Source organism: Halomonas sp. FeN2, from assembly GCF_020595105.1.
GTDB lineage: Bacteria > Pseudomonadota > Gammaproteobacteria > Pseudomonadales > Halomonadaceae > Vreelandella > Vreelandella neptunia.
This window is the reverse complement of record NZ_CP074200.1, coordinates 1,960,834-2,018,504: the sequence shown is the minus strand read 5'-3', so window position 1 is coordinate 2,018,504 and position 57,671 is coordinate 1,960,834. Positions and strand designations below refer to the sequence as shown.

44 protein-coding genes (2 of these 44 only partly in view) are annotated in these 57,671 nt (G+C 55.4%); 29 read left to right on the top strand and 15 right to left on the bottom strand.

The window, feature by feature from the left end; genetic code table 11:
* Positions 1 to 1,122, bottom strand: partial view of a GntR family transcriptional regulator MpaR gene (gene mapR, locus KF947_RS09210; RefSeq protein ID WP_133731981.1) — the 5' portion only. Its footprint begins 288 nt before the window's first position; 1,122 of the gene's 1,410 nt are visible here — the first part of the coding sequence; the start codon lies at positions 1,120 to 1,122; its stop codon lies beyond the left edge, outside the window.
* Positions 1,123 to 1,341: 219 nt separating this feature from the next.
* On the opposite strand from mapR, the gene ccoG reads away from it, so the two are divergent.
* Positions 1,342 to 2,790, top strand: coding sequence for a cytochrome c oxidase accessory protein CcoG (gene ccoG / locus KF947_RS09205; RefSeq protein WP_133731982.1), 1,449 nt, complete (start codon positions 1,342 to 1,344; stop codon positions 2,788 to 2,790).
* A gap of 275 nt (positions 2,791 to 3,065) precedes the next feature.
* A complete protein-coding gene (locus KF947_RS22175) occupies positions 3,066 to 4,025 on the top strand; it encodes a methyl-accepting chemotaxis protein (RefSeq protein WP_287018376.1) in 960 nt (319 codons plus the stop codon).
* An 89-nt stretch (positions 4,026 to 4,114) separates the two neighbouring features.
* Here the strand turns inward: KF947_RS22175 and hpaR are convergent, their stop codons facing one another.
* From hpaR to hpaD (KF947_RS09180), 4 genes are all read right to left on the bottom strand, one after another.
* The gene (gene hpaR, locus KF947_RS09195; protein ID WP_223289001.1) at positions 4,115 to 4,570 is read right to left on the bottom strand and encodes a homoprotocatechuate degradation operon regulator HpaR; all 456 of its coding nucleotides are present in this window, start codon (positions 4,568 to 4,570) and stop codon (positions 4,115 to 4,117) included.
* 55 nt (positions 4,571 to 4,625) lie between these two features.
* On the bottom strand, positions 4,626 to 6,077 hold the full coding sequence (gene gabD / locus KF947_RS09190) for an NADP-dependent succinate-semialdehyde dehydrogenase (RefSeq protein ID WP_227406040.1): 1,452 nt from the start codon (positions 6,075 to 6,077) through the stop codon (positions 4,626 to 4,628).
* A gap of 55 nt (positions 6,078 to 6,132) precedes the next feature.
* Positions 6,133 to 6,945 (bottom strand): 4-hydroxy-2-oxoheptanedioate aldolase, encoded by an 813-nt coding sequence (gene hpaI, locus KF947_RS09185; RefSeq protein WP_227406039.1) that lies wholly within the window; start codon positions 6,943 to 6,945, stop codon positions 6,133 to 6,135.
* Between the two features lie 82 nt (positions 6,946 to 7,027).
* A complete protein-coding gene (gene hpaD / locus KF947_RS09180) occupies positions 7,028 to 7,882 on the bottom strand; it encodes a 3,4-dihydroxyphenylacetate 2,3-dioxygenase (RefSeq protein WP_227406038.1) in 855 nt (284 codons plus the stop codon).
* A 145-nt stretch (positions 7,883 to 8,027) separates the two neighbouring features.
* Between hpaD (KF947_RS09180) and hpaA the strand changes: the two genes are divergently transcribed.
* The gene (gene hpaA / locus KF947_RS09175; RefSeq protein WP_223289004.1) at positions 8,028 to 8,927 is read left to right on the top strand and encodes a 4-hydroxyphenylacetate catabolism regulatory protein HpaA; all 900 of its coding nucleotides are present in this window, start codon (positions 8,028 to 8,030) and stop codon (positions 8,925 to 8,927) included.
* A gap of 22 nt (positions 8,928 to 8,949) precedes the next feature.
* Here the strand turns inward: hpaA and KF947_RS09170 are convergent, their stop codons facing one another.
* The 5 genes from KF947_RS09170 to KF947_RS09150 all read right to left on the bottom strand — a co-directional run bounded on the left by KF947_RS09170 (position 8,950) and on the right by KF947_RS09150 (position 13,645).
* Complete coding sequence (locus tag KF947_RS09170; RefSeq protein WP_223289005.1) at positions 8,950 to 9,747, bottom strand: 2-oxo-hepta-3-ene-1,7-dioic acid hydratase; 798 nt, start codon at positions 9,745 to 9,747, stop codon at positions 8,950 to 8,952.
* Entirely contained in the window at positions 9,734 to 10,624 is an 891-nt protein-coding gene (locus KF947_RS09165; RefSeq protein ID WP_223289006.1) for a fumarylacetoacetate hydrolase family protein, read from the bottom strand. Before KF947_RS09165 ends, KF947_RS09170 begins: the two co-directional genes overlap by 14 nt.
* A 70-nt stretch (positions 10,625 to 10,694) precedes the next feature.
* Positions 10,695 to 11,675: a 3,4-dihydroxyphenylacetate 2,3-dioxygenase gene (hpaD, locus tag KF947_RS09160; protein WP_133731991.1), complete on the bottom strand. Its 981-nt coding sequence runs from the start codon at positions 11,673 to 11,675 to the stop codon at positions 10,695 to 10,697.
* Between the two features lie 63 nt (positions 11,676 to 11,738).
* Complete coding sequence (hpaE, locus tag KF947_RS09155; protein WP_227406037.1) at positions 11,739 to 13,247, bottom strand: 5-carboxymethyl-2-hydroxymuconate semialdehyde dehydrogenase; 1,509 nt, start codon at positions 13,245 to 13,247, stop codon at positions 11,739 to 11,741.
* Positions 13,248 to 13,261: 14 nt separating this feature from the next.
* Positions 13,262 to 13,645, bottom strand: a complete 384-nt coding sequence (locus KF947_RS09150) for a 5-carboxymethyl-2-hydroxymuconate Delta-isomerase (protein ID WP_133731993.1) — start codon at positions 13,643 to 13,645, stop codon at positions 13,262 to 13,264.
* Positions 13,646 to 14,083: 438 nt separating this feature from the next.
* Here KF947_RS09150 and KF947_RS09145 point away from each other — a divergent pair, with 438 nt between their 5' ends.
* The 6 genes from KF947_RS09145 to KF947_RS09120 all read left to right on the top strand — a co-directional run bounded on the left by KF947_RS09145 (position 14,084) and on the right by KF947_RS09120 (position 22,323).
* A complete protein-coding gene (locus tag KF947_RS09145) occupies positions 14,084 to 15,970 on the top strand; it encodes an FAD-binding monooxygenase (RefSeq protein WP_223289008.1) in 1,887 nt (628 codons plus the stop codon).
* Positions 15,971 to 16,226: 256 nt separating this feature from the next.
* Positions 16,227 to 17,309: a TRAP transporter substrate-binding protein gene (locus tag KF947_RS09140; protein ID WP_227406036.1), complete on the top strand. Its 1,083-nt coding sequence runs from the start codon at positions 16,227 to 16,229 to the stop codon at positions 17,307 to 17,309.
* Positions 17,310 to 17,336: 27 nt separating this feature from the next.
* On the top strand, positions 17,337 to 17,843 hold the full coding sequence (locus KF947_RS09135) for a TRAP transporter small permease (RefSeq protein ID WP_223288574.1): 507 nt from the start codon (positions 17,337 to 17,339) through the stop codon (positions 17,841 to 17,843).
* Positions 17,840 to 19,159: a TRAP transporter large permease gene (locus KF947_RS09130; RefSeq protein ID WP_227406035.1), complete on the top strand. Its 1,320-nt coding sequence runs from the start codon at positions 17,840 to 17,842 to the stop codon at positions 19,157 to 19,159. Before KF947_RS09135 ends, KF947_RS09130 begins: the two co-directional genes overlap by 4 nt.
* A 235-nt stretch (positions 19,160 to 19,394) precedes the next feature.
* On the top strand, positions 19,395 to 20,732 hold the full coding sequence (locus KF947_RS09125) for an alginate export family protein (protein ID WP_227406034.1): 1,338 nt from the start codon (positions 19,395 to 19,397) through the stop codon (positions 20,730 to 20,732).
* Between the two features lie 100 nt (positions 20,733 to 20,832).
* A complete protein-coding gene (locus KF947_RS09120; protein ID WP_223288573.1) occupies positions 20,833 to 22,323 on the top strand; it encodes an aldehyde dehydrogenase family protein in 1,491 nt (496 codons plus the stop codon).
* 42 nt (positions 22,324 to 22,365) lie between these two features.
* On the opposite strand, the gene feaR is transcribed toward KF947_RS09120, so the two are convergent.
* Positions 22,366 to 23,313 carry a transcriptional regulator FeaR gene (gene feaR / locus KF947_RS09115; RefSeq protein ID WP_223288572.1) on the bottom strand — a complete coding sequence of 316 codons (948 nt, stop codon included), beginning with the start codon at positions 23,311 to 23,313 and terminating at the stop codon, positions 22,366 to 22,368.
* Between the two features lie 164 nt (positions 23,314 to 23,477).
* On the opposite strand from feaR, the gene KF947_RS09110 reads away from it, so the two are divergent.
* Both KF947_RS09110 and KF947_RS09105 read left to right on the top strand, forming a co-directional pair.
* Positions 23,478 to 24,389 carry a helix-turn-helix domain-containing protein gene (locus KF947_RS09110; RefSeq protein WP_223288571.1) on the top strand — a complete coding sequence of 304 codons (912 nt, stop codon included), beginning with the start codon at positions 23,478 to 23,480 and terminating at the stop codon, positions 24,387 to 24,389.
* A 189-nt stretch (positions 24,390 to 24,578) separates the two neighbouring features.
* Positions 24,579 to 26,201: a GMC family oxidoreductase gene (locus KF947_RS09105; protein ID WP_227406033.1), complete on the top strand. Its 1,623-nt coding sequence runs from the start codon at positions 24,579 to 24,581 to the stop codon at positions 26,199 to 26,201.
* A 226-nt stretch (positions 26,202 to 26,427) separates the two neighbouring features.
* Here the strand turns inward: KF947_RS09105 and KF947_RS09100 are convergent, their stop codons facing one another.
* Both KF947_RS09100 and KF947_RS09095 read right to left on the bottom strand, forming a co-directional pair.
* Positions 26,428 to 27,771 carry an NRAMP family divalent metal transporter gene (locus KF947_RS09100; RefSeq protein ID WP_227406032.1) on the bottom strand — a complete coding sequence of 448 codons (1,344 nt, stop codon included), beginning with the start codon at positions 27,769 to 27,771 and terminating at the stop codon, positions 26,428 to 26,430.
* Positions 27,772 to 27,809: 38 nt separating this feature from the next.
* Positions 27,810 to 29,420: a gamma-glutamyltransferase family protein gene (locus KF947_RS09095; protein ID WP_227406031.1), complete on the bottom strand. Its 1,611-nt coding sequence runs from the start codon at positions 29,418 to 29,420 to the stop codon at positions 27,810 to 27,812.
* 771 nt (positions 29,421 to 30,191) lie between these two features.
* Here KF947_RS09095 and KF947_RS09090 point away from each other — a divergent pair.
* The 14 genes from KF947_RS09090 to KF947_RS09025 all read left to right on the top strand — a co-directional run bounded on the left by KF947_RS09090 (position 30,192) and on the right by KF947_RS09025 (position 47,888).
* Positions 30,192 to 31,184, top strand: coding sequence for a helix-turn-helix domain-containing protein (locus KF947_RS09090; RefSeq protein WP_227406030.1), 993 nt, complete (start codon positions 30,192 to 30,194; stop codon positions 31,182 to 31,184).
* Between the two features lie 60 nt (positions 31,185 to 31,244).
* Positions 31,245 to 32,177, top strand: a complete 933-nt coding sequence (locus tag KF947_RS09085; protein ID WP_227406029.1) for a transporter — start codon at positions 31,245 to 31,247, stop codon at positions 32,175 to 32,177.
* Positions 32,178 to 32,187: 10 nt separating this feature from the next.
* Positions 32,188 to 33,405, top strand: a complete 1,218-nt coding sequence (locus KF947_RS09080) for an MFS transporter (protein ID WP_227406028.1) — start codon at positions 32,188 to 32,190, stop codon at positions 33,403 to 33,405.
* A 7-nt stretch (positions 33,406 to 33,412) separates the two neighbouring features.
* Positions 33,413 to 34,867: an amidase gene (locus KF947_RS09075; RefSeq protein WP_227406027.1), complete on the top strand. Its 1,455-nt coding sequence runs from the start codon at positions 33,413 to 33,415 to the stop codon at positions 34,865 to 34,867.
* Between the two features lie 217 nt (positions 34,868 to 35,084).
* Positions 35,085 to 36,104, top strand: a complete 1,020-nt coding sequence (locus KF947_RS09070; RefSeq protein WP_227406026.1) for a TRAP transporter substrate-binding protein — start codon at positions 35,085 to 35,087, stop codon at positions 36,102 to 36,104.
* Positions 36,104 to 36,616: a TRAP transporter small permease gene (locus tag KF947_RS09065; RefSeq protein WP_227406025.1), complete on the top strand. Its 513-nt coding sequence runs from the start codon at positions 36,104 to 36,106 to the stop codon at positions 36,614 to 36,616. Before KF947_RS09070 ends, KF947_RS09065 begins: the two co-directional genes overlap by 1 nt.
* Before the next feature lie 24 nt (positions 36,617 to 36,640).
* Complete coding sequence (locus KF947_RS09060) at positions 36,641 to 37,945, top strand: TRAP transporter large permease (protein ID WP_227406024.1); 1,305 nt, start codon at positions 36,641 to 36,643, stop codon at positions 37,943 to 37,945.
* 410 nt (positions 37,946 to 38,355) lie between these two features.
* Positions 38,356 to 39,501, top strand: coding sequence for a GlxA family transcriptional regulator (locus KF947_RS09055; RefSeq protein ID WP_133732010.1), 1,146 nt, complete (start codon positions 38,356 to 38,358; stop codon positions 39,499 to 39,501).
* A gap of 235 nt (positions 39,502 to 39,736) precedes the next feature.
* The gene (locus tag KF947_RS09050; protein WP_009286052.1) at positions 39,737 to 40,714 is read left to right on the top strand and encodes a dipeptidase; all 978 of its coding nucleotides are present in this window, start codon (positions 39,737 to 39,739) and stop codon (positions 40,712 to 40,714) included.
* A 231-nt stretch (positions 40,715 to 40,945) separates the two neighbouring features.
* Entirely contained in the window at positions 40,946 to 41,491 is a 546-nt protein-coding gene (locus KF947_RS09045) for a DUF5943 domain-containing protein (protein WP_133732011.1), read from the top strand.
* A 23-nt stretch (positions 41,492 to 41,514) separates the two neighbouring features.
* The gene (dgcA, locus tag KF947_RS09040; protein ID WP_227406023.1) at positions 41,515 to 43,587 is read left to right on the top strand and encodes a dimethylglycine demethylation protein DgcA; all 2,073 of its coding nucleotides are present in this window, start codon (positions 41,515 to 41,517) and stop codon (positions 43,585 to 43,587) included.
* A gap of 209 nt (positions 43,588 to 43,796) precedes the next feature.
* Positions 43,797 to 45,800 (top strand): (Fe-S)-binding protein, encoded by a 2,004-nt coding sequence (locus tag KF947_RS09035; protein ID WP_227406022.1) that lies wholly within the window; start codon positions 43,797 to 43,799, stop codon positions 45,798 to 45,800.
* Positions 45,797 to 47,077, top strand: coding sequence for an electron transfer flavoprotein subunit alpha/FixB family protein (locus tag KF947_RS09030; protein ID WP_227406021.1), 1,281 nt, complete (start codon positions 45,797 to 45,799; stop codon positions 47,075 to 47,077). The genes KF947_RS09035 and KF947_RS09030 overlap by 4 nt, the downstream gene beginning before the upstream one ends.
* On the top strand, positions 47,067 to 47,888 hold the full coding sequence (locus tag KF947_RS09025; protein ID WP_223288558.1) for an electron transfer flavoprotein subunit beta: 822 nt from the start codon (positions 47,067 to 47,069) through the stop codon (positions 47,886 to 47,888). The genes KF947_RS09030 and KF947_RS09025 overlap by 11 nt, the downstream gene beginning before the upstream one ends.
* Positions 47,889 to 47,949: 61 nt before the next feature.
* Here the strand turns inward: KF947_RS09025 and KF947_RS09020 are convergent, their stop codons facing one another.
* The gene (locus KF947_RS09020) at positions 47,950 to 48,837 is read right to left on the bottom strand and encodes a DMT family transporter (RefSeq protein WP_227406020.1); all 888 of its coding nucleotides are present in this window, start codon (positions 48,835 to 48,837) and stop codon (positions 47,950 to 47,952) included.
* Between the two features lie 64 nt (positions 48,838 to 48,901).
* A complete protein-coding gene (locus KF947_RS09015) occupies positions 48,902 to 50,482 on the bottom strand; it encodes a BCCT family transporter (protein WP_227406019.1) in 1,581 nt (526 codons plus the stop codon).
* 243 nt (positions 50,483 to 50,725) lie between these two features.
* Here KF947_RS09015 and fdhA point away from each other — a divergent pair, with 243 nt between their 5' ends.
* The 4 genes from fdhA to KF947_RS08995 all read left to right on the top strand — a co-directional run.
* Positions 50,726 to 51,916, top strand: a complete 1,191-nt coding sequence (gene fdhA / locus KF947_RS09010; RefSeq protein WP_133732018.1) for a formaldehyde dehydrogenase, glutathione-independent — start codon at positions 50,726 to 50,728, stop codon at positions 51,914 to 51,916.
* Positions 51,917 to 52,083: 167 nt separating this feature from the next.
* Entirely contained in the window at positions 52,084 to 53,802 is a 1,719-nt protein-coding gene (locus KF947_RS09005) for an NAD(P)H-dependent oxidoreductase subunit E (RefSeq protein WP_133732019.1), read from the top strand.
* 11 nt (positions 53,803 to 53,813) lie between these two features.
* Entirely contained in the window at positions 53,814 to 56,648 is a 2,835-nt protein-coding gene (fdhF, locus tag KF947_RS09000; RefSeq protein WP_223288555.1) for a formate dehydrogenase subunit alpha, read from the top strand.
* A gap of 288 nt (positions 56,649 to 56,936) precedes the next feature.
* Positions 56,937 to 57,671, top strand: the 5' portion of a protein-coding gene (locus KF947_RS08995) for an ABC transporter ATP-binding protein (RefSeq protein ID WP_133732021.1). The gene runs 405 nt beyond the window's last position; the window shows 735 of its 1,140 coding nt (coding positions 1-735); the start codon lies at positions 56,937 to 56,939; its stop codon lies beyond the right edge, outside the window.

The window sequence follows — 57,671 nt, the reverse complement described above, 5'->3', positions numbered from 1 at the left end:
TTCCAGGGCATGGCGGAGCTTACGCAAATGGCGGTCATAACCGCCGTGCTGCAAATAGTCTGCGATGGCTGCCTGAGCGGGCACGGAAGGTGAAATCGTGGTCATTAGTTTGAGCCGCGAGATAGCCTGGGCATAGCGACCGCCTGCCACCCAGCCCACCCGGTAGCCGGGTGCCAAGCACTTTGAGAAGGAGCTGCAGTGGATGACCAAACCCTCATCATCGAAGGCTTTTACGGGCGCAGGCGGCGTGCTGCCAAAGTACAGCTCGGCATACACATCATCCTCTAGCATGGGTATTTGGTGCTGTTTTAACAGCTGATAAAGCGCTTGCTTGCGCTCTTTACTCAGGCTGGCGCCGATTGGGTTTTGCAGGTGGCTCATAAACCAGCAGGCTTTGATCGGCAGTGTCTCTAGTCGCTCTGACAGCACCTCCAGGTCGATCCCCTCCCGTGGGTGAACCGGAATCTCCACCGCGCGCAGTTTCAACCGCTCCAACACTTGCAGGCTGGCATAAAAGGCCGGGGACTCGATCGCCACTAGGTCGCCCGGCTCGGTAACACACTGCAGGGCCAAGTTAAGCCCCTCCATTGCACCATTGGTAATCACCAGCTCTTCCATCGGCAGTTGAATGCCACCCAGCATGTAGCGCAGGGCAATTTGCCGACACAGGTCAGTATGCCCGGTGGTCATATCGGCCACCACCTGCTGGGGCGAAAGCGCCCGCAGCCCCCGGGTCATGCTGATACTCAAGCGCGAAAGCGGAAACAGCTCAGGGCTGGGAAAAGCCGAGCCAAAGGGCACCGTTTGGTCATCCTGAAGCGAGTCAAGCACCGAGAACACCAACGCGCTGACTTCTACCTCTGCCGGGGCGGTGGGCTGCAGCGTTACGCGGGGTTCGTCCAGCAGGCGCCGGGCGTGTTCACGGACAAAATAGCCCGAGCGTGCTCGTGCAGTGATAAGCCCTTGGTTTTCCAGTAAGTAGTAAGCCTGAAACACCGTAGAGGGGCTAATGCCGTGATGGCGGCTCGCCTGGCGCACCGAAGGTATACGCTCCCCTGGGCCAAGCACGCCTTGGCGAATCAACGTGGCTATCTCATCGGCAAACTGTTCGTAGCGTTTCATGGCATAAACCGTCGGTGCGTAGGGTAATAAACAGCTTCGATACTCTCAATTAAAAGCATATCAGATAGAGCCATATTCGGCGGTAGTTACCAACTGATACTGCTTTTTTCTCTAAAACTGCGTCTGTTTTAGTTGTCGGCCAGAAAGGCATAGTAGCGGCTAATTCGATGACGTCCCTCGACCGCATAGACCTCTACTCCCTCTTTTCTGGATCTCGGTATGACGCAACGCATTCCACTGCAAGACCTGGCCACGGAGGCGGCGGTTGAGTACCAATCGCCCTCCTCTAAGCCTTCCAATAATAAACCGCCTAACTCTCACTCCACTAAGCTGGGGCATATTTATGTGCGGGAAATAGGCGGTTTTTTCCAGCGTATCCGGCGTTTTTCTAACTGGCTGTTGATGGCGCTCTATTTCGGTTTGCCGTGGATCAACTGGGGTGACCGGCCGCTGGTGTGGTTTGACCTCCCTGCCCAGGAGTTCCACCTGTTTGCGGCAACGTTTTACCCCCAGGACTTTATCTTACTCACCTGGATTTTGGTGCTGTGCGCCTTTGGGTTGTTTTTGATCACGGTGGTGGCGGGGCGGGTGTGGTGTGGCTACAGCTGCCCGCAAAGCGTTTGGACGTTTCTGTTTATCTGGTTCGAGCATCGCCTGGAAGGGCCACGGCACCGTCGCATTCGGCGCGATAAATCGCCCCGAAATTTGGATACGCTATGGCGAAAAACCGCCAAGCATGCGGCTTGGCTACTGATTGCGCTGGCAACGGGAATAGCCTTCGTTGGTTACTTCACGCCGATAAGAGCGTTAGTAGTGGATATGTTTACTCTGGATATGCACCCTTTGGCGCTGTTCTGGATCGGTTTCTTTACCCTGTTTACCTACTTGAATGCCGGTTGGCTTCGCCATCAGGTTTGTCTGCATATGTGCCCCTATGCGCGCTTCCAGTCGGCGATGTTTGATGCCAATACGCTGATTGTTTCCTACGATGCCGCCCGCGGCGAGCCGCGTCGGAACTCGCCTCAAAAGGGCGTAGAGGCAACTCGAGCCGGTGACTGCATCGACTGTGAACTCTGCGTTCAGGTATGCCCCACCGGTATCGATATTCGCGATGGATTACAGTACGAGTGTATTGGCTGCGCGGCATGTATCGATGCCTGCGATAGCGTTATGGCGCGGGTCGATAAACCGCTGGGCCTGATTCGTTACACCACCGAGCGCGAGCTGGAGGGTAAAACGACCCGCTTTTGGCGACCTCAACTGCTGGCTTACTCAGCGGCGCTACTCTCTATGGTGGTGTTATTGGTCGGTTTCTTGAATTCCCGTGTGCCCATCGATGTCGATGTTGTGCGCGACCGCCAGACATTGTTTGAAAGCACGGCCGAGGGTCGCATTATCAATTACTACAACGTGACGCTGCGCAATCAAGATGGCCAGGCCCACCGCTACGCGTTATCGGTAGCGGGATTACCAGGGCTTCGTCTGCAGGGTATGGACACCATCGAGGTATTGGCAAACGAGACGCGCAGCCTACGCCTAGGGTTAACGGTAGAGGCGGGCGACCTGACTCAGCCCAGCCAGCCCATTGAGCTTCGCTTTATTGCCTTAGATGACCCTTCGATTACGAGCGTAAACAAAATACCTTTCCTGGGGCCTTATGGGGAGTAGTAATGCAGCGCTTTGACGCCGGCACACCGGCAAAACGCTAGGTGAGGAAGCTGATTGAGCGGGGCAGTACGCCTCAACGGGGGGCGTGCACATTCAGGGGGTGGATGGTTTTTGTCTCGACCTTCTGGCAGGAGGGTACAAATGATTGTCACCTATACACAAGAAACTCTCGACTTCAATGCTCACAGTAATGCTACCCACCGTGATCACTCGGTGCATGAAAACCGACGATAAGGTGCTGCTTTCGTGCGCCAAATCTGGAGAGGGTAGCGATAATGTTAAATATAAGATCTTCCAAAAGGCTAGCGGACGACATTCTGGGTTTTTTTGGTCAGTTAGAGGGTGCCCAAGGCGCCATTGATAGCTCCATTTTTAGTGAACTACGTCGCAATGCAGACCTGTTTTCAACCATACAATCATTTATTGACCGTAAATCCGAGTCAGAAAATGCGCTTGCCAACGAGTTGGCCTCAGCGTCGCAAAGCCTTACAGAAATGGAAAGGCACCATGCAGAGCTTGTCCGCCAAAAAGACGACCGTATTCGCTCGCTGGAAGCAGAGTGCCAACGCTTGACGGGGGAGCAAAGGGTATGGGAGATGATACAACTGACGCTCACCGAAGGCGTATGGGACTTTATCGTTCACCACGGTGATGTAGAAGATCCGGCAAGTGAGATGGTCATCACTGATCAGTTTAGGAGCCTCTTGGGCTATACCCGGGAGGAGCTGCCTAATGGAATGGACAGCCAGGCGAATATCACCCATCCAGATGATTTGCCCAATATTTTAGCAGCGTTTGAAAGGGAAGTTCTCTCGCCATCAGGCTCGGGCGAATATGTAGAAGAATTCCGTATGTACCATAAACGCCATGGCTATTGCTGGTTTAGGGAGCGTGGCCGCGCGATCAGGGGCGAAGATGGTCAACTGTTACGCGTCATTGGCGCGGTTCGTAACATTGAGGATGAGCGGTCGGCCAAGTCTGCCCATGAAACCATCGTGGTTAACAATCAGAAGACCTACCACCAGGTGTCAGAGGTGGTGGATGTGATCAGCCAGATTGCCGCTCAAACCAATCTACTGGCGCTCAATGCTGCGGTTGAAGCGGCACGGGCAGGCGAGGCAGGCAGGGGCTTTTCGGTCGTCGCCGATGAAGTCAAAAAACTGGCCAACCAAACGCAGGATGCCACGAAACGCATTCAAGAAGTCTTGGATTCTCAGGAGCAGCAAAACGTTTAACGATGAGCTGTTTAGACAAGGAGGCCCTTTTAAGCAGTGAGGATTGCATAAAAGGGCCCGCAGCCGTGATGATAACTTACCATTGAACGTTAAGTATCAGGGTCGGAAGGCAGTTGATCTGGATTAAGCTCTTGCACTTCTTTCAGCAGGCTCATCAGGGTACGGTACTTCTCCTCCCCCAGCGCTCGCTGAATCTTCTTGTACTGACTGATCATTTCAACTTTCATTTCCTCGAATAGCGCATTGCCTTTTCCGGTTAGCGTGACGCACAGGCGGCGCTGGTCGGTGGCAGGTTTCCAGCGTTCCACCAGGCCATTCTGTTCAAGTCTAACCAGCACGCCAGTCAAACTGGGTGGCAGTATACAGGCGAGTTTCGCCAGCCGGTGGCTTTCCAGGGTTTGATCTTCCGACTGCCACAGGATGCGAATCACTCGCCACTGCTGTTCGGTTATATTGTGGCGGTTGAGATGGGGCCTGAAGAAGTCCATCGCGGACTCACGGGCTTGCATCAACGCCAACGTTAAGGAGGGAGTAGGGCGTGCCATTCGTTGCCTTTTCTAAATAGCCACCAGGACAAGCTGCCTGGTGGCACTGGGAGTATTACTTAATGCCCATGCACATATATTTAATTTCGAGATAATCTTCAATACCGTAATGAGATCCTTCCCGGCCAACGCCAGAGGCCTTGATGCCGCCAAAAGGAACCACTTCCGTCGAGATAATACCTTCGTTAATTCCTACCATACCATACTCAAGAGCCTCCCCTACACGCCAGCAACGGCCAATGTTTTGCGTATAAACGTAGGCGGCGAGACCAAAGGGAGTGTCGTTGGCCATGGCTATCGCTTCTGCTTCTGTACCAAAGCGAAACAGCGGCGCCAGGGGGCCAAAGGTCTCTTCGTTGGCGACGTCCATGGCTGGCGTGGCATCGCCGAGCACGGTGGGTTCAAAGAAGTTACCGCCCAAAGCGTGGGATTGTCCGCCGCATAACACTTTAGCGCCCTGGCTTAGCGCATTTTCAATATGGCTTTTCACTTTATCGACCGCTTTTAGATTAATAAGCGGGCCTTGCTGGGCACCTTCTTCCTCTGCGGGTGCAACCTTCAGTTTACGAACGGCGGCGACCAATTTCTCACTGAAGGCATCATAGACAGCATCATGAACCAGAAAGCGGTTTGTGCAGACGCAGGTTTGCCCGCTGTTGCGGAATTTGGACGCCAGAGCGCCTTCAACGGCATCATCCAGGTTGGCGTCGTCAAAGACGATAAAGGGGGCATTGCCGCCCAGCTCCATACTGACTTTTTTAATCGTACCGGCGCACTCTTCCATTAGCTGACGGCCGATTTCCGTGGAGCCGGTAAACGACAGTTTCCGCACGCTTGCATGTTGAGTGAGTTCGCTGCCGATAGCACCGGCGCGGCCGGTAACCACATTAAACACTCCTGCGGGGATACCCGCTCGTTCGCCGAGTTCGGCCAAGGCCAGCGCCGAAAGTGGCGTTTCGGAGGCGGGTTTGAGCACCATGGTACAGCCGGCTGCCAGGGCTGGGCCTGCTTTGCGGGTAATCATTGCCACCGGGAAATTCCACGGTGTAATGGCGGCAACTACCCCCACCGGCTGTTTGATAACGACGAGGCGACGACCCGGTTTATCGTTAGGGATGACATCGCCATAAACGCGTTTGCCTTCTTCGGCAAACCACTCGATAAAGCTGGCGCCGTAGTCGATCTCGCCTCGGCTCTCGGCAAGCGGCTTACCCTGCTCCCAGCTCAACAGGCGGGCCAAGTCTTCTTTGTGTTCATGCATCAAGGTGAACCATTGGCGAAGAATAGCGGCGCGCTCCTTCGCCGTTTTATCGCGCCAGGCTGGCAGCGCGGCTTCAGCGGCTTCTATTGCCCGGCGTGTTTCCACGCCCCCAACCCGGGCAACGTCGGTGATCGGCGTGTTGTCCGCGGGACTGGTGACGCTGAAGGTTTCGCCGTTATCGGCGCTGACCCACTGGCCATTGATAAAAGCGTGTTGGCGCAGTAGGCGTGAGTCGTGCAGTTTCATGAATGATTCCTAACGTAAAATAGACAGTGGGTTAAAAAAGCGGTGATAGGTGACGTTAGTAAACCGACGGGGGCGTGGCCACCGCTGGTGCGGTATCACCGTCGTCTTTAAAGCTGCTGGCCAACGCTTTCAGTGAGTTCATCAAGACGCTGGTGTCGACGCCGACGGCGACAAAGGTGCAACCTAAGGTTAGATAGCGTGCTGCGAGCTGGCGGTCTGCCGATAAAATGCCGGCCGCTTTGCCTGACTGCTGAATGCGCTGGATGGCGTCTTCAATGGCGTTTTGCACCGTTTCGTGACCCGGGTTACCGCGATGCCCTAGGGATGCGCTGAGGTCGGCGGGGCCGAGGAACACCCCATCCACCCCTTCGACGGCGGCAATTTCATCAAGGTGCTTAAGGCCTTCCTGGGTTTCGATCTGGACTAACAGGCAGATTTCGTTATCCGCTTTATCCAGGTAGCCGGGGATGCTGTTCCAGCGCGAAGCGCGTGCCAGTGCACTGCCGACGCCGCGAATGCCTTCTGGCGGATAGCGAGTGGCACGTACCAACTCGCGGGCCTGTTCGGCGCTATCGACCATGGGGATCAATAGCGTTTGTACGCCGATATCCAGATACTGCTTGATCAGCGCGGTGTCGCCGACCGGCGGGCGCACGATGGGGTGAGCTTGGTAAGTCGCGACGGCCTGCAGCTGAGCCAGTATTGTGCGCAGGTCGTTGGGGGCATGCTCGCCGTCGATTAATAGCCAGTCGAAGCCCGCATTGGCAGAGAGCTCCGCACAGTATCCATTGGCTAGCCCCAGCCATAGACCAATTTGCGGCTCATTATTGGCTAACGCCTGCTTGAACGTATTGGTAGGTATCTCCATGCCATATCTCCTGCTTGTGTAATGAGTGGCTCTCGTTACCGCCCCGGGCGCCGAACCAGCCAGACGGTTACCTCGAGACTGCCTAAAGGGGAAAGATCGCGTTGATTTGGCCGGTGCCAGAACTGCCAAAAGGCTCAGTGAGTATTTCGGCAGGCGTGTCGTACTCTTCGCCTAATACGCCAAGCAGCATGGCGGTATCATGCATACCGCCTTCGCCGTAGCAGTGCTGGGCATATTCCGGCAGCATGGTGCGGAATTCTTTGAAGTGCCCCTGCCGCCACATCTCAACCACACGTATATCCATCTGGCGGTCAAATTCACGCGTCCAGCGGTGCATGTTTTCCATTGCATCGCTGTTATCACTAAAGCGGTGGGAAAGAGACCCTGAGGCCAACACCATGACGTTGTGATTGCTGGCCTTGATGGCGCGGCGTATGGCTTCGCCAAATTTGATGCTTTCATTCAGGTCGTGCCAGGCATCCCAGGCCGCAATCGACACCACTTTGAGCGCCTGCTCCTCAGGGACTCCCATGTGCATATAGCGCATAGGTACCAGGGTGCCGTACTCAAGCTTCAGGCTTTTGATATTGTGCGCCATGGTACGAATGTCTGAGCGGTTCGCTTCCATGGCGATCAGCTCGCCGAGGTCGGGGCAGCCTGCGTAGTTGTAGGCCATGTCTTGAATAAAGTGGGGCAGTTCGTTGCTGGTATAGATACCTTCAAAGTGATTGCTGCAGTTAATGTGATACCCACTGTTGACCAGCCAGTGGGTATCGAACACCAGCGCAACGTCTGCGCCTAATTCGCGGGCGCGACGGCCGATCTCCTTGTGCCCGGCAATGGCCTCAGCCCGGCAGCCGTGGTGTTGGCCAGGCTGTTCGGATAGGTACATCGAAGGGACATGGGTCACCTTGGCGGCTAAAACAATTTCGCCCATTTTATTCCTCTCAGTGCGGCGTGGCGCTTGAAATACGAGTGGCTATCTCCAGCGGGTGGCTTGTCGCCATGGAGAGTAGCCTCGTTAGTTTGTTAATATATGAACAGCGTTTAGGGTTAAGACGCGCCCACCCAGGAGCAGACACATGGCGTTGACCCCCATTCCCAATATCACGATCGGTCAGGAGTACGATCAGCGGTATGCTGACGCGGCGGTGCATTACGATGCCCTCAGGCCGATGGCTGACTTCTTCGGGCGCAACATGCCGGTTCACCACCATGACCGCTTTTTTCAGGTGCACTACATCAACAGCGGCATGGTCAGGGTTTACCTGGATAACCGGCAGTATCATCAGCAAGGGCCGATGTTCTTTTTGACGCCGCCCGGAATTCCCCATTCGTTCACCACCGAAGAGGGCAGCGATGGCCATGTGCTGACGGTGCGCCAGCAACTGGTATGGTCGCTGCTTGATGAGTGCCCTGACCTTGGCAGTATTGGGCAGATTACGCCCGTTTGCGTTGCCACCGGCCACGTCAGCTCGGAGGCCCGCCATGAGGTTGCCCGCATTGAGCGGCTTTTCGATGAGCTGGGGGCGGAGTTTGCTGCCGAGCGTAAAGGGCGTGACGTGGCGCTGACGACCCTGACGCGGTTGCTGTTTATCAGCCTGTTTCGGCTTTCGGCCAACTCCCTCAAAGCGCAGCATGCACGGCATGACGAGCTGATGCTGTTTCACCGCTTCAATCTGGAAATCGAAGCCCACTTCAAAGCGCACTGGACGCTGTCGGCGTACGCCTCGGCCCTTAACGTGACCGAGGCGCGGCTCAATAGCGTGTGCCGTCGTATCGCTGGGGTGCCCAGTAAGCGGCTGGTGCATGAGCGGCTGATGCAGGAAGCTCGCCGGATGCTGACCTTTACCGGTATGACCGTCAACGAGATTGGCTACCAGTTGGGCTTCCAGGATCCCGCCTACTTTTGTCGCTTCTTTGCTCGTCATGCCGATACCACTCCCTCAAATTACCGCCACCATCAGCTTAGCCAGTCGTGAGCAGGCGTTGACGAGGCATCCTTTAATCGAAGCGCAGCTTCACCGTTCCAAAGGGGCCAAAGTCGGCGTCAATGTCGCTGCCGGAAGGGCATTCCACCGGGCCGATAAAAGAGCCCGACAGCACCACTTGCCCTGCTTCAATACGTTGGCCATAAGTGGCCATGCGGCGGGCCAGCCAGACTAACCCGGTTACCGGATCGTCCAGCACGCCCGCTCCCAGGCCGGTGGCCACGACGTTGCCATCTTTCTTGACGATGGCACCCACCCAGCGCAGGTCAAAAGCCGTCGGCAAGTGACGCTCGTTGCCAAGCACAATGCCCGCATTGGCCGCATTGTCGGATACCGTATCGACAATCAGGCGTGTCTGGCCGGTAGCAGCATCCTGACGAACGATGCGCGTATCCAGAATCTCCAGCGAGGGCACAACGTAATCCGTGGCCGCCAGCACGTCCTCTCGGGTTACTTCACCTTCCAGGGGCGCTTTCATGACGAAGGCTATTTCAGCTTCAATGCGGGGTTGAATAAAGTGATCCTTGGCAATCACGGCCCCTGTCGAAAAGCGCATGTAGTCATACAGCACGCCGCTATCAGGTGTATCGATCCCCAGGGCATCCTGCATTACCTTGGAAGTCAGGCCGATTTTCCAGCCAATGACGTCATGCTCGGTCTTTTTTTGTAGCTGAGCCGCCTGGATGGCATAGGCATCATCCAGCGTCATGTCGGGATATTGGCGCGACAGTAGGCCGATCTGCTCGCGGTTTTTTTCCGCCGCCAGAAGTGCTTCGGCGGCAGCGGATATCTGGGCGTCAGTTAATGGCATTTTTCTCATCCTCCACGCCGTTGACCAGTTTGCCGATGCCTTCCGCTTCGACCTCAATGACATCGCCAGGCTTCAGCCAGATAGGGGGATCGAAGCGCGCACCGGCGCCGGTAGGCGTACCACAGACGATAACGTCGCCGGGCACCAGGGTGGTAAACGTGGAGACGTAGTTCACGATATAGCGAAAATCGAACATCATGCGCGAGGTGCGGTCGTTCTGGCGTACTTCGCCGTTGACCCGGGTGGTCAGCTCTATATCGTCTAACTGAGAGGCGTTATGGAACGGCACCAGCCATGGCCCGATAGCGCCGGTGGCGTCAAAGTTCTTCCCCTGGGTGACGTTGAATTTGGCATGTCGTACCCAATCACGAATGGTGCCCTCGTTGCATAGGGTAAGCGCGGCAATATGCTCGTAAGCCTTCTCTTTTGAAATACGCCGGCCGCCCTTGCCGATAACGATGGTCACTTCACCTTCATAGTCGAGCTGCTCGCTCTCGGGAGGGCGTACCAGGTTCTGGCGATGGCCGACAAAACTGCGCGGGAAGCGAATGAACAAGGAAGGCTTGCTGGGGGCGGCCTGGCCGTCTTTATACTCTTCATTACGTGACGGAAAATTAACGCCGACACAGATCAGTTTCTCAGGGTTGGCGATGGGAATCAGATAAGTGACATCTTCTTCACGATAGCTTGGGCGGCGGCCTTCTGCGGCGTTCAACAGTTCGTCGATCGCGCCCGCTTCAATAACTTCTTTAAGACCTTTGAACCGATGACCAAACTCTGGCAGTAGATCAATGATCCCGTCAGCGGTAACAACGCCGTAACGATCCGCGCCATTAGCGTGAAAAGCGGCCAGCCGTGGGGGCAGGGGTGCACTCATGACATATTCTCCTGGGCCCGGCTGAGCCGGGCCGTTTGCTGCGAAACCTGGAAGATGCAACCAGGCGCTGTTAAGGGGCGATGATCGGCGTGGCCTTTAGCTGAGATGCTTTGGTCTCGACACCCTTAAACAGCGAGCCGTGCTCAAACCAGGAGCGCGGCGCTGGCGCCCCCCATAGCGTTTGCCGCTGGGGGTCTTTCAAGTCCCACTTGATTGGTTCTAGATCCGGGTCAACGGTCTGATAATCAGAGCAGTAGATTTCGATGCGGTGGCCATCCGGGTCGAGGATGTACAGGAAAAATGCATTGGAGATGCCGTGGCGACCGGGCCCACGTTCGATATTGCTGACGTAACCGGTGGTGGCCATCAGGTCGCACAAATCGATGATATTGAGTGGCGTGGGCACCCAGAATGCAGTGTGGTGCAGGCGCGGGCCTTCACCGTTAGTGAAGGCGATATCGTGGACACCTCCCTTACGATGCATCCAGGCCGCCCATAGCTTGCCGCTCTCTTCATCCTCGGTATATTCAGTGACCCGGAATCCCATGCTGTTATAGAACGCCACGGCGTCATCGACACTGGTAGAAAACAGGTTGAAGTGGTCGATGCGTAGCGGTTTGACACCCCGGTAGAGAGCGTACTGTTGATGGATAGGCGCTAGCCGTTCCATCTGGTAATAAAACTCGATAGGGGTGTCAAAGCAGTCCACGGTGCGCAGCGTGCGACCTTGATAGGGGCGTTCTACCCACTCGACGGGCTTACCCTGCTGCTCAAACCATGCGTACGCCTTGTCTAATTCGCTCTCATCAAAAACCTTGAAAGAGAGCGCCTGAACGTTAGCTTCAGCGCTTTTTTCGAGCACCATGCAATGGTGGCCGCGCTCTTCCATGGCCCGTAGATAGATGCGCTGGTCGTCTTCGTCGGTGACCTGAAGGCCGAGCGTATCCACATAAAAGTGGCGGCTCTTGGCCAGATCGGTCACGCCGAATACAACATGGCTTAAGCGTATAATATTGAATTCAGGATATAAGTTAGGGGCTGGTGTGGGCATTGTGTTTCTCCATGTACCATCTAAACAAGCGGTGTGAGCCAGAGGTGTCGTCTCGGGCATTAATTAGCCGAGTTTCGGAACCTGATGCACCTTGCGCGGGAAGGATACGTTGACGGTCTCCATATAAAAGTCGAAAGACCAGTCCCCGCCGTCCCTGCCAATGCCGGAGGACTTAACGCCACCAAAGGGTGCGGGCAAATGGCGCACGTTCTCGGAGTTGACCCACATCATGCCGGCTTCAAGCTGATCGGTTAAACGCATGGCGCGGTTGAGGTCATTGGTCCACAGGTAGGCAGCCAGGCCGTACTCGGTATCGTTGGCGATGCGCAGAGCGTCGTCCTCGTCTGTGAACGGAATGGCGGTCAGCACCGGGCCAAAAATCTCTTCCTGGGCGATGGCCATATCGTTGTTGGCCTGGGTAAATAGCGTTGGGCGCACGAAGCAGCCCTCTTCGCCGACCTTTTCGCCACCGGCCGCAATGGTGGCGCCTTGGGCGCGAGCCTTGTCAAAATAGGACAGCACTTTTTTCTCGTGCTCAGGGTGAATCAGCGGGCCGACGACGGTGTCCGGGTCAAGAGGGTGGCCGACCTTGACGTTGTTGGCGATGTCGGCAACGCGGCGAGTGACCTCGCCGTAGATAGTGTCTTGCACCAACAGGCGTGAAGAGGACGTGCAGCGCTCACCGTTGAGCGAGTAGATCATGAAGGTGGCGGCTTCTATCGCACGCTCAATATCCGCGTCGTCAAAAATAATGACAGGATTTTTACCGCCGAGCTCGAAATGGAAGCGCTTCAGCGTGGGAGCTGCCTGGGCCATGATCATTTGCCCGGTGCGACTTTCACCCACAAAGGCCACTGCCTTGATGCCTTTGTGCTCTGTTAGCGCTTTACCCGCGTCCTCGCCGAAACCATTGACCAGATTGAGTACGCCCTTCGGTAACCCGGCTTCTTCTGCGATCTCAACCAGCAGCTTGGCTGTCATCGGCGAAAATTCGGCGGGTTTGTGTACCACTGTGCAGCCGGACGCCAGGGCGGGCGCTATCTTCCAGGTGGAGAGCATAAACGGCGTGTTCCACGGTGTGATCACTCCCACTGGGCCAAGCGGGCGCTTGGAGGTTACGTTCATTTGGGTGTCGTTACGCAGGGCCAGGCCATCCTCGGCCTCGGGGGCTTTGTCTGCGAAGTAGCGAAAATTAGCCGCACCACGAATAGCTGCCTTCGACATAAAACGCAGCGCTTGGCCGGTATCCATGCACTCCGTGAAGGCGATCTCTTCTGCACGGGCTTCGATGGCTTCGGCCACCTTGATCAGAATAGCGCGGCGCTCTTTACCTGGCGTTTTACTCCAGGTTTTAAAGGCTTCCTGAGAGGCTTTGACGGCGCGGTCGATATCTTCGCTGCCACCACGGGCAACGCTGGCTAAGGGCTTGAGGTCAACGGGAGAAATAGTGTCGAAGGTGGCTCCCGACTGTGCGGGTACCGACTCACCGTTGATGTGGTTGAGTACCCCTTGCTCTTTAAAGCGCTGCATATACTGCTGCGCCCGGGCGATGTTGTCTTGCAAAGTGCTCATAGTGAAGGCTCCTGTTATGACGACAGTCGGGAGTGAATAGGCGTGTCTTTCCAACTCAAATCGGCGCTGATTTCGCGGATTTCCAGTGATAAGGCGAAGTAGGGCGTGGCGAGCGGCTGGGCCAGAGCTTGCTGTACGCCTGCAAACACCAGGTCGCCGGCAGCTTTAAGCGCACTCCGTTCTCGGCCTGCGCCCACAGAGAGCGTCATGGCCATAAAATTGTTGTCGGGGTGGTCATCGGCAACGATGCAGTGGTCTGCGGCGAAGGCGCGTACCCGGATACCCGCGATAGGAAAAATACCGCTCTCTTTCATTGCCTTGTGGGCGGCCAGGCATACATCTTGTACGTTAACCAGTGTTGCCACCTCGGGCGAATACTCGATATGCAGGTGTGGCACGTTGTAACTCCTTGAAAATACTGGGCTATCTAGCGCATAGAAGCAGTCTGACCTGAGTAGCGCAGTGGTTTTTAAAATGACACGCTTATTTTCATTAATGTATTAACGAAAAAATAAAGGCGCCTGTCAAGATGAATTTTACATAGCCTTTCGCATAGCCTTTTGTATAGCCAAGAGAGCGAAAATTGAAAATTCACGGACTCCTTTTTTAGCACGAAGACATAGACCTCCATCTCTTGTAGATGGTTTTTTAACACTGCCGCTGTGAATTGTATTAATAGATTAACAATATTTTTTAATTTATTAATGGTTGTCGACTAAGGTAGGTGGGGTAATTATGAAAAGTACAATGAAGGCTGTGTAAAACACATCCTCACGAGTGTTTGCCTGATCCAGTATAGAAAAATGCCAAGCCATCACGTTTACGAGGTAGATATTATGCAGTTCCACCACTATGGCTATGTTTCCCACGACCCACGTATCAAACCTGCAGCGGGTAGCGGTGTAAGCCGTGCGGCATCGCTGCCTGAGGAAGTGGATGTACTGATTGTGGGCACCGGGCCTGCTGGCATGATTATGGCGGCCCAGCTGGCTCAATTCCCCGAGGTAACAACGCGCATTGTCGAAAGACGGGCGGGGCGACTTGAAATTGGGCATGCAGATGGCATTCAGGCGCGCAGCGTTGAAACATTTCAAGCCTTTGGTTTTGCTGATCGCATCACTGCCGAAGCCTATCGCATCACCGAGATGGCGTTTTGGAAGCCGGATATCAGTCAGCCGACTTGCATTACGCGCACCGCGCGTACCCCTGACGATCCTGCGGGTATTAGCGAGTTTCCTCACCTAATCGTTAATCAGGCAAGGGTGCTTGATTATCTCGCCGAAGCCGCCATGAACGGGCCTGCGCGCATTCGTCCCGATTATGGTTTTGCTTTTGATAGCCTGCATATCGCTGAAAATGATGAGTACCCGGTCACGGTGACGTTACGCCATACCGCGGGTGAGCAGGAGGGGCTTAGCCGAACGGTACGGGCTAAATACGTAGTCGGGTGTGATGGGGCGCGCAGCGGTGTACGCTCAGCCATTGGTTGCACCCTGGCGGGTGATCAGGCGAATCATGCCTGGGGGGTCATGGATGTACTGGCGGTCACCGACTTTCCCGATATCCGTACGAAATGTGCCATTCAGTCGCACTCGGGGGGCAGTATTCTACTTATTCCCCGCGAAGGTGGTCACTTGTTCAGAATGTACGTGGATCTCGGTGAAGTGCCGGCGGATGGCAGCAATAAAGTGCGCGAAACGCCGATTGACACCATCATCGCCAAAGCCAATGAAATCATGCACCCCTACCAACTGGATGTACGCCATGTGGCCTGGCACAGCGTTTACGAAGTGGGGCATCGCCTCAGTGACCGCTTCGATGACGTCGAGAATCCGGATGCTGGTCGCCTGCCCCGGGTTTTCATTACTGGCGATGCCTGCCACACCCACAGTGCCAAGGCCGGGCAGGGCATGAATGTTTCCATGCAGGATGGTTTCAACCTAGGTTGGAAGCTAGGCCATGTATTGACCGGCGTCAGCCCCGCCAGCCTGTTATCTACCTACTCCGCCGAGCGCCAGGTGGTGGCTAAAAACTTAATCGACTTTGATAAACAGTGGTCGTCGATGATGGCCAAGCGCCCGGAGGAGTTTGAAGACCCGTCCGAGCTGGAAGATTTCTACATGCGGACCATTGAGTTCCCCGCTGGCTTTATGACGGAATATCAGCCATCGATGATCATTGGGGAGACAACCTATCAAGCCCTTGCCGCTGGGTTTCCAGTCGGCAAACGCTTTAAGTCGGCGCCAGCGATCCGAGTGTGTGACGCTAACCCGCTGCAGCTGGGGCATCTGGCTGAAGCCGATGGGCGCTGGCGTCTGTATGTATTTGCCGACTCAGCGGCAGTCGATACGCCTTCGGCCATCGATGAATTTGCCACGTGGTTGAAGACGTCACCACAATCGCCGCTGCAGGTGGCGCCGCAGACTGAGGGCGTGAGTACCTGGTTTGATGTCAAGGTGATCTATCAGCAGCCGCACGAGGAGATTGATATCACACGGGTGCCTGAAGCTTTCAAGCCGGAAGTCGGCCCCTTTGCGCTGGTCAATTTAGAAAATGTTTTCGGGTGTCTCCCGGACGACGATATTTTCAGTGCGCGTAGCATTGACCGTCATGGTGCCGTGGTAGTGGTTCGCCCTGATCAATATGTGGCCCATGTTCTGCCGCTATCGGCCACCGAAGAGCTCGCCGCTTTCTTTAAACCCATCTTCACCGTTGGCGTATGAATAGTAGCCGCTCAGAATGATCCCGCCTGTGAGCCAGCGCTAAGCGCTGGCTCCTTCACGTTTAAGGGGCATCGTTAGATTATTTTAAAGATGTTGATTGTGATATTGTTAAAATATTAACAATATTTTAATTGTCTACGACTAACGGATGGCTTCCCGCTCTCACTTATTTTTGTTTATATATTAACAAAATGATAATTTAGCAGTGACCACCCCAATAAACCTCTGGTATCTATAATAAGTAATGGAGAAAGTCATGCCTCAATCCCCGTTCCTGCCCCGTCGCCTACGTCTCAGCCTTGGCGTAGCTGTGGTGGCTTCCATGGCCGCGTCGCTGCCCGCTCAAGCGGCAACAACCTTAAGAATCATGCATTTCTTGCCTGCTATGTCGAATGCTCAGCAGCAGGTCATTGAACCATGGTGCGAAGATCTTGAGGCCCAATCTGAGGGTGAGCTGCGCTGTCAGATATACCCCTCAATGCAACTGGGGGGAACGCCCGCCCAGCTTGCCGATACCGTTCGTAACGGCGTGGTTGATATCGCATGGACGGCGTTGGGGTACTCCGCTGGTCGTTTCCCTCGCAGCGAGGCGATGGAACTGCCTTTTGTACTGCCTTCTGGTGGCGTTGAAGCGAGCCGCATTGCCTGGCAGTTCTCCCAAGAGCACGCTGCGGAAGACTTTGAAGATTATAAAGTCTTAGCGGTGCACAGTGATGGTGGCAGCGTGCTCCATACGCGGGAAACCCCAATTCGTAACCTTGAGAGTATGAGTGGCCAACGGCTCAGATCGCCTACGCGTATGGCATCCAGGATTATCGATGAAATGGGGGCCTCAGCAGTCAGCATGCCGCCCGCACAGATCGCCGATACGCTGGCCAAAGGCGTTATCGATGGAGCTACGGCCGGATGGGAAGTGGTGCCACCGACCAAGCTAAATGAAGTGACTTTTTATCACACCGAAAATGCCGACGACCAGGCGACTGCCACCGTGACTGTGCTGGCGCTGTTGATGAATCAACGCAGCTATGACCGCTTGCCGGATGAGGCGCGGGAGGTGCTTGACTCGCTCAGCGGTGAGGTGCTCTCCGAACGCTTCGGCAGCGCCTGGGATGCGGCCATCAGCGACGCTCGAAGCAGCATTGAAGCTGACCCGGCGCATACGATTATCACCCTGGACGATGCGGCTTGGCAGGAAATGAACTCAGCGACGCGCGGTATCGCTACCGAGTGGATGGACAATAGCGACGACGGTATTGATCGTCGCGCCTTGGCGGAGGCGCTTGCCGCAATGGTTGACGAGCAGGTTCCAGACCTACGCCTGAAAGCGTCAGATCAGTAGGGCGAGTCGAGCCGTTTGGAGAGGGTGATGACAAGAATAGTACTGAGACGGTTAGCCATTGCGATGGCGATGGCAGGCGGTGTGTTACTGCTGTCGGCCATCGGTATTTCTCTGCTGTCGATGTTAGGGCGGCGACTTTGGTCAGCCCCCATATCAGGGGATATTGAGTTGCTGCAAATGTTGATTGCTGTCGCAGTGGCCTGCTTTCTTCCGCTGTGTGAGATCAACGACCGTCATATCCGCGTGGATATCGTCGGAACGTTCTTGCCAGCGCTATTTAACCGCGTCCTGTTGGCGATTGCCCATTTAGTGCTCGCTCTGGTGAGCGGGCTCTTGGTTTGGCGAACGGCTCTGTTAGCGCTCGACAGCCTGACCTATAACGCCCAAAGCGTTCAGCTTGGTATCCCTCAGTGGATTCCTCAGGCAGCCATGCTTCCTGGCATTGCCATGCTGGGCATGTGCGCGCTTTATCAGGGCATTTACTGCGTTGCTCACGATGTGGAAGCGGCAGCGTCAGAGGGGGACAGTCTATGATGGGCGGCCTTGAAATAGGTGCTATCTCGCTGGGCATCTTATTGGTGATGCTGGGGGTGCGATGGCACGTTGGGGTCGCCATGCTGGTGGCCGGTGCGATCTGTTACTGGTTAGTGAATGGCGGTGATACCCGGTCACTGCTCTTTACGCTTAACAATTTGGTCTACGCCCGTTTCTCCAGCTATGACCTGGCGGTCATTCCGATTTTCATCTTGATGGGCCAGTTTGCCATTCACGGCGGTTTATCCGCTGCCTTGTTCCGGGCCTGTGCTAGTTGGATAGGCCACTGGCGAGGTGGTTTGGCGATGTCGGCGGCCGGTGCTTGTGCAGGCTTCGGTGCCATTTGCGGCTCCTCTTTGGCGACCGCCACTACCATGAGTCAAGTGGCTCTTCCAGAGTTGGAGCGCTATCACTATGGACAGCGCCTCGCGACGGGTACCGTGGCAGCAGCCGGCACCCTGGGCATCCTGATTCCCCCTTCTGTGCCGTTAATCGTTTATGCGGTACTGACCCAGGAATCGATTGCGGCGCTCTTTATGGCGGCGATCGTGCCTGGGCTGTTAGCGGTGGCAGGCTATCTGCTGGTTATTCGTATCATGGCCATCAGGACGATGCGTGGTGTTGCCAGAGCCCCTCGCCACTCCTGGGCCGAGCGGTTAATCAGTTTGCGCGACATTGCGCCGATACTGGTTATCTTTGTCGTTGTCATCTTTGGGCTGTATGGGGGGTGGGCAAATTTAACCGAAGCCGCTTCCATTGGGGCGGCGGCCTGTGGTCTGTATGCCCTATGGCGTGGAGGCATGCGCTGGCAAGGAGTCTATAAAAGCCTGGTAGGGACGGCGGAAGCGACCGCCATGATCTATCTGGTAGTAATCGGCGCTGACCTGTTGAACAGCGGCCTGGCGCTGGGGCAGTTACCGAGTACGCTGGCAGAGTGGATACTCAGCAGCGGTTTGGCACCGCTGGCGGTGCTGCTGATCATCTTGCTTATATATCTGCTGCTGGGCTGTGTGATGGATTCGCTGTCTATGATCATGTTAACCATCCCTATCTTTTACCCCATTGTCATGGGGCTGGAGCTATTTGGTCTGGACGCCAGTGCAAAGTCAATTTGGTTCGGTATCGTCGCGCTGATGGTGGTGGAGATTGGCCTGATAACACCGCCGATGGGCATGAATTTGTTTATCGTGCAGAAATATAGCAGAGGCGCGTCTTTGGCCACCGTCAATCGAGGTATCTTGCCGTTTATTGGGGCGGACGTGGTGCGTATTGCGATTGTCGTATTTGTCCCCGCTCTCTCCTTGGTGTGGCTATAGCATGGCTATGAAAACCACGCTGCTTTAGCGCGCTTCCATCCAACCTTTATACCGGCCTCAGCGCCGGTTTTTTTGTTCCCCATGGTCGCCAGTAAAGGACGCAGGCAAGGAGAGGCAGTTTTTCGTCAAACAATGACAAGAGATGCTCTGCGTGACTGAATAATCTGAGTCAGGTTAACCAATACGCAGTGCCTAATATCCAAGCAAGCCGTGCAAAATAACAAGGGATCTCTTCATGATGAAGCTACGCTATTCCGCCTTGCTGCCTGTGACCGCTATTGCCACTGGCGCGCTAACCGCTTCGTTAAACAGCGCCCGTGCCGCTGAGCTGGTCGATAACGAGACTACCCACATAGAGGCCAACGTTGAGGTGGTGGTGGGCGCCTTTCATAGTCAACAGGGCTATGCGCAGTCCGAAACGAGCAAGGCTGGCGGGCGAGACTGGCAGGAGGGGTACGCCAAATACGGCCTGGACGCCGCCCATTCGCTTCAACGCAGCTCGCTTTATGCCAATGTGGCCTGGGTTTCCAGCGCGACGCTTGGTCAAGGAGACGCGGCTGGCTTTACGACCGGGGACGAGCGCAAAACGCGACTTGAAAATCTTTATGTCGGCTGGAAATCAGGCGATACCGTGGCCGCCCTGGGTGAAGACGGCCTTGATTTCTCACTGGGCCGTCAGCGTATCCAGCTCGGCGATGGTTTTTTGATTTCCGGGGATGCCCTCAGCTTTGGTGAGGGTGTGCTAGGTGGCGACCTAGACCGGGGAGGTGCCTACTATTTAGCTGGGCGACAAGCGTTTGAAAAAACCGCTGTTCTACGCTTGGGGGGCGAGCAAGGCTGGCGCGGGGATGTTATGTGGCTGGAGTCAGACAATCCAGCTCAGGCCAAACCGGCGCTGGGGATTGCGAATTTTGAGCGTGTGACCGACAACGGCACGCTTGGCGTTACCTATCTTGATGTACTGAGTACGGACGACGACTATGCTTTTCTCTACCCTGACCGCGAAAACGTTAAGGTCTATAGCGTGCGGGGGCAAGGCAATGCCGGTGTCGAAAACCTGTTTCTTTCTGGTGAGTACGCACTACAGCGAAATGGTAGTTCAGAGGACGAAAATGCCTGGTACCTGGAAGCAGGCTGGACATTCTCAGACGCGCCATGGACGCCTAGCGTTAGCTACCGGTTCAGCCGCTTCTCCGATCAGTACGACCCGTTATTCTATGGTAACGGCCGAGCGTTGGGCACCTGGTTTCAGGGAGAGGTGGCGGCCAACTATGCCGGCCCCTTCAATTCGAACTCCCGCGTCCAGCAGCTTAACGTGACGCTTACACCATCGGACAGCTTGAGTCTGGGCGCTATGCTTTACGACTTCCATACCCTGTCTAGCGAAGCAGGCCCCAACGTGGATGGGCAGGAGGTCAATCTTTACGCTTTTTGGGCGCCCAGTGAACGCTGGTGGGTGATGCCTTTGATCGGGCGTTATGACCCGGATACTTCTGCCGCAGGCGGTGGCAGCCAGATCGGCAGAGACAGCGCTAACCTGTATACCCAATTACTGCTGGGATTTAATTTCTGAGGTAACAAACGCGAGGAGAACTTGGGTGGCAGTGCCCACGTGAGGGCTACATGCCATCCATTGGTTGAGCGTTTTGAATATTGATCAAGAGGATTTTGATATGACTAATAAGTTAATCGTAGCGTTACCTGACGTAGAGGCTTTTTTACAGCGTGCCCGTGGGTCTTTCATTGATGGAGGATTTCGTGAGCAGGGAAATCCTATTGCCATTATTAACCCGGCGGATGGCAGTCAATTAAGCACGGTGGCCCAGGGCGATGTGGCGCTGGCAGACGAAGCGGTCGCTATCACCAAGGGCAGCTTTGATGATCGGCGCTGGCGAGGTATGAGCCCGGCGCAACGGGAGCGCATTTTGCTCAAATTTGCTGACCTCGTTGAACAGCACAGCGAAGAGCTTGCCCAGATTGAAACGCTCAACCAAGGGAAGTCGATCAATATCTCCAGGGCCGTCGATGCCGGCTTTTCAGTTGATTTTATCCGCTACATGGCGGGCTGGACCACGAAGCTGGAAGGCAAGACCGGCGACGTGTCGATTGGCATGCCTGAAGGCGCTAACTTTAACGCCTATACCCTCCGCCAGCCTGTTGGTGTCGTCGCTGCGATCGTGCCGTGGAATTTCCCCATGATGATAGCGCTGTGGAAAGCGATCCCAGCGCTGGCCGCCGGATGCTCTGTGGTTGTAAAACCTGCTTCTGAGACTCCGCTTTCCGTACTTCGGCTGGCTGAACTTGCCGTTGAAGCGGGTGTGCCTAAGGGCGTATTCAATGTGATCCTGGGGTCAGGCTCGGTGGTGGGGCAGCATTTAGCGGGCCATGCGGATGTGGACAAAGTCACTTTCACCGGCAGTACTGAGGTGGGTAAAGTGATTGGTCATGCCGCGGTTGATCATATGGCCTCATTCTCGCTGGAGCTGGGTGGCAAAAACCCCATGCTGGTGTTGGCAGATGCGGATATCGAGAAAGCGGTCAACGGTGCGCTCATGGGCGGATTGCTTAATCAAGGTCAGGTGTGTGCCGCCGCGTCACGCTTTTACGTGCACCGTAGCCTGCACGATGAATTCTGCAGCCGGTTGCGCAGCGTGGTTGACCAGATGTCTGTAGGCCCAGGTATGGATCCTCAGGCGCAGGTCAACCCTGTGGTTTCGCAACGCCATCAGCGCAGTATCCTGCAGCATCTTGAGCGCGCCAAAGCTCAGGGCGCCAACGTACATTACGGCGTCCAGGTGCCCGAAGAGGGCTTCTATGTTTCGCCGGTCATCATCAGTGACGCCAAGCAAACGTTCGATATTGTGCGTGAGGAAGCGTTTGGGCCGATCCTGACAGTGATTCCGTTTGATGATGTGAATGAGGCGCTGGCTATGGTTAACGACAGCGAGCTGGGGCTAGCCGCCAGCCTATGGACAGAGAGTTTGTCCGAAGCGATGCGCTTAACGCCAGAGATTGAAGCGGGCACCGTTTGGGTGAACACCCATGTGACCCTGGATCCCAGCCTGCCATTCGGTGGCTTTAAACAGTCAGGCATTGGTAAAGAGTTTGGGCAGGAAGCGATCTACTCCTATACCAAGCTTAAGTCCATTTGTATCGCTTACTAAAACGACAACAGCGCCTGTACCGCAGCAGGCGCTGCTTATCGGCTAGCTAGCGTTGTTTAAACTCATTCGCCGGTATTCCCGGGGCGAGCTGTTGAAGCGACGCTTGAATGAACGGCTGAAGTGGGCAGAGTCAGTGAAGCCCCATTTATAAGCAATCTGGGTGATCGACTGTTGGCATTTCTGCTGGCTGGCAAGCTCCTCCGCGCAGCGTTCCAGGCGTTGATACTGTACGTAGCGACAGACGGATTCGTCGTGCTGTTCGAAAAGTCGGTAGAGCTGGCGGGTTGAAATATGAAACTGCTTTGCCATCAGGGCTGGGCCCAGTTCATCTTCATGCAAGTGATGGTCAATGAAGCGCAAAATGCACTCATAAAGGGTATCGCCTGCCTGTTCCAAAAGCATCGCTGAGGGTTGCTGGTTTTGGTAGATCGCGGGTAGCAGGGAAATTAATGAGTTGGTGACGCTATGGCTGATCGATTCGGTTTCAGTGGCGGTAATTTGCCCTGTGACCATGCGGCTAACGATCAGCTGCAATATCTGGCCACTAGCGCAGTTAGCCGAAATTTTCATAAAGGGGATAGGCTGCTCCCCAAAATGCCGTGTCAACTCTTCACGGGGCAAGTGGAAAGAGTCGTGCTCAATCAGGCCATGGGGCAGTATTTCGCACGCTTTCGCAGAATCCAGCAGCGCCATTTCGCCTGGGCGCATTTTGAGTTGCTGGTTATTTTGCACCAGGGTGGCCTGCCCCTGTTTCTGGACGACCAGGAAGCAGTGTTCCGTTTCATCGCTTGTTGAAGGCGGCTGACGATGGAAGATACGCTCGACGTTAGTGGTGATACCTGCAATTTCGATCCCCGCCTGATGGCGTTTAGAAACACTGCCTTGAAAGCGTTGCCGCCATTCCGGTTTGGAGTCAAAGCTGCCACATACGTCACGCAATGCGGCTAACCAAGCATCAAAAGAGCGTGTTGTTGTGTTCGCTGTTTGCATGAGGTTTTCCTCATTTTTAATTTTGTTAACATTTTAATGACTATGCCTATACTCTAGGCAAAAGTAAGCAGATACACTACCTTTTATTATTCAAAAAATGAGTAAGGTTATAATGGCGGCTGGACTCGCCCCGGCTAACAACATGAACTACGTGGGCTATCTTTATGACCGTTACCCTTAAGCATTGTGGGGATGTTACCGAGCACGCTCTAAGTCTGGCGGGCTGGCAGCAGGAGTTTGACCAAGTCCAGGAAGGGCGATTTTCGGGTGATATTGTGGACATCGCCGGAGAGCAGATACGACTTGTTCGTGAAAGTGCTAATTTAGCCATATCCCAATCAATGCAGTTTCCCCCTCATCAGTGGCATCTCGTTATTCCTATCCATTGGCCAAATAATTCGATTTACCGATCTGATACGGTCACGGTCTTACCGCGCTGCGAGCAGTTCTGGAGCGTGGCATCTGCTCACTACGATCTTATGGTGGTGTCCGTTGACCGCAGCCGCTATGGCTGGCTGGAGCGCGATGACCAGCGCTTGCGTACGCTGGAAGTGCCCGCACAATGTTTGGTTGCCGTACGCCAACAGTGGCAGGCCATGACCAACTATCTGCGGATGGAGCAGGCTAACGTAGAGCCAACGCCCGCACTTCAAAGGGTGCTCTTGCAGCAGGTGGAAGAGGGGATAGATTTATTACTCAATAACGACATAAGGTCGCTAAAACACGATGAGGAGTGTTACCGAACCCGGCGCTATATAGTGGATCGCTGCCATACCTTGACCAAGGCCCAAGCGGAGGATCCACCGTCGATCATGACGCTTTGCAACCAACTGAATATTTCCCGGCGCACCCTTCAATACAGTTTCCAGGCTGAAACGGGGCAGTCGCCGGTGCACTACCTGCGTGCCTTGCGGCTTAACGCCGTTCGCCGTTCCCTTTTGCAAGAACCATGGCTCGGGGTGGCGGATGCGGCGGCTCTTCAAGGGTTTTTCCACCATAGCTACTTTAGCCGTGAGTACTGCCGCTTGTTCAAAGAACTACCTTCCGATACCCGTAAGCGCGCCCATAGTCCCTAGTCCTTCGTCAGACCGTAACGCTGGTTTGTTCGACTAAAGCACTAACGGCTAATTCGCTGTTAATTAATAAATAAAAAGCCATGTCAGCGATAGTCAAGCCATTGGCGCAAAGCGTCAATTCTTGTGGTGTTGTGCTTCATAGGCTAACGCCTACCCCGGCACGTATCGACCCCGGGCAGGAGCAACAATATGCAAGAGCAGTACGACTACATCATTATTGGCGCGGGCTCGGCTGGCTGTGTGATTGCCCATCGGCTTATTGAGCAAACCCAAGGCCGCGTGGCGCTTATCGAAGCCGGTGGCCAGGACTCGAGTCCGCTGATTCGCATGCCAGCAGCGGTTGGCAAAGTCATTCCCACGCGAACCTGGCCTTACATGACCACGCCCCATGCCGCGACGCAGGATCGCTCTATGTCGATCGCGCAAGGCAAGCTGGTGGGCGGCAGTAGCTCTGTTAACGGTATGGTCTATATCCGTGGTCATCGTGAAGACTATGATGGCTGGGTGCGTGACGAAGGCTGTGAGGGCTGGGGGTTCAACGATTTGCTGCCTTACTTTGTGCGCAGTGAGGGTAACGAATCATTATCCAATCCGTTGCACGGTACCCAGGGGCCGCTCAAGGTGAGTGAAAATCGCTATCGCCACCCGCTGTCCCAGGCCTTCATCCGCGCCGGGCAGGAGGTCGGCCTGCCATACGTTAACGATTTTAATGACAACGGTCGCCAAGGCGTCGGCTATTATCAGACGACCACTTTCAACGGCGAGCGTTACAGCAGTTCCAAGGCCTATCTGAGCGGCCTGCGGCATCACCCGCGTCTGACCATTCTGACCGACACTGAAGTAGACCGCGTGATCATCGAAAGCGGTCGGGCCACGGGAGTGGTTACTCGCCAGCTCAAGAAGGGGGCCCTAACGTTACATGCACGCCAGCAGGTTATTCTGAGCGCCGGTGCGATTGGCAGCCCCAAGATCCTGATGCATTCGGGCATCGGCCCACGGACGCATTTGGAAGAGCTGGGGATTGAGTGTCTGAGAGATCTGCCCGTTGGCGACAACCTCCAGGATCATCTCCACATGTCGATCAACGCCACCTTGAAAACACCTAATTCGCTGTACGGTGAAGATGTCGGCATCAAGGCATTGCGCCACGGTGCCGAGTGGCTGCTTTATCGCCAAGGGCTTATGACCTCGAACGTGCTGGAAGGTGGGGCCTTTCTGGATACGGCCAACGAGGGGCGCCCCGATACCCAGATCCATTTCATGCCGGTACTCGATACTTGGGATGACCCTAACGGTATTGGTAAAGGTCGCACTCATGGCATCACGCTTAAGGTGGGCCACCTCCAACCGGCTTCCCGTGGTAATGTGCGTCTCAGCGGCCCCCATCATGACCGCAAGGTGATGATCAACGCCAACTTCCTCGAGGCGCCTGAAGACCTACAGCACCAGGTGCGCTCGCTGCGCGCCGGGCTCGCGTTTCTTGAAACGCCTGCGCTCTCTAGCATTATTGACGAGGTTTTCTCCCCTCCACAAGCGCGTCAGTTGCTAGAGGCGGGGGTGGCCGGGAGCCAGGAGGCGCTTGAAGGGTTTATCCGCCAATACTGCAAAACGACTTACCATCCGGTAGGCACCTGCCGAATGGGCCCTGATGCCGAGCGCTCAGTGGTGGATCTTGATCTGAGTGTCCATGGCATTGAGGGTCTTCGCGTTATTGACTGCTCCGTTTTCCCGCGTTTACCCCGGGGGAACACCAATGCCCCGACCATTGCGGTGGCTGAAAAAGCTGCGGATCTGTTGATTGCCGCTCAATAAACAACGCATCATCCGCAATAAAGAGCGCGCCACTAATAAGGGGCGCGCTCTTTATCTTGAATGGCGGGTGTAGCCTTTAATCGCTCATATCCGGCTCGAACAGGCCTGTATTCATTTTGAATTTGACCCAGAAAAAGGCAATGGCTGAAAGTCATGGCCCGTGAGCTCGCCATTAGGCTTTCTTGGGCAGAGATAGTGTCGCCAGCAGGCTGCCGTCATTAAGCGGTTAGAGGAATAGTCTGACATAAAAAAAACCAATTGAAAGAAGCGTTAGTGAAATTATTGCAATTAGGCTCCAGTAATTCATCAGCCTGCCTGGACGCTTATGCTTTTCAACTGTTTTTCCATTGACAGTGAAATGATTTAGGGTGGCTAAAATAGGGCTTGCGATAAATACGAGTGTCATCACAAAGTTCATGAATGTGATGAATTCACCCATCATGAAATTTATAACAAGCGATGCCAACGTTGCGATCGATAACAAGATAAAAAAGAATGGTAGGCTTTTGTCAATAGATCTTGTCTCATGATCGTCCCCTGAGGAGTTTGTTATTGCGAAATAAGAAGCTGTCAAAATCCTAGGGAAGCCATCCAATACAGCCATTAATGTGGTAAACATAACGGCTAACATAGATAAGGCGACTAGGTACCCTATCCACTTACCTAGCAATGAAGAATAAATAGAAATAACCTGGCTGGCGAATCCTACTGCTCCTCCTGAAAGATCAACATTTTGCCCATGCAGTAACCCCGATCCCATCAGTAAAAAACACACGGCCAAAACCGCAGTGCCAATATAGCCGGAATTGAAGTCGATTTTTTCTTCTAATACTGAGCGCTTTCGACCTTGTGTCTTATTTTTTGCTGCTGACCAGAGTGAGTTGTTGATTGAAAGCGTTATGTCGGATGGCATTAGCCCTGTCACTGCTATAATAGTGGCAAAAGTAGCAAGACTAAAAAAAAGTGGCGTATCGCTTGTGGAAAAGCTCCATTGAATGTTGGGTAGAACGAGTGCTGTCGCAGTTAAAGTCCCTAGGGAAAGGGTGATAATGAAAAATTTATTTAATTTTTCAATTACCTTGTATCCTCCAAAAAATGTCAGCAGAGAGCACGCTAATATTAGTGTGGTTCCGATGAAAGAGGCTTCAAGTGAGATTGAAAAAATGCTCCCAGCTATCCCTGCCGTGGTGATTGCCATAGCGGCAGTAATCATTGTCATAATGGGCGCTTGTAATAGGATAAAAAGACCTACAACTGGCTTTCCAAATGTCTTTTGGTAACCTTCAATGAGCGAATTGCCTGTTGTTCCTACATAAAAGGGGCCAAACCAGAAGGCGGGATATTTAAGGACAATAGCCAAGATAATAACGGGCAGAAGAGCTAGGCCATACTCGGCACCAGCTCGTGTGGATTGTACAATATGAGACGTGCCTACTGCAGCCCCTGCGAAGAGTAGACCGGGCCCTAGGGATTTGAGGCTCGAGCTCCAATCTCTCCCTCTACTTTTTGGCTCTTTTTCTGTATAGTCTTTATAAGTCATGGCTTTTACTCTTCCGGTGGTGAGTTGCATTCAATACATGCTGGGTATTTGGCGCTTACTTACAACCTCTACCAAACTGCTAAAGAACTGTCGGTTCTAGGCTCAGTCCCCCCATAAAGTACGCCCGTGTTGGGGTCTCGTAAGATAACCTGACCTCTTCCAAACGTGATTGAATCCGTACTCTTGATTATATGGTGCCCGCGCCTCGAAAGAGCTTGAGCCAGGTGGTCTGGAAAGTGAGGCTCTACTTCAATTGTTTTGCCTTTAACCCATTTCCATCGAGGAGTATCTAGCGCAGCTTGGGGGTTTAAACCATCTACAAACATACCTGCTAATAATTGAACATGGCCTTGGGGCTGCATAAAACCACCCATGACGCCAAATGGGCCGATAGCCTTTCCCGCTTTAGTTATAAATCCAGGTATAATAGTGTGATAAGTTCTCTTGCCAGGTTGTAGTGAGTTATAGTGATTGGAGTCTAGCGAAAATGACCACCCTCTGTTTTGCAGGCTGATGCCTGTCCCTGGTACCACCACTCCGGAACCGAAGTTTTTAAAATTACTTTGAATGAACGACACCATGTTGCCATCTTTATCTGCTGTGGCTAAGTAAACCGTGCCACCTGTGATGGGGTTACCATTGACTGGGTCAATTGCTTCCTGGCTAATCAACTCTTTTCTTTTTTCTAAGTAACTCGGTAAGAGTAAATCCTCTACGCTTACTCCCATTGCTGAGTGTTCAGTGACGAACTTTAAGCCGTCAGCATATGCAAGTTTTGTGGCTTCTATACGCTGATGCAAAGTCTCTACAGGATCACCTGAGACTTTCTCAGACAGGCTATCTAACATGGCTAGTGCTTGTAGAGCGATGATGCCACTACCATTGGGAGGGATCTCCCAAATGTCGTAACCACGAAAGCGGGTAGATATAGGGCTTACCCACTCAGGGGTCATTTTCATGAGGTCATCTTTTCTTAGGAACCCTCCACTGTTTTGACAAAACGTTTCTATCTCGTTTGCCAGTTCCCCTTGGTAAAAAGCCTTTGCCTCTGTCTCCGCGATCAAGGTGAGAGTGTTTGCATGATCTTCCGACTTCCAAACTTCACCGGGACATGGGGCTTTTCCATTGGGAGCAAAGGTTGCATACCAAGCGTCAAATATTGGGTCTTGGTAAACCTTGTACTCGTCATAGGCTTCTTCCCACAGTTGATGAACGGTGGGAGACACGGGAAAGCCGCGACGGGCTATTTCAATGGCAGGCGTTAACAACTCTTTAAACGGAAGGTTTCCAAACCGTTTTGATAGTCCAATCCAGGCGGCAGGAGCCCCCGGAACCGTAATGGGAACCATACCATGCAAGGGCATTTCCTTATGGCCCAGTGCTTTAACAGCATCAATTGAAATTGACGCTGGTGACTTGCCGCTAGCGTTTAAGCCATGCATTTCACCATCTATCCAAACGATGGCGAATGCATCTCCGCCGATACCATTTGATGTAGGTTCAACAACGGTAAGAGCTGCGGCTGTCGCGATAGCTGCATCAACGGCATTTCCGCCGTTTTTAAGGATTTCCAGCCCAACTTGAGCCGCTATGGGCTGAGACGTTGCAACCATCCCTTGATTGCTCATGCTTACCATGCGGCGTGACGAGTTAGGATAGTAAAGTGAATCCCCGAACATAAGGCCTCCTAATATGTTGATTTTTAAGTTTTAAATATATGAGAACGGGTTTTATCGTTTTATTTATAAAAATCGATTTTGTCCTTTTTCTCATTTGCCTATATTTGTTTCTTGTCTTAGCGTGCCAAAAACTTGATTCAGGTAGCCTGTAGTTGTAAAAAAGTAGATCTGAGTAACAGGAGAATACGGAACTTTCTACATTATTTTTCATGCATATTTAATGCGGTTTATGACTTGAGTCTTGGTATTGCCTTTACCTAAAAAAGCAATTGGTGACTCATTGGTAAGAAAGTAATGTTACGTCTTTACACACCTTGTATTTCGTGTAGTTGTTTGAAAATAAAGATGTTATAAAGTAATAGATGTGATTATCGACATACCATAAACCTTACCAGTGATCTGTACTTCAGCTTTAAGGTTGCGATTATTCTGGAAGTGCATCAAGCGGGGTTTCGGAACCTGAGCCGTTCGAGGCAAGCAGTGGGAGTTCCTGCTAATTGGGTTTGGAATGCGCAATTAAGGTGCACACAACATCTGCGGGAAGTTGTGGAGTCATTGTCCTGGAGTGAGCCATGCATCCTGAGCTCTGCATACGGCACTCTAGAGCAAAAATGCTGGCAAGTATCAACAAGAATCTACGGCTTAAATACTTTATATCTAAGATGAATGTGCGTTAAATATTCTTATTATATAAAGCTAATCCGTTAATATGGCGCGTAAGTTGCTTGACTAAAAAAACTTACAATAACCTTACGGTCAAGGAGAGTCATGATGAGCGTTGAGCAATTGCTTATCCAAGAACCTGCAACCAGTGGCGCGTTCTTCGAGTGCCAAACCCACGATATAATTGAGCATGCACAGACGCCCAGCGGGTGGACGCTCAATTATGAACAGGTGTCGGCCGGTAAGTTTTTAGGGCAAGTGTGTCAATTACAGCTACCTAATATTCAAATTATCGAAGATAAAACCAATCAGGCGATGATTAAAAGTGGAGAAGCCTTTAAAAACTCAATTTGTTTTAGTGTTTCAACTAATCAAAGCCCATCCGACCTGGTTTGTCTCGGCAATGTTTTTACATCCCCCGGGCTTCTTGTCTCCGATTCCCAGAACTTACCTGAATTAAGAACACCTGCGGGGTTGAGAGTGTTTAACTTAAGTGTGCAAAAGGATTTGCTAATCGAGTATATAGTTAAGCAGAATTTGGCATTTGAGCCAGGCTGTTCTCCCTATTTCTTCCCCTTCGATAATTCGCAAGGCCAGAAAGTGATAGCCCAGGCCACTGAGCGAATCTTCTTGTTAAGTAAGCAGGGAAAACTCGTAAAACCGGTACACAAGAAAAATGCTCAGGATTTACTGTTGTTGCACCTTCTGGATGCGAGTGAAACGGCTTGTTTGCCTCCCATTTCTTCGACACGAAAAAAGCAGATGGTTGATCGCGCTCGAATTTACGCGATTGAGCATAGCGACACTCCCTTCTCCATTATGGACTTATGCAACCATGTAGGGGCCAGTCGAAGAAAACTGCAATACTGTTTTCAGGATGTACTTGGCATTAGCCCAGTGTCGTTCCTGCGTATTCTCCGGCTCAATGCTGTTCATAAAGCGTTATGCACTGGGGGTGAAGAGAAGCAGATCCAGGATATAGCTGCAGAGTGGGGATTCTGGCATTTGGGCCACTTTACCTCGGATTACCGCAATCTATTTGGGGAACGCCCCTCAGATACGCGCAGCAGAACAAAAAGCAAGTTTGCCAATCTCGGATAACGCCCTTGTTGGGGTCGTCATAAGCTGAAATGGCTCATTCAGAGACATAGAGGCAATATCATGACTCCAAGAAAAACAATGCTAACCCGCATTTTATTGACACTAACCTTCGGCTATTCAGCGGCTTCCCTGGCAACCGAGAATGGCTCGCCGACGACCGCAATGGGATTGCTTGATTTTGGCGCAGGCTACCTACCACCCACAACCGACAATGGAACCCTGGGTTTTAGAACGGCGTATTACTCAACGGATGCCCAAAAGGATAACGATGGAAATGATACGGGTAATGATTTCTCGTTAGATGTCCTTTCGCTCTCGCTTGCCTATATCTATATGACGGATCAAAAAGTGCTAGGCGCCCGGTACGGCTTTGGGGCAGTCGCCCCTTTTTTCAAAATGGACGCCGATCTACAGGTAGAGCGTGGCGGAATGACGCTGTTCAGTGACGAAGCAGATGTCTTTGAACTGGCGGATATCCAGGTTTTACCAATGTTACTACAGTGGATGCCAAGTCCTAATTTATCGGTTCTTGCTCTGTTCCAGATTCAGACGCCTACAGGTGACTACGACTCTGAGCGTCTCGTCTCCCCCGGATTAAATCGTTGGGCATTTACGCCTCAAGCGGCGTTTACCTATGTCAGCGAACAGGGATATGAGGTCTCTTCTTCTTTCCAGCTTGACTTTAATACGCGTAATAAAGACACCGACTATCGGAGTGGTACTGAGTATCGCCATGAGTTCGCGGTTGGCAAGCATGTTGGTCCGTGGACAGTCGGTGTCGGCGGCTATCACTACCAGCAAATTACCGATGATGATGCCCCAGGATTGGAAGGCGGTAATCGTGCTTCGGTCTTTGCTGCCGGACCTGCCATTGGCTTCTTTGACCCAGGGTCGTCAATTCCGCCAATACGCTTCCATGCATATAAGGAGTTTGGTGCCCAGAACCGTACCGAGGGCTACAACATTGCTTTAACAACGTCATTCAGTTTCTGAGGGGGTTCTAATGAGCAATATACCTTTAACCCGTGAAGCGGGGCGGTCTCAGGGGGCGGTGTTGGTGCTGGGTAGCAGCCTGACCATCATGGGATCCGTCATGGTGGCGCCCATCATTCCGAAGCTGATCGCGGAATTTGCGGCCAGCGAACCTCGCGTCGAGGTGCTTGCACCGCTGGCGATTACCGGCCCGGCATTAGCCATTGCTTTATTCGCCCCATTGGCGGGTTGGCTGGCGGATGGCTTTGGTCGAAAACTAATTTTGATCTTTGCGACGTTGCTTTATGCGCTGCTAGGCGCTGCACCCGCGCTACTCAATGATCTTCAGTCGATCGTTATTGCCCGCTTTCTTTTTGGTATTAGCGAAGCCATGGTGATGACCTGTTGTACGGCGTTAATTGCCGACTATTGGCAGGGTGAGCGCAGGCTCCGTTATATCAACGCTCAGGTAATCTCTATTGCGCTTGTGGGGTCTGTGTTCTTTGTTATTGGTGGCGCTTTGGGTGAGCAATCCTGGCGTACGCCTTTCTACCTTTACCTGCTTCCTCTACTGCTCGTTATACCCATGATGAAGCTGCTATGGGAGCCTGTTTCGCGTTCGGAACAGGGGGTTGAGCCCGATAACAAACGCATTGATGTGGTTGCTTTGGTGGTCGGCTACCTGTTGATTTTTGGTGGCATGGTGTTGAGCTTTGTCGTGCCAGTGCAAACGCCGAGACTAATGGTTCAGCTTGGTATTCTGTCAAGCACGCTGATTGGCATGGCGACAGGCGCCGGCCTGTTGGCATCGCTCATGGGCGCCCTGGTGTGGCCGCTTATCAGGAGAACCATCGGTATTAAATGCACCAACGCCTTGCTACTCGTGTTCATGTCCTCGGGGCTTATGCTCCTTATCAACGCCGGCTCACTTACAGGGATTCTTGTTGCGGTGGTCATACATGGTTTAGGCGCAGGGTTGTTAGTCCCCAATGCGATTACCCCGGTAATGAATGCGTTAAACAAGCGCCAAAATGGGCGGGGAATGGGCGGGTTCACCTCCTGCCTTTATTTAGGCCAGTTTGTGAGTCCTTTATGTGTGGCACTGCTGATTTCGCTGACCGGCGCCCTGACGCATGCGATTGCCATGCTGGCAGTCATCGGTTTTGGGTTAGGGGCAGTTTGGTTAATTTACGCCTTGTTTGCCAAGCAGAGCGGCACTTCTCCTTTAACTACCACAGCTCATAAGTGATATTAAAATGACACGCGATATTCACACGATAATGGATAGCCAGGATGGCGTTGGCCTGGCTGATAAGGTGCGGCAAAAGGAAGTCAAGTCGACTGAACTGGTAGAGGCGGTCATCGAACGTTTGGAAGCCGTCAATCCTAAACTCAATGCATTAGCAGAGCCGCTATATGAGCAAGCGCTGAATGCTGCTAAAGGAGAGATCGATACGCAGCAGCCATTTTGCGGTGTGCCTACCTTTGTGAAAGATCTTTTTTCGCCTCTTAATGGCGCCAGGATGGCGAGCGGCTCCTTTGCGTTGGGAGAGGCGCGCGCGGAAATCGATTCTGAGGCCGTAGCGCGGCTGCGCCGGGCGGGCTGCATCTTTGTGGGCACTAGTACCTCGCCTGAGTTTGGCACTTCTTACACGACTGAGTCCAGCCGGTTTGGGGCTACCCGTAACCCCTGGAATCTGGAGAGAAGCGTAGGGGGCTCGAGTGGCGGGGCCGCTGCTCTGGTGGCGTCAAGAGTGGTGCCTTTTGCACACGGCAATGATGGCGGCGGCTCCCTCCGGGTGCCGGCATCTTGCAGCGGCATTTTTGGCCTTAAGCCCACGCGGGGCAGAATGCCATCAGGCCCGATGGTGGGAGAGGGCTGGGGAGGCATGGGAACGCCTCATGCGATGACAGTGTCTGTACGCGACAGCGCAGCGTTACTCGATGCTACCAGCGGTGCTGATCTAGGCGCACCCTATGCCGCTCCGGAACAGCGAAGCTCATTTTTGAGCGCCGTAGGAAGATCGCCTGGTACGCTGCGTATCGCACTGGTGGAAAGCATGACGCCCTGGGAGTCGGGTGCCGAAGCTCGAGAAGCTGTCCAGCTTACTGCCAAGTTGTGCGAGTCACTGGGGCATCGTGTCGAATCGGTAACGCTGCCGGTGAACTTACCTGAGTTCATTCATAATACCTTCAGCATCATCGCGCCCAATACACAGAATTTTATAAATACCCTCGGTGAGATGCGTGGATCCCCTGTAATGGATAGCGAACTGGAGCCCCGTACCAGAGTGATGTTGAGGGAGAAGGGCCGGATCGACGCAACAACCTACGTCGCCGCCATTGAATACATGCATGCCCTAGGCCGTTCGATGGCAGGTTTTATGGAGGACTACGACCTGATTCTAACCCCGACCCTGACGCGTAAGCCGCCGCTCATTGGGGAACTGGATGCCTTTGACGATACCCTTTGCCTTGAGGACATCATTAATCAATTCCATAGCTACTCACCCTTTACGGCTATTTTTAACGCGACCGGTCAGCCGGCCATGTCAGTACCGTTATATTGGACCAGTGACAGCCTGCCAATAGGCAGCCATTTTGCCGCTCGGTTTGGGGACGAGAGCACGCTGCTTTCATTAGCCGCTCAGTTGGAAAGCTCGCACCCTTGGGCAAATAAGCTGCCACCCGTCAATGCAATGGCGCGATAAAACACATTGGTGAGATTGGCTGTAAGGCAGCCGTGGTCGTTACTAAGCAGGCGTTGATAACTTATCCTCACCCCTTGCCAGCTAGGCGGTGGGGATAAGTTGGTCAGGGAATGGCTGTTTCAGGGCGTATAAGAGTAACTACAGGTCGTATTGATGGCGGCCGCTTTTGCGCATTTGGTTAGTCTAAAAGTGTTTATCCAACGCTAGGACTTTCCTGATGGCACATAATTCACAACACCCTGCCCAGTGTAATATTAAAAGTATTTTCAGTGTCGCTGTTGTTTTAGGCGCCTGTTTTGTTAGCGGGCAAGCCTATTCCCAGTCAGTGAATATGGACTTTTCCAACGAATATAACGCTAATTCGATACATGCCCAGGGCGATGCGTATTTTATCGATAGCGTACGCGAACTGACCAACGATGACGTAAACATCACGCTGCATACGGGCGGCGCGCTTGGCTTTAATTCCGGAGACCATTTTTACGCGGTGGCCGATGGCGCGATTGAAATAGCCGATACGCTGTCTGGCACCATGAGCGGTATTGATTCCATTTTCCTGCTTTCCTCACTCCCTTTTATCGTTGAAGACATTGAGGATGCGCGCCACCTTTATGAAATCGCTAAACCCCATTACGAAGCCGTGTTCGAAGAGAATGATCAGATATTGCTCTATGCTTCGCCTTGGCCGCCCAGTGGCATCTGGTCGCAAAATGCCATCAACGACCAAGCTGATTTAAGTAATCTGAAGATACGCACCTTTGACCGTAACGGAACCGAAACTTTCCGCAATGTGGGGGCCGCCCCTGTCAGCCTTTCCTGGGGGGATGTGGTTCCACAGTTGGCGACCGGGGGAATTACCGCTGTTCTCACCTCGGCCGAAGCCGGCGCCAATGGCAGTTTCTGGGAGCACCAGGATCACTTTGCCGCCATTCAATATGCTATTCCGCTCAACATGGTTCATATGAACAAGAGCGCGTTTGATGCATTAAGTGCCGAGCAGCAGGACGCCATTCTTGAAGCAGCCCGGCTGACCGACCTGCATAACTGGGAAACGGTCGAAACCCGCACCGCTGAAAACTACCAAACACTCAGTCAGCATGATGTCACTATCAATGATGCCGTTTCGCCCGCGCTTACCGATGCCCTTGCTCAGGCAGCCTCCAGCGTTGTGGAGAATTGGCTGGAATCTGCAGGTGATAGGGGCCAGGAGATCTTGGGCCAGTTCCGGGGTGAATGATGGGCTTATTTCGATTTGCCGAGCGCCTTTCGATGCTGCTGAACCGTGTCGGCGCATTGATTGCCGTGGTTCTGATCATCTATATGCTGGGCCATATCATGCTGGAGATACTTCTGCGGTCGCTGGGTAAGTCCACCTTTATCATGGATGAATACATCGGCTATGCCGTCGCCATCATGACGTTTTTAGGCCTGCCCTATGTCCTTGAAAGGGGAGGTCTGATTCGGGTCTCCCTGATCCTGGATCGCGTTCCCCAGAAATACCACTGGCCGCTGGAGCTATTCAGCAGCGTGATAACGGCAAGCTGCTTTATCTGGATCTCCCTATTCTGGTTGCAAAACGTACAGCGCAGCTATAGCAGGGGTGTTACCAGCGATACCCTTGCTGAAACCCCTATCTGGTTGCCGGAGGGCGCGGTTCTTATTTGCATGTGGTTAATCTCGCTAACCCTGGTCGTCCGCGCAATCAAGATCGTTTTACTACGCTCGCGTTATTTAGCAAACGCCCCATAACCACAAACTGACAAGGTAGCGATCATGGAGATTTTTTGGGTTGCCGTCGGCGTTGCTGCTCTACTGCTGTTTTTCCTGTCGATGGGAACTTGGATTTTTGCCTCGATGCTGGCGGTTTCCATAGGCTCGCTCTGGCTGCTTGGGGACTTTGACGCGGATCGAATCGGCCTGATTTTTTCCCGTATTCTGTATCGCGCCAGTAATAGCTGGGAGCTTTCAGCAATCCCGTTGTTTATTCTTATGGGGGAGTTGATCTTTCGCTCCAATCTCTCCGAGCGTTTGTTCAAGGGGCTAGTGCCCATTACTAGCCACCTCCCAGGCGGCATACTGCATACCAATGTTCTGGGTTGCACATTATTTGCAGCGGTTAGCGGCTCCAGCGCGGCAACTACTGCAACTATCGGTAAAATCACGACCCAAGAGCTGAAAGCGCGAGGTTATAACCGCAACCTGTCGATCGGCTCGCTTGCTGGCGCAGGCAGCTTGGGTTTACTCATTCCTCCATCGATCGTCATGATTGTGTACGGTGTCCAGGCTGAAGTATCGATAAGCCAACTGTTCATGGCTGGCGTCGTTCCAGGCCTGCTGATCGCCGCCCTTTATAGTGGATACATTATTCTGTGTGCGTGGAAGAACCCCTCGCTTGCCCCAAAGCAGGAAATTCCCGGACAAACGCTGTTACAGTCACTGTTACTGCTATTGCCCATTTTGGTGCTGATTTTCATCGTTATTGGCTCGATTTACAGCGGTATTGCTACCCCCTCAGAGGCTGCTGCCGTGGGCGTGACCGCTACCTTGGTTCTGCTGGCTATTGAGCGGCAAATCAATATTTCCTTGCTCATCGAGGCTTTTCGAGGAACCCTGATGACGACCATTATGGTATGTAGCCTGCTGGTGACAGCCATGCTGTTATCAACGGCGATGGGGTATCTGCACTTGCCGCGAGAGCTGGCTAGCTGGATTGCTGCACAGAACCTGAGCCCAATGTTATTACTGCTGGCACTGGCCGTGTTTTATATTTTATTGGGCCTGTTTCTGGATGGTATTTCCATCACCGTCATGAGCCTGCCGATCACGCTGCCGATTGTCCTGCTCGCAGGATTCGATCCAATTTGGTTCGGTATTTTCCTGATTATCATGATCGAACTGGGCCAAATCACGCCACCGGTTGGTTTTAATCTATTTGTGTTACAGAGTCTGACAGGCGAAAGCATCAGCCGGGTTGCGTGGGCCTCGTTGCCCTTCTTCCTGCTAATGTGTTTTGCTGCGCTTATCATAAGTATTTGGCCTCAAGTGGCGCTTTGGCTACCTCATTTTATGGCAGGCTGAATAAAGGAGCAGGTTGCTCGGAGCGCACCGGCATTTGCAGGCGCGATGACAGTCGTTTAGCCGATTGTCTGACGCTCATTATGTACGGAGACTGCCTGCTGAGACGCTTCGCAGGCTAACGACGCCATTACCAAGGCGCTCTGTTCCCACACCGCCTACAAGGCGTATCTTTCCTCCCCTCTCAATGGTTTCGGAAGCGACCTCCAGTGTTGCATTTGCGACTGATCGCCAGATTCGCGTGATAGTGTTGTCGCTTTCCGTCCTGTTCATGCCAATATACGACCAAAGAGCAATGCCACCCCTGCACAAGTGAGTATTCACTGCTGTGATAGGAAACTAAAAGACGCCAGCGACACCTATATACTAATAAGAAAAAAATCGATGATGTAAAGGTGACGGAGGGTAAAACCATGACATCAAATCAAGCAAAAGACCCGACAGCAAATACCAATCGTGCGGGCGAACCGCAAACCCTTGGCTTTCTACTGTTAGATAATTTCACACTGATTTCTCTGGCATCGGCAATAGACCCTTTGCGGATGGCTAATCAACTGGCTGGGCGCGAGCTGTATCGCTGGTATACCCTGACACAGGATGGCCTTCCCGTACGCGCCAGTGATGGCCTGCAGGTGACGCCGGATGCCTCTATGCATACCCCTCTATCGCTTGAGTGGGTGGTTGTTTGTGGCGGGGTTGGCCCTCATCACAGTGTCAATCGCGAGCATGTGCGCTGGCTTCAGTCGCAGTCGCGTCAGTTAAAACGCTTAGGCTCGGTATGTACGGGCAGTTGGGCGCTAGGTCAGGCGGGATTGCTGGATCACTATCAAACCAGTGTGCACTGGGAGTGTTTGGCATCCATGCAGGAGGCGTTCCCCAACGTCATTCTGACGCCGCACCTTTTCTCTATTGATCGTGATCGATTTACCGCTTCTGGCGGCACTGCGCCGCTCGATATGATGCTCAACCTGATTGCTCACGACCATGGGCGCGAGCTTTCGGCAGGCATCTCCGAGATGTTTATCTATGAACGCGTGCGTAACGAGCAGGATCAGCAGCGGGTACCTCTGAAGCACGTGTTGGGCACCACTCAGCCTAAGTTGTTAGAGATTGTGGCGTTGATGGAATCCAACCTGGAAGAGCCCATCGAGCTCGATGAACTGGCAAGCTATGTGAATGTTTCACGGCGCCAGTTGGAGCGGTTGTTCCAGCGTTATTTGCTTTGCTCACCATCTCGCTATTACCTCAAGCTGCGTTTGGTGCGCGCGCGGCAATTGCTCAAGCAAACGCCCTTGTCGATTATCGAGATTGCCTCTGTTTGCGGTTTTGTGTCCACGCCCCATTTTTCCAAGTGTTATCGTGAATACTTTGGTGTACCGCCGAGAAATGAGCGCTTGGGGGTGCATGACCGGCAAGGAAGTAACCTTGCTAAGTCGCCATCGTTAATTCAGCGATGGGGGGGTGAGCCTTACAAAAGCGAACCTCTTTCGAGTGCCCAACAGGCGCTTGCCCATGCCCAGGGTGAGCCTACCTTTGCCAGCGTGCCGCTACTGCGCTGATAGGTACTTCGTCGCCACTATTTCAAACCTGTTGCCCACCTCCGGGCAGCAGGTTTTTTTAGTAGCTGCTATCACTAAAGTACTCCTCCTCCTCTACAAAGGATAGCGGGTGCGTGGGTAGTGGTCGTGTTCACGACACTATGACGCTTTTGGAATTTCCGCCGTCGTTTCCAAGAGCAGTCCAATCCAACGTCAGCGCTATGCTCGCTACATTAACCAATGTTGGAGCTTAGCTATGACCCCCTCTGAACTGCACAATGACGCCATTGTCATTGATGGTCTGATCATCGCCAAATGGAACCGAGAGCTGCTTGAGGACATGCGTCGCGGCGGTCTTACTGCGGCTAACTGCACTGTCTCCGTTTGGGAGGGATTTCAGGCCACGGTCGATAATATCGTCAAGTCCAACCAGTTGATGGCGGAGTGTAGTGACCTGGTGCGCCCTGTTCGCACCACCGCTGACATCACTCGCGCCAAAGAAGAGGGCAAAACCGGCATCATCTTCGGCTTTCAGAATGCCCATGCCTTTGAAGACCAAATTGGCTACGTTGAGATCTTCAAACAGCTGGGCGTGGGTATCGTACAGATGTGCTACAACACCCAGAATCTGGTGGGGACCGGCTGCTACGAGCGTGACGGCGGCCTGTCTGGCTTCGGCCGCGAAATCGTTGCCGAGATGAACCGGGTTGGCATCATGTGCGACCTTTCTCACGTCGGTGCCAAGACCTCTGAAGAGGTCATTCTTGAGTCCAAAAAGCCAGTTTGCTACTCCCACTGCCTGCCCTCCGGCCTCAAAGAGCATCCGCGCAACAAATCCGATCAAGAGCTGAAGTTCATAGCCGACCACGGCGGTTTTGTTGGTGTCACCATGTTTGCGCCGTTCCTCAAAAAGGGCATCGACTCAACCATCGAAGACTACTGCGAGGCGATCGAGTACGTCATGAATATCGTCGGTGAGGACGCTATCGGCATCGGTACCGATTTCACCCAAGGGCATGGTCAAGAGTTTTTCGAGTGGCTGACCCACGACAAGGGCTACGCCCGTCGCCTCACTGACTTTGGCAAGATCATCAATCCCAAAGGAATCCGCACCATTGGGGAGTTCCCCAATCTCACCGAGGCACTCCTCAAGCGCGGCTTAAGTGAGACCCAAGTGCGCAAGATCATGGGAGAGAACTGGGTGCGCGTACTCAAGGATGTGTGGGGCGCCTGAGGATACCGCCATAGCAAGGGACGGGCGCCAGAGGTAAAGCCGCATAGTGCCCTGACACGCGGCTTTACCGGCGATAGGCCTACGAGGGGGCGCTGTGAATCCCTCCCTGGACGCTACTTTTGCCATCCATGGCAAAAGACCCCCTCTACGGCCTATCCCCGGTGCCGCTTCCCTTGCAGAACGGCTGCTTAGCTACTTCATAACAATCAGCAAGATTTGAGGAATACAACCGTGACCAAACTGGCCCCCGCACTGCCCATCGAAGTGGATAGCGAAACAGGTGTTTGGACGACCGATGCTCTGCCTATGCTCTATGTGCCACGGCACTTCTTTATCAATAACCACGTAGCCGTAGAAGAGGCGCTAGGTGCTGAGAAGTATGCCGAAATTCTTTATCACGCAGGCTACAAGAGCGCCTGGCACTGGTGTGAGAAAGAGGCCGAGCTACACGACATTAGCGGAGAGGCGGTATTTGAGCACTACATGACCCGCCTTTCCCAGCGCGGTTGGGGGCTATTCATTACTGAACAGATTGATCTCGACTCGGGCACTGCTCAAGTACGACTTGAGCACAGCGCTTTTGTTTACCAGCTTGGCAAAACCGGGAACAAGGAAGAGTACATGTTCACCGGTTGGTTCGCCGGTGCCATGGATCAAATCCTCGCTGCCCGCGGAAGTTCACTGCGTACCGTTGCTGAGCAGACGCAGAGTGCAGCCGAACCTGGCTGTGATGTAGGCATCTTCGCCGTCCAGCCGCTGACCGACGCTGCCCGCTAACTGGGGTACGAGGAGAGACAAACATGGCATTCGACGCAATTTTCGAGCCGATCGAGATCGGTAAGCTGACTATCCGCAACCGTGTGGTCAGCACCGCTCACGCCGAGGTGCATGCCACCGACGGCGGTATGACTACTGAGCGCTACGTCAGGTACTACGAGGAGAAGGCCAAAGGTGGTTGTGGCCTGTGTATTTGTGGTGGCTCATCGGTGGTCTCCATCGATAGCCCTCAGGGCTGGTGGAGCTCGGTAAACCTGTCTACTGATCGCATTATTCCGCACTTCCAGAATTTGGCCGATGCCGTGCATAAGCATGGCGGCAAGATCATGATCCAGATTACCCATATGGGGCGCCGCTCCCGCTGGGACGGTTTCGACTGGTCGACCCTGGTATCACCCTCCGGTATCCGTGAGCCGGTGCACCGCTCGACCTGTAAGACCATTGAGGAAGAAGAGATCTGGCGTATTGTCGGCGACTTTGCCCAGGCCGCACGCCGGGCTAAGGAAGGGGGCCTCGACGGTGTTGAGCTCTCTGCCGTGCACCAGCATTTGATCGATCAGTTCTGGAGCCCACGGGTCAACAAACGTGAGGACGAGTGGGGCGGTAGCTTCGAGAACCGTATGCGCTTCGGTATGGAAGTGCTTAAAGCCGTACGTGCTGAAGTGGGCGACGACTTCTGTGTCGGCATGCGCATTTGCGGCGACGAGTTCCACCCAGACGGTCTTTCTCACGACGATATGAAGCAGATCGCCGCCTACTACGATGCCACCGGTATGGTGGACTTCTTCGGCGTTATCGGTTCTGGCTGCGACACTCACAACACCCTGGCCAACGTTATCCCTAATATGTCCTACCCGCCGGAGCCTTTCCTACACCTGGCGGCGGGGATCAAGGAAGTGGTGAACGTCCCGGTGATCCACGCCCAGAACATTAAAGACCCCAATCAGGCCCAGCGTATCCTCGAAGGGGGCTACGTCGACCTGGTGGGCATGACCCGAGCACATATTGCCGACCCTCACCTGATCGCCAAGATCAAGATGGGCCAGATTGATCAGATCAAGCAGTGCGTGGGCGCTAACTACTGCATCGACCGCCAGTACCAGGGGCTTGACGTACTGTGCATTCAAAACGCCGCGACATCCCGTGAATACATGGGCCTGCCCCACATCATTGAGAAAACCGAGGGCGCCAAACGCAAAGTCGTCGTAGTAGGCGGTGGCCCCGGCGGTATGGAGGCAGCTAGGGTAGCCGCTGAACGCGGTCACGATGTCACTCTGTTTGAGGCCGCTGACGCCTTGGGCGGGCAGATCACGATTGCCGCCCAGGCCCCACAGCGCGATCAGATCGCTGGTATCACCCGCTGGTACCAGCTAGAACTGGCGCGGCTGAAAGTCGACCTGCGTCTGGGCACCCGCGCCGATGAGGCGACGCTGCTCGATCTGCGCCCGGATATCGTGGTGCTTGCCACCGGTGGCCAGCCCTTCCTTAGCCAGCACCCAGAGTGGGGCTACTCGGAGAATGCCGAGGAGAGCCTGGTGGTCAGCACCTGGGATATTCTCTCAGGCAAAGTGGCGCCAGGTAAGAACGTGCTGATTTATGACGCCATTTGCGAATTCTCCGGCGTCTCGGCGGCGGATTTTCTCGCCGATAAGGGCGCCAAGGTGGAGATCGTCACCGACGATATCAAGCCCGGCGCGGCGGTGGGCGGTACCACCTTCCCCACCTACTACCGCAGCCTCTACGAGAAGGAGGTGATCATGTCCTCCGACCTGATGCTGCATAAGGTTTACCGCGAGGGCGATGGCCTGGTGGCGGTGCTCGAAAATGAGTACACCGGGGCTTTGGAAGAGCGCGTGGTTGATCAGGTAGTGGTCGAGAACGGCGTGCGCCCTGATGAAGCGCTCTACTACGCCCTCAAAGAGCAGTCCCGCAACAGAGGGCAGGTGGATCTGGAAGCACTCTATGCAATCCAGCCGCAGCCTTGTCTGAGCGAGTCAGGAGATGGTTTCCTGCTGTTCCGACTAGGCGACTGCACGGCACCGCGTAATACCCATGCGGCCATCTACGATGCCTTGCGAATCTGCAAGGACTTTTGACCTGAGCGAGAGCCGGGGCGCCGGGGGCAGGCCGTAGCGAGGGTCTTTTGCCAGGGCCGTAAAACAGTTCCATACGTTTACGGCATTTCCGCCATCCATGGCGGTCAGATGGCAAAAGTAGCGCCCAGGGATGGGTTTACAGCGCCCTCGCGTAGGTCTGCCGCCGGAGCAGCGCCGCCGCCAAAGCCAACAAAGATGAGGTGAGCACCATGCTCGAAACGCTCTTGCCGATACTGATTTTTACTGCCCTGGCCCTGGCAGTAATCGGCGCTGTACGCCGTATACGCCTGTGGCGTCAGGGGCGCCCATCGCGGGTGAACCTGTTCAAGGGATTGGTGGCCCTGCCACGCCGCTATTTGGTGGATCTGCACCATGTGGTGGGGCGCGACAAAATGATCTCCAACACCCACGTGGCCACCGCCGGTGGCTTCGTGGCCGCCGCCGTGCTGATGATCCTGGTGCACGGTCTGGGGATCGCCAACCCATTGCTAGGCGGATTACTGCTACTGGCGAGCGCCTCCATGTTCGTTGGTAGCCTCTTCGTGGCACGGCGGCGGCTTAACCCTCCTGCTCGGCTCTCCAAGGGCCCCTGGATGCGCCTGCCCAAGAGTCTGATGGCGTTCTCGATAGGCGTCTTCCTGATCACGCTGCCCACGGTAGGTCTGCTGCCCGAAGGTTTGCTGGAAGGGAGCAGTAGTTGGCTGCTGGCGCTGGTATTAGCGGGCGTCGTGGCCTGGGGTCTGGGGGAAATGTTTTTTGGCATGACCTGGGGCGGGCCTATGAAGCACGCCTTTGCCGGTGCCCTGCATCTCGCTTTCCATCGCCGCGCCGAGCGCTTCTCCACGAAAAAAGGCGGCGCTGGCCGCTCAACGGGCCTCAAGGCGCTCAACCTTGAGGATGAAGCGGCGCCTCTAGGCGTGGAAAAGCCCGCCGACTTTACCTGGAACCAGCTGTTGGGCTTCGACGCCTGCGTGCAGTGCGGTCGCTGCGAGGCGGTGTGCCCGGCATTTGCCGCCGGTCAGCCGCTCAACCCCAAGAAGCTGATCCAGGACATGGTGGTGGGTATGGCCGGGGGCAGCGATGCCGCCTATGCCGGTTCCCCTTACCCTGGCAAGCCGGTAGGTGAGCACGCAGGCTCTCCTCATGGGCCCATCGTGGCGCTGGAAGGAAAAGCGTTGGTCGACGCCGATACGCTCTGGTCGTGTACGACCTGCCGCGCCTGCGTGGAAGAGTGTCCGATGATGATCGAACACGTGGATGCGATTGTCGATATGCGCCGCCACCTGACCCTGGAGCGCGGCAAAACGCCCAATAAAGGTGCCGAGGTGCTCGACAATTTGATCGCCACCGACAATCCCGGTGGTTTCGATCCTGGCTCGCGACTCAACTGGGCGGCGGATCTTAACCTACCGCTCATGTCAGATATTAAGCAGGTCGATGTGCTGCTGTGGCTAGGGGATGGCGCCTTTGATATGCGCAACCAGCGCACCTTGCGCGCACTGGTCAAAGTGCTGCGCGCCGCTGAAGTCGATTTCGCGGTGTTGGGTACCGAAGAGCGCGATAGCGGCGACGTGGCCCGGCGTCTGGGCGATGAGGCGACGTTCCAATCCCTGGCGAAGCGCAATATTGACACCCTGGCCAAGTATCGCTTCCTGCAGATTGTTACCTGCGATCCCCACAGCTTTCATGTGCTGGGCAATGAGTATGGAGAGCTAGGCGGACATTACGAGGTACGTCACCATAGTACCTTTATCGCCGAACTATTTGATGCTGGTCGGTTGACCTTTGCCCCTTGGAAAGGTGGCAGCGTTACCTATCACGACCCGTGTTACCTGGGGCGCTATAACGGTGAATTTGATGCCCCCCGTAACGTGCTTAAGGCGCTGGGCATCGAGGTCAAGGAGATGGAACGCTCCGGCTTCCGCTCGCGCTGCTGCGGCGGTGGCGGCGGGGCACCGATTACCGATATTCCCGGTGAACGGCGGATTCCCGATATGCGCATGAACGATGTCAAGGAGAGCGGTGCTGAGCTGGTGGCGGTGGGCTGCCCGCAGTGTACCGCCATGCTGGAAGGCGTGGTGGATGCCAGCGCCGAAGTGCGCGATATCGCCGAACTGGTGGCCGATGCGCTGGTTGAGCGTTCCGCTGACGATGTGTCCGGCGCATCCCGCCGCACCACTGCATCGACGACTGCTGAAGAGGTGATCGTATGAGTGAAATTATTCGCCGCGACCCACGTCGTGAGTGGATCGCCCGAAACCGTCTGCACCCCGACAACGCCGCCGTGCTGGCCGCCCTGGGTGTAAACAGGGCCGGCGGAGCGGTCAGCGAATGGATGGGCCCCAGCGGCGTGGTGCGCAAAGATCCTCGTGCCGTCGGCTTTATCGGCCCCAATGGCGTCAAACGGATTGATCGTAGTGGCCTCCAGCAAGGGGGGCAGGCCACCGCGGCCACCACGGCGGCCCGCGATAGCCGCCGCACGGTGACCATTGATCAGCCCGCCTTCCTGGTGGCCGTGGTGCCCGACCTGACCGGCGGGCGTCTCTCCGGGCATGACAAGGATCTGCTGGGCCTGGCCCGGCGCGTGGCGGATGCCGACGCCGAACAGCCCGGCGCCGTGGTGGCGATCCTGTTTGGTGAGCATAAGGAAGAAGCGCTGGGCGAAGCCGGTATCGATCGCGTCGTGCATCTTGATGATGAGTTTTACGCAGGGTTTGCGCCTGAAGCGCGTCTGGCGGCTTTAAGCGCCGTCGAGCGGGAGATGACGCCGCGCTTCTGGCTATTGCCAGACTCACCCCTGGGCGGAGCCGATCTGGGGCGGCGGCTTGCCTTACGTCTGGGTGAACGCGCTGCCACTGGGGTGTGGCAGGTGGAAGCGGATAATGAGGCCTCTTTGGGTTGGCGCTGTACGGCCCGTGGCGGCGCTGGGAGCCTGGATATCCAGCGCCCTCTGCCGCGGGTTGCCCTGGCGCTGGCCGAGTGCGCCGAACCGGTGGATGAGACCCGGCATGCGGCCGAGCACCTGACTCTGACAGCGTCAATTCCCACCACTCTATCGCGCATTGAAGACCTGGGACAGGTGGCGGTGGATCCCGCCGGCGTGGCGCTGGCCGAGGCTGAGTTCATCCTCTCCGGTGGCAACGGCGTCAAGCAGTGGGACGCCTTCCACCATGCTGCGAAAGTCCTCGGCGCTACCGAAGGGGCCTCGCGTGTCGCGGTAGACGACGGCTTTATGGCCCGCGATCGCCAGGTGGGCGCTACCGGCACCTGGGTAACCGCCCGAGTTTATATGGCGGTGGGTATTTCAGGCGCTATCCAGCACCTGCAGGGCATTCAGCGCTGCGACAAGGTGGTGGCGATCAATCTCGATCCGGGGTGCGACATCATCAAGCGTGCCGACCTGGCGGTGATTGGTGACAGCACGCAAATTCTGGCCGCGCTAGTGGCCATGGTGGAACAGCAGCGGGGAGGGCAGCGCGATGCAGCCTGATCTACACCAAAAGCAACAACAGGGAATCGACGTGGCGGTGCTGGTCTCCATCGGCCGTCACCCTACCACCGGCCGTGCGAGGCGTGCTGAACAGGACGCACGGGGCCTGGAGCTTGCGCTGGCCATAGAGGCCGAGCTGCCGGGCACCCGGATCAGCATGCTCCACGCGGGTTCCCAGGACGATAGCAGCGAAGCGGCTCTGCGCGGCTACCTGGGCATGGGGCTCGAGTCCATGACCCTGCTCGAACAGCCCGAGGGCAGCGATGCCATTCTGCCCCTGGTAGAACATTTAGCCGCTACCTCGCCTCAGCTCGTGATCACCGGCGCCCGGGCAGAGCGCGGTGAAGGCTCTGGGCTTTTGCCCTATGCGTTAGCAGAGCATCTCGGTTGGCCATTGGTTAATAGTTTGGCGTCGGTAGAAAAGGTGGAAAATGGCGTGGTAACGCTGCTTCAGGCGTTGCCAAGGGGTCAGCGTCGCCGTCTCAAGGTGCGCCTGCCCGCCATCATTAGCGTGGATGAGGCAGCGCCGGTGGCGCGCCAGAGTGCCTTCGGCCCGGCGCGCCGGGCCACCTTTGCGATCACGACCACTACCTCCGAAGCCGACAGCGAGCTGGCCCAGTGGCATCTGGCCCCTGCACGTAAACGGCCTAAGCGTCTGAAAATCGTTAAAGCTGCGTCAGCCAGGGATCGCTTCAAGGCGGCAGCTTCCAAGTCGGAGGGCAAAGGCGGGCAGGTGCTCACCGACGTTACCCCCGAACAGGGCGCCGAGGCGATCTACAAGCTGCTCAAGGAAGAGGATGTGCTGCGCTGAACCAGCCTGTGCATCACGCCGCTAACCATCACTCAAGCCCACCTTTTTCAGGTGGGTTTTTCTATTGACCGGTAAAGCCCGGATAAAGCCGCAGGCGCTGCCTTTCCAGACGCAAGCCTATCCAGGCATGCACTACCAGCACCAGGATAACCACACCACCACCGAGTAGTGTCGAGGTCGTGGGTGTCTCCGCTAACAACCACCACACCCACAGCGTGCCCAATGCGGTTTCGACCAAATAAAACAGCGCCACCTCAGTAGACGGCAGGTAGCGGGTGGCGCTGTTGATCAGCACCGTGGCCAAGGGCATCTGCACCAGCCCCATCAGCGCCATTACGCCATAACGCTGGGCATCCAGCTCCAGCGGCGAGGCCATGGGCAGGGCAACCGCCGCCGAGAGCAACCCACCACCGGCAATCACCGTCATAGGATCAATCGCTGGATAGCGGCGCAGCAGGGTCAGGTTGCCGCCGATAGCTGCCGCGGCCGCCAAGGCATAAAGATTACCTACCAGCATCCCCATGGCCCCCTCGCCCATAAACACCAAACCCATGCCCAGCATGCAGACAGCAATGGCCACCAGGGTTCGCAGCGCGACTTTTTCGCCCAGGAAAATCCGTGAAAACAGCGCGGCAAACAGCGGCGCTGTACTTAGGATTACCACCACATTGGCCACGTTGGCGTTCATGACCGCCAGCACAAACAGGCTGGATATCAGGCCCAGCAGCAGCGCCGATGCCAGTGAGGAGAACGGGTTGCTGCTCAGTGTCACCAGCCGTTTGCCCGCCCAGCATAAAAGTCCCAGCACGCAGAACATCAATAAACCGCGCCAGAACACGATGGTCCAACCGTCGGCGCGCGCTAGGCGGATCAGCAAACCGTCAAAGCTGAGAAACACGACGCCCAGAACCACCATGAGCAGACCGCGCTGGTAAGGGCTTGACTGCATTGTCTTACTCCCGGTTGACACAAAAGAAAACCGCCCGCCGAATAGGCGGGCGGTTTAGAGTTGATTAGCTAGCGATTTTGGGCACCGCGTTGATCTGCTGCCACTCCTTGTGAAGCCCTTTGTAGAGGCTGAAACACATCAGCAAGAGAACCAACGTAAAGGGCAGTCCCGTAGCCACTGCGCCCGCCTGCAGTGCGCTAAGTGCGGTGCTTCCGCCGCCATACAGCAGCACGCCGGCAATCACGCCTTCAAGTGTTGCCCAGAATACCCGCTGGCTCTTGGGAGCATCGGTCTTGCCACCTGCGGTGATGTTGTCGATGACCAGCGAGCCGGAGTCTGACGAGGTAATAAAGAACACCAGCACCAGAATAATCGCCAGCGTCGACGTGATGCTGGTCAGGGGCAGCTGTTCCAGCATATGGAACATGGCAAGCGAAACGTCGCCAATGCCGTTAGCCAGTTCTCCTACGCCGTTTGCAGCCTGGAAAAGTGCCGTGCCGCCAAAGGCGCTCATCCACACCAGAGTGACCACTGTGGGTACCAGCAGCACCGCGATCAGGAACTCACGCACCGTGCGTCCCCGGGAAACGCGGGCAATGAACATGCCGACGAACGGAGACCAGGAGATCCACCAAGCCCAATAGAAGACGGTCCAGCCGTGGTACCAGGTGTCGTCCTCGCGGCCAATCCAGTTCGACAGCGGCAGCAGGTGGCTCACGTAGTCCAGCGCCGTGGTGCCAATTCCCGTCAGAATCATCAGGGTCGGCCCCGCCACAACCACAAACAGCAGCAGCGCCGCCGCGATGACCATGTTGATATTCGAGAACAGCTTAACGCCACCGTCGATACCCCGCCATACCGAGATCAGCGCAATTACCGTGACCACCACGATAATTGCCAGCTGGGTACCGATGGTATTAGGGACATCGAACAGATAGGCGAGGCCGCCAGCTGCCTGGGTAGCGCCAAACCCGAGTGAGGTAGCCAAGCCAAAAATGGTGGCCAGTACGGCAAGAATATCGATGATATGACCTGCCCAGCCACGCGTTCGCTCGCCTAGGATGGGGTAGAAAGCGGAGCGAAGCGTCAGCGGCAAGCCCTTGTTATAGGAAAAGAAGGCCAGCGAGAGTGCCACCACGCCATAAATGGCCCAGGGGTGCAGACCCCAGTGGAACATCGTCGCCCCCATGGCGGCGCTGGCGCCCTCCGGCGTCCCAGCCGGTACATTCAAGGGCGTTCCATACCAGTCGGTGTAGTAGGCTACGGGCTCAGCAACGCTCCAGAACATCAAACCGATGCCCATGCCCGCCGCAAACAGCATGGCAAACCAGGAGGTGCGCGAGTATTCCGGCTTTGCATCTTTGCCGCCTAGTCGAATCCGCCCGAGTGGCAGGCAGATCAGTACAAGGCAAAAGACCACAAAAATATTGCCAGCAATCATAAACAGCCAGTCGAAGTGTTCGATCGACCAGTTTTTGGCAAGCCCTAGGTGAGTATTAGCAGCATCTGGATAGACCAGCGCGTAGATAATAAACAGTAAGATGGCTAGAGCGGAAAGCGGAAAAACGGGGTTATGAAAGTCCAACCCCAATATCTGGGTATTGTCCTGTCCAGGCGACAGAACCGGGTCGTCATTGTTTTTCATTGGGTTTCCTTGGTGGCTCTTGTTAGATGTCGGCGTTGCATTACATTGCCGACGCTATGAATTGTTGGGCCTGTCGCAAAAGGGGAGTGTCGTGAAAGCGACCTCTATCTATTCATCTTGGCTAGGATGTCTTGAATAGATATGTGAGTGCCTTTTTGGGGTAAGTCCCAAGGCGCGGAGGGGATAGGGTGGGATAGCGCAATCAACCATCATGAACAGAACAATAAGCCACAGGAGCCAGCCATGAATGCAGCCAACCGCGGAGTGGTCTACAAGGGGCCGGGAGAGGTCGCCGTTGAGTCCATTGCCTATCCTGAACTCGCCCTCGGCAATCGCAAGTGCGATCACGGCGTGATTCTCAAGGTAGTTACCACTAACATCTGTGGCAGCGACCAGCATATGGTACGCGGCCGCACTACTGCACCATCGGGCCTGGTGCTTGGTCACGAAATCACCGGCCTGGTCGTCGAGTGCGGTCGCGACGTCGAGTTTATTCAACCCGGCGACCTGGTTTCTGTGCCGTTCAACATTGCCTGCGGTCGCTGCCGCAACTGTAAAGAAGGCCGCACCGGTATCTGCCTCAACGTCAATCCCGCCCGTCCTGGCGCCGCCTACGGCTACGTGGATATGGGCGGCTGGGTAGGCGGCCAGACCGAATATGTCATGGTTCCCTATGCCGACTTTAACCTGCTGAAGTTCCCGGATGCCGATCAGGCCATGGAGAAGATCAAGGATCTGACCCTGCTCTCCGATATCTTCCCCACGGGGTTCCACGGCTGCGTGACTGCCGGTGTTGGCCCCGGCAGCACTGTCTATATTGCCGGTGCTGGCCCCGTAGGTCTGGCGGCTGCGGTTTCCGCTCAGCTGCTGGGGGCGGCCTGTGTGATCGTCGGCGATATGGTCGAAGAGCGTCTGGCCCAGGCGCGCAGCTTTGGTTGTGAGACCATCGACCTGACCCAGGACGGCGATATGGCCGACAAGATCGAGGTGATCCTCGGCGAGCGTGAGGTCGATGCCTTTGTCGACTGCGTCGGCTTCGAGGCTCACGCCTGTGGCTGCAATCACGGTAAGGAAGCGCCCGCCACGGTACTCAATTCAGCGATGTCTTTGACCCGCGCGGGTGGGCAGATCGGCATTCCGGGCCTCTATGTGACCGAAGACCCAGGTGCGGAGGATGAGGCCGCTAAGCAGGGGTCTCTGAGCATGCGCTTTGGTCTGGGTTGGGCCAAGTCTCACAGCTTCCATACTGGACAGTGCCCGGTGATGAAGTACCATCGTCCGTTGATGCAGGCAATCCTGTTTGGCAAGGTCAATATTGCCGATGCGGTGAATGTCCAGATGATTACTCTGGATCAGGCACCCCAGGGCTATGCCGACTTCGATGGCGGCGCTGCTAAGAAATTCGTCATTGACCCCCATGGCAGCGTGGCTTAATAGCTTATTTAAGAAGTACTGCGTAAGTAAGTACTGAGCAACAAGGCCTGAGTAACAAGCCCTGACCCCTGGCTTAGGGCAGGTTAGTGCGACCCTAGACGGCGCCCCGCGGGGTGCCGTTTTTGTTCATTCGGTATAAAACCGATCAAGATAATAATGAGTACCCCATGACCGTCCAGACCGTGACCCCCAAGCGCCGCTTTCGCGGCAAGCCCCGCGGCCGTGATCTCGATCCCAGTCTTCTTGAGGGGTTGCGTGAACTGCTGGGCGACGAACGACAGAACGCCACGCTGCGCCGCCGCGACCTACTCATTGAACATTTACACAACATTCAGGACACCCGAGGCCATCTACTGCTGGCGGATTTGCGAGCCCTGGCGGCTTACATGAACTTGCCCATGGCGACCGTCTACGAAACGGCCACTTTCTATGCCCACTTTGACGTCGTCCACGACGATCAGCTGCCGCCGCCGGCAGTGACCATTCGCGTTTGCGACTCCCTCACCTGCCAGTTGGCCGGTGCTGAGGCGCTTAAGGCACAGCTTGAAGCGAACGTGGATATCGAGCAGGTACGGGTGTTGAGGGCGCCCTGCATGGGGCGCTGCGACACGGCGCCGGTAGTCGAAGTAGGCCACCACCATGTGCCGTTCGCCACCCAGGCGCAGATCGCGTCGGTGATCGAAAAGGGCCACTTTCACCCGGATCCCGTCGACTGGCAGCGATTGGATGACTATCGCCGCGAGGGCGGTATGGCGTTGCTCCAGGCCTGTCGCGACGGCAGCGTTACAGTAGAAGCGTTGATGGAAGCGATGCAGCAGGCCAATCTGCGCGGCTTGGGGGGCGCGGGTTTCCCTACCTTCAAAAAATGGTATTTCGTGCGCCAGGAGGCCGGCCCCCGCTACTGCGCTATCAACGCCGACGAAGGCGAGCCCGGTACCTTCAAGGATCGCTATTACCTGGAGCGCTCACCGCACCAGTTTCTTGAAGGGGCCTTGGTCAGTGCCTGGGCGGTAGACGCCGAGGCGCTGTATATCTACCTACGCGATGAGTACCCAGCGTTACATAGCGTGGTGCGCGAGGCGATTGGCGAGCTTGAAGCCGCGGGCCTGGTGACGCCGGGTTACATCGTGCTGCGCCGCGGCGCGGGGGCTTATATCTGCGGCGAAGAGTCGGCGATGATCGAGTCCCTGGAAGGCAAGCCGGGCAAGCCCCGCCATCGTCCTCCGTTTGTGGCTCAGAAGGGGCTCTTTGACCGCCCAACGCTGGTCAATAACGTCGAGACCGTCTACTGGATCCCGATGATCTGGCAGCGCGGCGCTGAGGCTTTCTCCAGTCAGGGGCGCCACGGCCGCGTAGGGCTGCGCAGTTTCTCGGTGTCGGGCCGGGTTAAGCGCCCAGGCGTGTATTTAGCGCCTGCGGGGATTACGCTCAGCGAATTGGTTGACGAGTATTGTGGCGGCATGGCTGACGGCCACCGACTAGCGGCGTATCTGCCCGGCGGTGCCTCGGGTGGCATTCTGCCGGCGGCCAAGGCCAATATCCCCCTCGACTTTGACACCCTTCAGGAGCACGGCTGTTTTATCGGTTCCGCGGCGGTAATCGTACTCTCCGATCAGGACGATCTGCGCGGGGTCGCGACCAATCTGCTGGCGTTCTTCGCTGACGAGTCCTGTGGGCAATGCACACCCTGCCGGGTGGGCACGGAAAAAATGCTCTCCCTGCTTGAGCGCAACGAATGGGATGCTGGGCTGATGACGCAGCTTTCCCAGGTAATGATCGATGCCTCCATTTGCGGGCTCGGCCAGGCGGCGCCTAACCCGGTGCTGGGGCTGCTCAAGGATTTTCGCGGCGAACTTGCCGCCCAGAACGTCATCGTCAAGGGATAAAGGAGGCCAGCATGAGCGAACAGAACGCAAACAACCGCTTTACCCTGACGCTGGACGGCGTTGAAATCAGCGCTTACCCCGGTGAAAGCCTCTGGCAGGTAGCCAAGCGCGCCGGCGAGACCATTCCCCACCTGTGCTTCAAGGATGCCAGCGGCTACCGCGCCGACGGCAACTGCCGCGCCTGTATGGTGGAAATCGAGGGCGAGCGGGCGTTAGCCGCCAGCTGTCTGCGCGAAGCGGCCCCCGGTATGGTGGTCAAGAGCGCCAACTCCGAACGCGCGCACACCGCTCGCAAGATGGTCATGGAAATGCTGGTGGTCGATCAGCCCGAGCGGGAAGCGAGCCCCGACAGCTCAAGCCATTTCTGGGCCATGGCTGACCAGCTCGCCATTGATGCCACGGCGGTGCGCCGCAAGCTGCCCAGGCGCGAAGAGCGTGAGGCGCCCACCGTGCACCATGTGGCGTCCCGGGCGGATAGCATGGCGCAGGACAGCAGCCACTCGGCCATGCGCGTCAATCTTGACGCCTGCATCGAGTGCAACCTGTGTGTGCGCGCCTGTCGCGAAGTACAGGTTAACGACGTGATTGGCTTGGCTCACCGGGGGGCGGCGTCCAAGATCGTGTTTGATTTCGACGACCCTATGGGGGATAGCACCTGCGTGGCCTGTGGCGAGTGCGTTCAGGCCTGCCCCACCGGCGCCCTGATGCCCGCTACCCTGGTCGATCAGGCGGGCCACGGCGATTCTGCCGTCGCCGACCGTAAGGTCGACTCGGTATGCCCCTACTGCGGGGTTGGCTGTCAGCTCACCTACCATATCAAGGACGATGAGATCCTTTATGTGGAGGGCCGCGACGGCCCCTCTAACGAGAACCGGCTATGCGTTAAAGGCCGCTTCGGCTATGACTATCCGCGCCATCCATCCCGGCTTGTTACTCCGCTGATTCGTCGCGAGGGTGTCGCAAAAGGAATCGACCCGGACTTCGACCCAGCCAAGCCCTTGACGCATTTCCGCGAGGCGAGCTGGGACGAAGCCCTGGAGGCTGCCGCCAGCGGGCTTGTGAACCTTAAAGCGGCCCATGGCCCTGATGCCCTGGCGGGGTTCGGCAGCGCCAAGTGTTCCAACGAAGAGGCGTGGCTGTTCCAGAAGCTGGTGCGTACCGGCTTTGGCTCCAACCATGTGGATCACTGTACCCGCTTATGCCACGCAAGCTCCGTGGCGGCACTCATGGAGTGTATTGGTTCAGGCTCGGTAACCGCCTCCTTTATGCAGGCCAGCCAGGCCGACGTGGTGATTCTTACCGGCTGTAATCCCGCGGTAAACCATCCGGTGGCGGCCACCTTCTTTAAACAGGCCGCCAAACGCGGTACCAAGATAGTGATTCTCGACCCCCGTGGTCAGTCGCTGGATGCCTATGCCCACCTGAGCGTGCGCTTTTCACCCGGCGCCGATGTGGCGCTGTTTAATGCCATTCTCAATGTGATCATCAGCGAAGAGCTTTATGACACGGCCTATATCGCCGAGCATACCGAAGGCTTTGAGGCATTGAAGACGCATACTGTGGACATGACCCCCGAAGCGATGAGCGGCCTGTGCGGCGTTGAGCCCGAGACCATTCGCGAAGTGGCCAGGCTATATGCCAACGCCGAGCGGGCAATGATTTTCTGGGGCATGGGCATTTCCCAGCACACCCACGGTACCGATAACGCCCGCTGCCTGATCTCGCTGGCCTTGGCCTGCGGCCAGACCGGTCGCCCTGGCACCGGCCTGCACCCTTTGCGGGGGCAGAACAACGTTCAAGGGGCTTCTGATGCCGGCCTGATTCCCATGGTCATGCCCGACTACCAGCCGGTCAATGATGATCAGGTTCGTGCGGCGTTCGAAGAGCTGTGGAATACCAAACTGGATCCCACGCCGGGTCTCACCGTGGTGGAAATCATGGATGCCATCACCGCGGGCACCATTCGCGGCATGTATATCCAGGGCGAAAACCCGGCGATGTCCGACCCGGATCTGGCCCATGCCCGGGCCGCCCTGGCCAAGCTGGAACATCTGGTGGTGCAGGATCTGTTTGTCACGGAGACTGCCCAGTTTGCCGATGTCATCCTGCCTGCATCCGCCTGGCCTGAGAAAAACGGCACCGTCACCAACACCAATCGGCAAGTGCAGATGGGACGTGCGGCGTTGCCGCTACCGGGCCAGGCCAAGCCGGACTGGTGGATTATCCAGGAAATCGCCAAACGCTTTGGCCTGGACTGGAATTACCAGCATCCACGGGACGTCTTCGCCGAGATGAAACAAGGCATGGCCTCTCTCGACCATATTTCCTGGGAGCGTTTGGAGCGCGAGCAGTCGGTGACCTATCCCTGCCCAGCGGAGGACGCACCTGGGCACGACGTGGTCTTCAGCGAGGCCTTCCCAACCGTCAGTGGTCGTGCGAAGTTCGCGCCTACGCGCCCGCTGCCACCGGATGAGCCGGTAGATAACGACTATCCTACGGTGCTGACCACCGGTCGCCAGCTGGAGCACTGGCACACGGGTTCCATGACCCGCCGTGCCAAAGTGCTCGATGACCTGGAGCCGGAAGCCGTGGCGAGCCTGGCGCCCGCTGAGTTTATCCGACTGGGTATCGCCCCGGGCGATGATCTGACCATTGCCACCCGGCGAGGATCCATCACCCTCAAGGCGAGAACCGACCCGGGAATGCCCGAAGGCATGGTTTTCGTGCCCTTCTGTTACGGCGAAGCGGCGGCGAATCTACTCACCAATCCGGCGCTGGATCCGTTCGGGAAAATTCCCGAGTTCAAGTACGCCGCCTGCCGACTGAGCCGCTCGGACGTGGCCTGATCGATCACGACTCCCCACCCCTGCCCATGGAGGAAGATTCCATGGGCATTTTTATTTCCAGGCATGGTCAAACCGCTTCCCTAGTTGACGTTGCTGCGCTTGTGACAGGTTGATATTCAACGCTAATTGTCCCCTCAAAAATTGTAATGCGATGTAATCTCGCCTTATGGTCGTTACCAAGCATTAGTAAAAAAATATAAATCAACAGAGTTCCAAAGGGTGCGTGGGGCAGGTATGTGGAGTCGCGCACTGACCTTGGCGCAACGGAACTTTTAACGGGGAATGTGCATGAACGAGACCCTTGCAGACGCTGGGGAGGCGAGTGCGGCAACCACGGAAGAGCCGTCGAGTTTTGCCCGCTTCGTCAATGTCCAGAAGAGCTATGACGGTGTCGAACTGGTCGTCAAGGACTTCAATCTTGATATCCGAAAGGGTGAATTCGTCACCCTGCTGGGGCCTTCGGGCTCCGGAAAGACCACCTGCCTGATGATGATGGCAGGCTTCGAAACCCCTACCCACGGCGAGATTCTGCTCAAAGACGAGCCGATCAGTGGCTTGCCGCCGCACAAGCGCGGCATTGGCATGGTCTTTCAAAACTATGCGCTGTTCCCGCACATGACGGTGGCCGAGAACCTTGCTTTCCCGCTCGAGGTGCGCCACCTCAGCAAGGCGGAGATCAAGGAAAAAGTCGCCAATGCACTGGCCATGGTGCGCCTTGAAGAGTTTGGTGACCGCCGCCCTGCGCAGCTCTCCGGCGGCCAGCAGCAGCGCGTGGCATTGGCCAGGGCGTTGGTGTTCGAGCCTGAGCTGGTGTTGATGGATGAGCCGCTGGGCGCGCTGGACAAGAATCTTCGCGAAGAGATGCAGTACGAGATCAAGCGCATTCACGCCCGCCTCGGGGTGACCATGATCTACGTCACCCACGACCAGACCGAGGCACTGACCATGTCCGACCGCATAGCGGTCTTCAACGACGGCATTGTGCAGCAGTTGGCCTCACCGGATGAACTCTACGAACGACCG

Bases quoted from the DNA above. Each gene is read 5' to 3' on its own strand.
- KF947_RS09105 (WP_227406033.1), top strand. From the start codon at position 24,579: ATGCAAGAGCAGTACGACTACATCATTATTGGCGCGGGCTCGGCTGGC.
- KF947_RS09145 (WP_223289008.1), top strand. From the start codon at position 14,084: ATGCAGTTCCACCACTATGGCTATGTTTCCCACGACCCACGTATCAAA.
- KF947_RS09170 (WP_223289005.1), bottom strand. From the start codon at position 9,747: ATGCCATTAACTGACGCCCAGATATCCGCTGCCGCCGAAGCACTTCTG.
- KF947_RS09085 (WP_227406029.1), top strand. From the start codon at position 31,245: ATGACTCCAAGAAAAACAATGCTAACCCGCATTTTATTGACACTAACC.
- KF947_RS09035 (WP_227406022.1), top strand. From the start codon at position 43,797: ATGCTCGAAACGCTCTTGCCGATACTGATTTTTACTGCCCTGGCCCTG.
- KF947_RS09095 (WP_227406031.1), bottom strand. From the start codon at position 29,420: ATGTTCGGGGATTCACTTTACTATCCTAACTCGTCACGCCGCATGGTA.
- KF947_RS09120 (WP_223288573.1), top strand. From the start codon at position 20,833: ATGACTAATAAGTTAATCGTAGCGTTACCTGACGTAGAGGCTTTTTTA.
- KF947_RS09060 (WP_227406024.1), top strand. From the start codon at position 36,641: ATGGAGATTTTTTGGGTTGCCGTCGGCGTTGCTGCTCTACTGCTGTTT.
- hpaD (WP_227406038.1), bottom strand. From the start codon at position 7,882: ATGGGCGAAATTGTTTTAGCCGCCAAGGTGACCCATGTCCCTTCGATG.
- KF947_RS09065 (WP_227406025.1), top strand. From the start codon at position 36,104: ATGGGCTTATTTCGATTTGCCGAGCGCCTTTCGATGCTGCTGAACCGT.
- dgcA (WP_227406023.1), top strand. From the start codon at position 41,515: ATGGCATTCGACGCAATTTTCGAGCCGATCGAGATCGGTAAGCTGACT.
- KF947_RS09165 (WP_223289006.1), bottom strand. From the start codon at position 10,624: ATGAGTGCACCCCTGCCCCCACGGCTGGCCGCTTTTCACGCTAATGGC.
- hpaI (WP_227406039.1), bottom strand. From the start codon at position 6,945: ATGGAGATACCTACCAATACGTTCAAGCAGGCGTTAGCCAATAATGAG.
- KF947_RS09070 (WP_227406026.1), top strand. From the start codon at position 35,085: ATGGCACATAATTCACAACACCCTGCCCAGTGTAATATTAAAAGTATT.
- ccoG (WP_133731982.1), top strand. From the start codon at position 1,342: ATGACGCAACGCATTCCACTGCAAGACCTGGCCACGGAGGCGGCGGTT.
- KF947_RS09025 (WP_223288558.1), top strand. From the start codon at position 47,067: ATGCAGCCTGATCTACACCAAAAGCAACAACAGGGAATCGACGTGGCG.
- KF947_RS09080 (WP_227406028.1), top strand. From the start codon at position 32,188: ATGAGCAATATACCTTTAACCCGTGAAGCGGGGCGGTCTCAGGGGGCG.
- KF947_RS09075 (WP_227406027.1), top strand. From the start codon at position 33,413: ATGACACGCGATATTCACACGATAATGGATAGCCAGGATGGCGTTGGC.
- KF947_RS09030 (WP_227406021.1), top strand. From the start codon at position 45,797: ATGAGTGAAATTATTCGCCGCGACCCACGTCGTGAGTGGATCGCCCGA.
- KF947_RS09015 (WP_227406019.1), bottom strand. From the start codon at position 50,482: ATGAAAAACAATGACGACCCGGTTCTGTCGCCTGGACAGGACAATACC.
- KF947_RS22175 (WP_287018376.1), top strand. From the start codon at position 3,066: ATGTTAAATATAAGATCTTCCAAAAGGCTAGCGGACGACATTCTGGGT.
- KF947_RS09110 (WP_223288571.1), top strand. From the start codon at position 23,478: ATGACCGTTACCCTTAAGCATTGTGGGGATGTTACCGAGCACGCTCTA.
- hpaD (WP_133731991.1), bottom strand. From the start codon at position 11,675: ATGCCCACACCAGCCCCTAACTTATATCCTGAATTCAATATTATACGC.
- KF947_RS09005 (WP_133732019.1), top strand. From the start codon at position 52,084: ATGACCGTCCAGACCGTGACCCCCAAGCGCCGCTTTCGCGGCAAGCCC.
- hpaE (WP_227406037.1), bottom strand. From the start codon at position 13,247: ATGAGCACTTTGCAAGACAACATCGCCCGGGCGCAGCAGTATATGCAG.
- KF947_RS09140 (WP_227406036.1), top strand. From the start codon at position 16,227: ATGCCTCAATCCCCGTTCCTGCCCCGTCGCCTACGTCTCAGCCTTGGC.
- gabD (WP_227406040.1), bottom strand. From the start codon at position 6,077: ATGAAACTGCACGACTCACGCCTACTGCGCCAACACGCTTTTATCAAT.
- KF947_RS09090 (WP_227406030.1), top strand. From the start codon at position 30,192: ATGAGCGTTGAGCAATTGCTTATCCAAGAACCTGCAACCAGTGGCGCG.
- fdhA (WP_133732018.1), top strand. From the start codon at position 50,726: ATGAATGCAGCCAACCGCGGAGTGGTCTACAAGGGGCCGGGAGAGGTC.
- hpaA (WP_223289004.1), top strand. From the start codon at position 8,028: ATGGCGTTGACCCCCATTCCCAATATCACGATCGGTCAGGAGTACGAT.
- fdhF (WP_223288555.1), top strand. From the start codon at position 53,814: ATGAGCGAACAGAACGCAAACAACCGCTTTACCCTGACGCTGGACGGC.
- feaR (WP_223288572.1), bottom strand. From the start codon at position 23,313: ATGCAAACAGCGAACACAACAACACGCTCTTTTGATGCTTGGTTAGCC.
- KF947_RS09130 (WP_227406035.1), top strand. From the start codon at position 17,840: ATGATGGGCGGCCTTGAAATAGGTGCTATCTCGCTGGGCATCTTATTG.
- KF947_RS09050 (WP_009286052.1), top strand. From the start codon at position 39,737: ATGACCCCCTCTGAACTGCACAATGACGCCATTGTCATTGATGGTCTG.
- hpaR (WP_223289001.1), bottom strand. From the start codon at position 4,570: ATGGCACGCCCTACTCCCTCCTTAACGTTGGCGTTGATGCAAGCCCGT.
- KF947_RS09135 (WP_223288574.1), top strand. From the start codon at position 17,337: ATGACAAGAATAGTACTGAGACGGTTAGCCATTGCGATGGCGATGGCA.
- KF947_RS09125 (WP_227406034.1), top strand. From the start codon at position 19,395: ATGATGAAGCTACGCTATTCCGCCTTGCTGCCTGTGACCGCTATTGCC.
- KF947_RS09020 (WP_227406020.1), bottom strand. From the start codon at position 48,837: ATGCAGTCAAGCCCTTACCAGCGCGGTCTGCTCATGGTGGTTCTGGGC.
- KF947_RS09100 (WP_227406032.1), bottom strand. From the start codon at position 27,771: ATGCAACTCACCACCGGAAGAGTAAAAGCCATGACTTATAAAGACTAT.
- KF947_RS09055 (WP_133732010.1), top strand. From the start codon at position 38,356: ATGACATCAAATCAAGCAAAAGACCCGACAGCAAATACCAATCGTGCG.